Genomic DNA, 53,798 nt, shown 5'->3' with positions numbered 1-53,798 from the left:
TCCTTCTTCAGGAGCGCGGACAGGTCGTCCGCCTCCAGGGTCTCGACAGCACGCGCGCCGGCGCGTTTGGCCACTACGGTCATGGCATTCTCCGAAAAGCGATTCGAGCGGAAGCTAGGGCCTATCGCCCCAATGGGCCTGATGCGGGCCCTAGGCGGCCGGATCCGGGGCCGGGTCGTCGGAAGCAGCCGCCGCCTCCGGTTTGGGCGCGGCGGCCAGCGCATTCATCAACGCCGGATTCTTGAGCACATTGCCGATCAGCTCCTCGGCGCCCGTCTTGCCATCCATGTAGGTCAGCAGATTCGCCAGCTGCGTGCGGGCGCTCAGCAATTCGTTCAAGGCGCCCACCTTCCGGGCAACCGTGGCCGGTGAAAAATCATCGATGCTCTCGAACGTGATATCTACGTTCAGATTGCCTTCTCCGGTGAGCGTATTGGGCACCTGGAACGCCGCGCGGGGCTGGATGGAACGCATGCGCTCATCGAAGTTGTCGATATCGATGTCCAGGAACTTGCGCTCGCCCACTTCCGGCTGGGGCGTTTCGGACTTGCCGGCCAGGTCCGCCAGCACGCCCATCACGAATGGCAGCTGAATCTTGCGCTCCGCGCCGTATATCTCGACGTCGTACTCGATCTGCACCCGCGGCGCGCGGTTCCTCGCGATGAACTTCTGGCCGCTTCCCTTCAGGCTGGTCGCCATGGTGTCGTCTCCTCTTGTTGGTCCGGCGGCTGGCCCGCCCTACGAGTCCTGCCGGCTTCCCGCTTCCCGCGGCAGCCACGCCTCGAATTGCTCCAATCCCTGGGGCGCCAGGTTCTTGATGATGTCGTGAAAGCTCATGGGGATGAGCTGCTGGGCCCGGCGGATGAGATAGGGCGCGGGATGGCCGGGCTCGTTGGCCTCGAAATACGCGCAAACCCTGGCCAGCATGGCCACGGCCTCCTCGCGCGATTGGATCGGCGTATCCTGCCAACGCACGCCGCGGTCCGCAGGAGCGGCCGCTGGCGGCGCGCCGGCGGCGGGCGCCATGCCCGCTTCCGCATCCGCGGCGGTGGCAGCCGACGCCGGCTGCGCGTCTCTCGTGGCGTCCAGCACCACGTCCAGCGTACGGAGGATGGCGGCGTAATCGGGCGCCCAGACCGCGCCCAGCTTATCCATCACCAATTTCTGCATGCGCCGCAGCGCTTGCGCGGCGGAGGCCAGGGCCATGACGTCGGCATTGTCCTGGGCCCAGGCCTGCCGCAGGCGTTCGACCAGGCGCGGGCGCCCGCCCGGATAACTGTCGGCGTCCTGGCGGCTGCCGTCCAGCAGCGCCTCGGTATCGCGCAGCGTCAATTGCCCGTGCACCCCGCTGACCAGGCTCGCCGAGCGCACGCTGCGCGCACAGCCCTGCATATCGCCGAAGGCCGCCAGGGCGTTCATTCGAGGCATGGGATCGTCTTCCCCGACGCTGTCCAGCCGGGGATGCACCGGCTCCCAGTAGCGTTCCAGGGTATCTACGGCAAGCGCCAGGCCATCGCTGTAGCCCGGCAGCCCGCGGATTTCGGTCCAGGCCGAGGTCAGCAGGCCGATGACGCGAAGGTCGCGCGTGCGTTCCAGCAACGCGCGGGCCAGGCGTTCGACTTCGCGCCAGTCTGGCGGCTGCGCGGCGATGATGGTCGAGCCGAACTGCTGTTCGTCCCGGCCCGCCGCGGCTTGCTGCAGCTGCAGGAAGTCTGCGTCGTATTCGAGGTCTTCCCCGCAGGGCAGACGTGAATCGAGTGTATTGAGGATATCGGCGAATTCCATAGTCATCACTTAAATGCCTGGGGATGCTGCCTTGATACAACCACTACGCTCCGCGCTGCGTCACGGAAGGGTGCATTCTAGGCATGTCTTTCCGCATGCAACGGCAACCTAACAAGTACAGATTGTTCTTACAAACAGCTAACACCCACGTAAACAATTGAACACTTCCTCCCTGCTGTGTTGATCTTTTGACATACTCCTTACGCAACATGGCTTGATACGTGCCGTGTGTTACCGAAGCGTAAAAAACACAAAAGCATGTGATAGCGCTTCTCGGCCGCTTTGGGGCCTGCCTACAATCGGCGCTCACGCTGGCGGCAGACCGGCGCGCTTCCGATTCAGAGACAGACTTCCCCGGCGCCGGCGCGCTGCCCCGCAGCAGCGCCCGCCCTTAGCAAGAGGCCCCATTGCGTGGCCGATCATCCCTATGCAGTCGTCGCGACGCGCCCCGTGCGCGGCCGTGAATAGCAGTGCAGCAAGCGCAGCAACAGGCGAATTCTCATAAGGAGACGGTGAGATGGACCGCAACGTGCCAAGCGAACGTGTCGTCAAGGCGCACACGCCCCTGCCGCCCGAACAGCTGAAATTCCGCGGCATGCATGGCGCCGAGAGCCTTTCGCAGCTGTTCGAACTGGAAGTCGAGCTGGTCTCGGAGTCCTATTCGCTGGACATGAAATCGCTGCTGGGCAAGCCGCTCACGCTCGAGATCGAGACCACCTCGGCCACGCCCCGCTATATCAGCGGACACATCACGCGCTGCGCGCTCGTGGGGCGGGAAAACAATACTTCGCGCTACACCATCTATCGCGCGACGGTGCGCCCGTGGCTCTGGTACCTGACGCAGACCTCGGACAACAAGATCTTCCAGAACAAGAACGTGCCCGACGTCATCCGCGAGGTGCTGAAGGACTACGACTACCCTGTCGAGTTCAAGCTCGTGGACAGCTACCGCAGCTGGGAATACTGCGTGCAATACCAGGAAACCGACTATGCCTTCATCTGCCGCCTGATGGAGCATGAAGGCATCTACTTCTGGTTCAAGCACGACAAGGGCAAGCACACGCTGGTCCTCACCGACGACATCACCCAGCATGAACCCATGCCGGACTACGAGCAGATCCCCTATTACGGCCCCGACCGCATCACCACGCCGCGCGAGGACTACATAGATAAATGGGAGGTGGCCGAGCAGATCACGCCGGGCGCCTTCGCCACCACGGACTATCATCCCCTGACGCCCGCGGCCAGCCTGGAGGCGCGCCGCAACAATCCCGGCGCCCACGACCACGGCGACCTCGAGATGTATGAATGGCAGGGCGGCTACACCAACCCCGATGACGCGGAGCACTACACGCGGGTGCGGCTGGAAGACCTGCAGTGCAGGAAGGAGCAGAACACCGGCTCTTCCAATGCCCGAGGGCTCGCCCCGGGCCACCTTTTCACGCTGCGCAACCACCCGCGCCAGGCCGAGAACCGCGAATATCTCGTCGTCAGCACCTACTACCGGATCCGCGAATCGGGCTACGCCAGCGGCCAGCCCGACCCCGGCAGCTTCGAGCTGGAATTCGTCGTGCTCCCCTCCAGCACGCAGTTCCGCGCGCCGCGCGTCACGCCGGTCCCGCGCACGCACGGGCCGCAGACCGCCACCGTGGTGGGCAAGCAGGGAGAAGAGATCTGGACCGACAAGATGGGCCGCGTCAAGGTGCAGTTCCACTGGGACCGCTATGGCAAGAAGGACGAGAACAGTTCGTGCTGGGTCCGCGTTTCCAGCCCCTGGGCCGGCGGCGGCTTCGGCGGAATCCAGCTGCCGCGCGTGCGCGACGAGGTGATCGTCGACTTCATCGGCGGCCAGCCCGACCGTCCCATCGTGATCGGCCGGGTCTTCAACGCCAACAACCTGCCGCCCTGGGACCTGCCCGACAACGCGACGCAGAGCGGCTTCCTGAGCCGCTCCAAAAGCGGCACGCCCGCCACCGCGAACGCGCTCATGTTCGAGGACAAGAGCGGCAGCGAACGGATCTGGCTGCATGCGGAGCGCGAACTCTGCACCGAGGTCGAGGCCAACGAGTTCCATTCGACGGACGAAAACCGCACGACCAACATCGGCGACAACGACACCACCAAGATCGGCGGCAACCGCGACATCAAGGTCACCGGCACCGATAACCTGCGGGTGGAAAAACGGCGCGACGTCTTCGTCAAGGGGCACGAGGAATACACCGTCAAGGCGTCGCGCACCGTCAACGTGAAAGAAGGCCTGATGGACGAGAAGTTCGACAAGGGCCTGAAGACGACGGTCGCGGCGAAGGGCGAGGAGCGCGATATCACGGGGCCGTTCAAGGAAACGCTGAAGAACGGCGAGGAGGTCTACGTGAACGAAGGCGATTCGCTGCATCACGTAAAGACGGGCGCCCTCACCGAGAAGGCCAAAGGCAAGGTCGAGCTGCGCTCCACCGATGCGAACATGGACGTGAAGGCCAAGACCGCGATGCTGGTGCAATCGGAAACGGCCAATATGACGGCCAAGTCCAAGGGCGCGATGCATATCGAGTCGGAGTCCGCCACGGCCAAGCTCAAGGCGAACGGCCACATCACCCTGGAGACGCCCGCGGACATCGTGCTGGATGCGTCCAACGTCAAGGACCTGTCCAAGAGCAGCTGGTTGCAAGCGACGCCCTTTGCCGTCGGCTTGACCTTCGCCAAGGCAGAGTTCGGCGGATGGCGCGTCGCCTTGTTCCGCACCACCGTCATGCTGAACCTGTCGTTCACCAACTACGCAATCGTCAGCAACATCGGACAAGTGACCTCGTTCCGGACCACCGGCCAGGGCTACCAGTTCGATGCGGTCGAGGCAAAAAAGGTCGGCCTGGGCGCGTCGATGGTGGGTCTCTGGAGCATCCTCTGAGGCCGCCATGTCCGACTTCCTGGATGCCTGGCCCGGCTGGGCGAAATGGGTATGGCTAGTACTGCTGCTGTCCCTGGCGCAGGCGGCGTTCATGCTGTGGCGCGAGCGCCGGCGCCGCGCGGCAGGCCGCAGGGACGCGCAGCGGCAGGCTTCCCTGCGCGCCAGCGGCCTGGCCAGCACGGCGCGTGTCGTCGCAGCGCGGGATACGCGCCGCCGCATCGGCGATACGCTGTACTTCATCGTCGAACTGGACCTGGAGGTTGCCGCCACCGATGCCACGCCCCCGTTGACGCGCACACTCAGCCTGCCGCTGTCGCCGCTGCATCTTGCCGACTTCAGCGCCGGAAAAACGATACACGTGCGCGTGGATCCGGCGACGCATGACATCGCCGTGGACCAGGCCACCGGATAAGCCATGAAGACCCTCAAGCCGTTCCGTCTGGGCCTGCTCACCCGGCCGTACCGATGGCAACGCCGCGACGTGCTGGGCGTATCGGTATCCGCGCTGGTCGATATCGCGAAGACGCCCACGCTGCTCATGGATCAGGAGCTGTGGAAGCTGGTGGGCGCCGAAGCCGGCGGCCTTCTGGATCTGGCCACCCCCAAACGGCATCCGGAAGTGCTGGTCTCGGGCCACGCCTACCCGCACGATTCCAAGAGCCCCGGCTCTTGCGCCGTGCGCCTGAAGGTCGGCGCGATAGACAAGTCCCTGCTGGTATTCGGAGACCGCTATTGGCTGGATGGCAGGGCGACCGCCCCTCAGCCCTTTGACCGCATGCGCCTGGACTGGAGCCGCGCCTATGGCGGCCCGGACGTCGCCGAGAATCCGCTGGGCATCGGCGCCCGGGACGAAACCGTCAACGGCGTGCGCGTGCGCCGCCTGCCCAATATCGAACACCCGCTGCAACGCATCCACGATCCGGCGCAGCGCGTGGCGCCGGCGAGCTTCGCGCCCTTGGCCATGGACTGGCCGCAACGGGCGGCGCACCTGGGCCGCGAGTACGGGCAACAATGGCTGGAACATGATTTCCCCGGGTTCGCGCCGGATATGGATTGGCGCTACTTCAACGCCGCGTCTCCCGACCAATGGGGGCCGGCCAACGCCGAGCTGGCGGGCGGCGCGGAGTATGCGCTGTGGAACATGCACCCCGATCATCCCGTGCTGCGCGGCCGGCTGCCCGGCTGGCGCGCCCGCTGCTTCGCCAGCCGCCGGGCGGACGGCGGCGCGCTTGAAGAAATTCCGCTGCGCCTCACCACTGCCTGGTTCTTTCCCGATCACTTGCGAATGGTGCTGATCTGGCATGGCGCCTTGCCCATCCGCGAAGATGATGCCGCCGACATCCGGCACATCATGCCCGCCATGGAACATGCCGGCCGGGCGCGCGATACGGCCCACTACGAAGCAGTGGTTCGGCAGCGGCTCGACCCGGAACTTGGCGCCGTCTACGCCCTGCAGGATGCGCAACTCGTGCCGGAGGACATTTGCGGCGAGCTGCCTCACGTCGATATGGACGCCGCGGTCCAGCGTCCTTCGCGCAAGAGAATCCATGCGGGCGCGGCGCGACGCCATGCCAAGGAACGCGAGTCTTTACTCGCACAAGGCCTGGATCCGGACCTATACATGCCTCCCCTGGATCCGCCGCCCGCTTCGCCGAAACTGGCCGACATGCCGCAGACCGTCATGCGCTTGCGGGACGAGCTGGAAGAGGCCAAGCGCCTTGCCGCCGGCCCCGCCGCGCGCGCGCTGGCCGATCCCAGCCTGCCGGTCATGGCCGAGGTGTCCGGCGTAGACATCGACACGCTGCGCAAGCTGGACGGCGAAGGCGAACTGTCTCCCGGTTTCGATCCCCGCAAGGTAAAGCGGCATCTCGCCGAGTTCGACGCCAGCCCGCACGCGCAGGCCGAACCCGGCGCCGAAACCGGCTCGCCGCCCCCTCTTTCGCAGACACTGACTCCCCAGGTGCATCAGGCCTACCAGCAGTCTGCGCACCATTTCGCCGCGCCCCCGCCGATGTCGCCGCTGCGCGCGCAACGCACCCGCCGCAAGCTGGATGCGCGCCTGAAAAGCGATCGGGACTGCAGGGACATGAATCTCACCGGCGCCGATCTGTCCGGCATGGATCTTTCGGGCGTCAATTTCCAGCGCGCGATCCTGGCCGGCGCCAGGCTCATCGATGCCCGGCTGGACGGCAGCGACCTGACCGATGCGGTGCTGACCGGCGCCGACCTTACCCGCGCCGGCATGCGCGGCGTCAACCTGACGCGCGCCAACCTGGGCCGAACCCGTTGCGTGCAGGCGGACTTTGCGCAGAGCCAGGTCAAGGAGACGATCTGGGATCACGCGGACTGCGAACGCTGCAGCTTTCTCGGCAGCGCGTGGCGGCTGGGCCGGCTGTACCAGGCGCGCCTGCGCGAATGCGATTTTTCCCGCGCGACATTCGAACAATGGGCCGCCATGAGCGCCACGCTGACGAACTGCCGCTTCCAGCAGGCGCGGCTCGATCAATGCGTATTCATGCAAGGCGCGCTCGCCGACGCCGACTTCGCCAACGCGGATCTGGTGCGCGTGAGCTTCATGGACGTGGACTTCTCGGGCCGCTTCAGCCTGGAAGACGCCAGCCTTGACGGCTGCGCGTTCGCGGGGCGCGTCGAGATCCCGGGCGCCTGCCTGCGCCGCATGCGGTTCAAGCATGGCAGCGCGCGCGGGGCCGTCCTCAGCGGGGCCGACATGCGCGGCGCCCAGCTGGCCGCGAGCGACTTCTCGGAATGCCGCCTGCAAGACGCAGACCTCTCCGGCGTGACGGCTCCCGATACGCACTTCGTGCGCGCGGATTTCACCGGCGCCCGCCTGCGCAACGCCAACCTGATCAACAGCCTGCTCGGCAAGGCCGTCCTCTTGCACGCCGACCTGACCGGCGCCAACCTCTTCCGCGCGGACGTTGCGCAAGCCCAGATGGACGGCAGCACCGGGCTGGACGACACCTACACGCTGGGCGCCAAGCGCTGGCCCGCCCGGCAGCGGGAGAGTGCCGCATGAACCTCGACCGCTTGATGGACTGCGTACAGCATGGCGAACCCATAGAACACGTCAGCCTGGCCGGGGCGGATCTCTCCGGCCTGGACCTGGCGGGCGCCTTCTTCAATCATGTGGATTTCGGCGGCGCCAGGATGATCGACAGCCAGTTGCAGGACAGCCAGTTCCTCGGCTGCGACATGGCGGGCTGGAATGCGACCGGCGCCAACCTGGACATGGCGAGGCTGTTCCGTTGCCGCGCCCCCCGCGCAGTGCTCGATCGCAGCCGGATGCACGGCGCCAATTTCATGGAATGTGAGTTGGATGGCGCCAGCCTGGAGCAGGCCTGGCTGAAGGAATCCTCGTTCAACGCCACCTCGTTCGAGGGAGCGTCGTTACGGAGCGCCCGCCTGGACCGCGCCGTGTTCACAAAAAGCGCATTGGCGGGCGCGGACCTGTCCCAGGCCCAGGTGAGCTTTACGCTGTTTCATCAACTGGATCTGCGCAGCTGCGTACTGGCGGGCGCCAATGCGGAAAGCACCATGTTCATCGAATGCGACCTGACCGGCCAGGACTTCGCCTCGCAAGCCTATCCGCTCTGTCATTTCACGGACTGCAAGCTGGATTCGGCCGATTTCCGCAATGCCGACCTGCGCCAGGCCGGCTTCAAGGGCGCATCGCTGCGCGGCGCGCGCTTTACCGGTGCGTCCGCCCCGCAGAGCCTGTTCCCCCTGGCCGATCTGAGCGGAGCCGATCTGCAGGGGGGCCGCTTCGAAGGCGCCATCTGGGTCGACGCAACCCTGGACGGCGCGTCCTTGCGCCGCGCCAGCCTGTGCTTGGGCGTATTTCAGCGCGCGCGCTGCGCGGACACCGATTTCCGCGGCGCCAACCTGGCCGACGCCGATTTCTCGCTGGCCGACCTTGACCGCGCCGACCTGCGGGACGCAACGTTCATGCGCACGCGCATGCATCGGGCACTGACGCCAGGCGCACAGTGGACGCAGCGCCACGGCATCATCGAAAACGACGCGCCTTTGCTCGAAGCCGAACTGTGGTCGGCGGGACGCGCAACGGCCTGACCCGGCGCGGCATCGCCGCGCCGCCATCGAACAAGGAGGAATGACATGCTCGCCGTCTGCCAATTGCCCAGCCTGGCCGTGGGATTTCCCGACGTCTGCAAAACGCCCGTGCCGCCGGTGCCGCATATCGACACGGCGACGTCGTCGATGGGCGTCCCGGTAGTATGGAACGTGTGGCTGATGTGCGCGCCGGTGCACAATCTGGCCACGCCGGTGCCCGTGACGCTGGGCGATACCGCGGGAGTGGGCGGCGGCGTGATCTCTCAGACCTTCATGGGCCAATCGCGCTATATGACCGGTGCGTACAGCATGCTGGTGCGCGGCGCGCCCATCGTCCGCATGACCAGCCTGACCCTGCAGAACAACGTCAACGCGCCCGGCTTCAAGGCCTTCTCGTCGCAGCCCGTCATGGTCGTCATGACCGCATGATCGGGCAGCGCCCGGCTACAGCTCCCCGTAGGAGTGCAGGCCCGACAGGAACATGTTCACGCCCAGGAAGGCGAAGCCCGTGATCAGCAGGCCCGTCAGCGCCCAATAGGCCGCCATGGTGCCGCGCAGCCCCTTGATCAGGCGCATGTGCAGCCAGGCCGCATAGTTCAGCCAGACGATCAGCGCCCAGGTCTCTTTCGGATCCCATTGCCAGTACGCGCCCCAGGCGTCGGCCGCCCACAGCGCGCCGAGAATGGTGGCGACCGTGAAGAACGCGAAGCCGACCGCGATGGCGCGATACATGATGTCGTCCAGCACTTCCAGCGAGGGCAGCGCCGCGGCGATGCGGCGGCGCCCCAGCAGGATGGCGCCCACGATCACCGCCCCCAGGCCGAAATACAGCATCCAGGTGGCCGACAGGCCGTCGGTGCGGAACACCATGGGCTCGGCGCAAAGCAGCACGCCCAGCACGAACAGCGGCGCCAGCTTGGCCCATGACGTGGTCTGCCCGTGCTGCTTGATCAGGTAGGCGAAACCGACCATGGCGGCCAGCGAGAAGGTGCCGTAGCCGATGAAATTGGCCGGCACGTGCAGCTTCATCCACCAGCTCTTCAGGGCCGGCACCAGCGGCTGGATCTGCCCCGCGTCGCGCGTGAACGAATACCAGAGCAGGAATACCACGGCGGACGTCACCACCAGCAGCACGAAGCCGCCCAGGGCGCGCGTGGCGTACTTGCGTTCGTAGTACAGGTAGAACAGCGCCGTGATCAGCGAGAAGAGCACGAACACTTCATACAGGTTGCTGACGGGGATATGGCCCAGGTCCGGCCCCATCAGGTGCCCCTCGCGCCAGCGCACCAGCAGGCCCGTGCAGCCCGCGAACACCGCCCCCCAGGTCAGCGCCGTGCCGAGCCAGGCGGCCGTGGGGCTGAAGACCCCGATCCAGTAGCAGACCATGGCCAGCGCGAACAGCGCGCACATCCAGAGAATGGCCGACTGCGAAGAGAACAGGTACTTCAGGAAGAACACCTGCTCGGCGCGGGCCAGATCGTTGCCATACAGCATCAATGCAAGCCCGGCCGCGATGGCACAGGCCACCATCAGGCGGCGCAGCGGGCGCCATAGCCAGCCCATCCAGGCCAGCGCCGGAACGGTGCCGCACAGGATGATCTTTTCGTAATAGTCCATCGCCCCGCTGTAGCGGGTCAGCGCGAAGGCGGCGCCCGCCGTCAGCAACAGGAAGAAGACGATGTCGGTCCAGTCGGGCTTGCCGCGCTGCGCGCGGCTGTCGCCCGTTTCGGACAGGCTGTCCTGCCAGAGCAGCTCCGGCGACGCGGTCAGCGTTTCCGGCGGCGTGGGATGCGTGGTGGTCGTCGTGGACATAGGGGAACCTTAAGACCTCTTCTGGCGCAACAGCGCCTGCTTGAAGCGTTCGAACTCCTGATTGAAGTCCAGTGTACGCTTCTGGGACGTCATGGCCGCCAGGACGCTGCTGCCGCTGTCTTGCGGCTTGATCCAGATCCAGATGCGGCGGTCTCGAATATAGAACATCGCGAAAACGCCCAGGACCAGCAGCAGGCTGCCCAGGTACACGGTGTTCTTGCCCGGCGTGCGGCTGACCTGGAACACGCTGGCCTGCACGTGCTTGAAGTCCGCCAGCGACAGGAATACCGGCGCCGGATACACGGTCAGGTCCGACAGCGCCGCCACGGCCAGGCGCGACCAGACCGCGGCGCGCTCGCCGTCCGGCCCTTCGGCCGCCACGGGAGGCAGGCCGGCCCGCTCGCGCTCGATGGCGCGCAGCTCGTTCATGCTGGCGCCGATCAGCCGTATCACCACGTCGGCCGCCCGCTCCAGGTCCTGGGAGGGGGTGTTGGACTGCAGAAACTGCGCCACGGCCTGCAGGCCGCCCGACGCAAAGGTATCCAGCGCCCGTTCCGCGGCCGTCTGCAACGGCTGGAGATCCGTCCCCGACGGGCTGTTGCGCTCGGCGAAGCGGCGGGCCGCCAACTGCCGCGCCGCCGGATCGGCCAGGGTGGCGCGCAGGCGCATGAATTCGGCGATCGAGCTGTCCTCGTCCGCCGGGATGCGCAGGTAGCGGAACGGTTCGGATGCGTTGTTGCGCACCCCGGCCAGGAACACGCTGGCGCCGTCCAGCTGGACGGGCAGCATGTAATTCTGGAATTCGTGGGCCTGGCCGGCGTCGTCGATCAGCTTGTACTCGATGCTGGGGCCGACGTTGCGCAGGTTCTCGTTTTTCTTGCCCGCCGCGCTGCCGGACACCGACGCGACGTGCTCCGCGAAGCTCTGGTTGGCCCCCTTGGGCTCGCCGCGGGTCAGGTCCTCGACATTGATCGGCCGCAGGGCCGTGATCTCGATGCCCATGCCGCGCGGGCCGGAAGCCGTGTGAGCGGTTACTTCGGTCTTCTTGCCCACCGTGCCGTCGACGGTGAAGGGGGTGTCATTGGAACCTACTAGCGGATAGCCTTTCAGCGCCACCGTGCTGCCGCCGTCGTCGAAGCTGGATTGGTAGACCGTCATGCCCTTGAAGCGCAGCGGCTCGTTGACCTCGATGGTGGAATCGAAAGTCTTGCCGGTGTCGGGGTCGGTGACCTCCACCTCGCTCAGGAATCGGCTGGGCATGCCGGTGGAGTAGTAATCCACCACGAACTTCTTGAGCTTCAGCGTGAACGGCATCGGCTGCACCAGGGCGCCGTCGCCCACCATCACGACCGCGGTGCTGGCCTGCCCGCCCTCGGGCACCAGCACGCTGGCGCGGAAACTGGGGTTGTCGACCGACAGGCGCCCGCTTTCCGGCACCTCGGAGATCAGCATGTTCTCGACGATGGGCTTCTTGCCCCCGAACATGACCTGCAGGCGCACGGGCAACTCGCTGTCCAGCAGGCCGCCGATGCAGATGATGACCATGGCCGCGTGGGCGAATACGTAGCCCAGCCGGTTCGCGCTGCCCTTCTTGGCTGCGAGCAGCACGCCGTCCTGGCCCTGGCGTTCGCGCACGGCGTAGCCCAGCTTGCCCAGCAGGGCCTTCAGGCCGGCGGCGGTCTGCGGCACGTCGGTAGGCGCCTCCGTCTCCACGCGGTGCGGGAAGGCGCGCAAGCTGCTGGCGCGGACATGCTCGCGGAACGAGCGCGCATCGCGCAGCATCTTGGGCGCGTTGCGGATCAGGCAGACCGAGGTCGACACGACCAGGAACCCCATGATCAGCAGGAACCACCAGCTGTTGTAGACGTGCCAGATCGAGAACTTGTCGAACACTTCGAACCAGAACGGCCCGAACTGATCGATATAGTTGCTGGACGAGCGGTTCTGCTGCAGTACCGTCCCCACCAGGCTCGCCACGCAGATGAACATCAGCAGGCTGACGGCGAAACGCATCGAGCCCAGCAGCTCGAAAAAATCGCCGGGCAGGGTGCGGAAAGAGGGGCGGGTATGTGTTCGGGTCGAATTCATGAAAAAAGGGGGGCCGCGCTGTCGGCTACCCCCCTCATAGACAACGCGTAGCGGAACGAGGTTCCGCTACGCTCGGTTTCAGAACGCGGACCGGCCGCGCACGTTGCGGGCAAGCGCCTACCGCAAGCCGGCCGCGTAATCCGCCACCGCCTTGATATCGGCATCCGACATGCGGTCCGCAATAGCGAACATGATGTCGTTCTTGCGGTCGCCGCTGCGGAACAGCTTCAGCTGCTCTTCGATGTACATCGGGAACTGGCCCGACAGGCGGGGGTATTGGGCAGGCATGCCCGCGCCATTGGCAGAATGGCATGCCGCGCACGCGGGGACATTGCGTTCGGGCAAGCCGCCCCGCCAGATCTTTTGACCCAGATCAACCAGGTTCTCGTGGCCAGCCGTGGCCGGTTCCTTGAGGGGCTGCTGCGCCAGATACAGCGCGATGTTCTGCATGTCGGCCGGCGTCAGGTTCTGCGCCATGGCCGTCATCGGGGTGGGATTGCCTTCCGGGCCGTTGCGCACCGGCACCTTGGCGCCGGGCTTGACCTGGAAGTCAGCCAACTGCTTGGCCAGGTATTCGTGCGGCTGGGCAGCAAGATTGGGGTTCACCGGGATGGTGCTATTGCCCGCCGCGCCATGACAGGACGCACAGGCAATGATGCCCCTGGCCGCATCGCCCTGGTCAAACAGCTGCCCGCCCTTGGCGGCATCTGGTTTTACCGGGCCCGCAGCGCCTTCGGCGGCGAAACTCGTAGTAGATAAGGCGGAGGCGCCGAGCAACAGCCCGCTCGCAACCAACATCCGGGACAGCACACGCTTCATGAAGACCTCGACGATCGCATCGATCAAGGCGCAAAAAGGCGCCCACGCCTGCCCGCACACCCTGGAATGCCGTATCGAACCTGTTTTGCCTATCCTGCCTGCGATGTTGCTGCGAACTTGCCCGATCAGACTTCGGCAAGCTGGCCAGTAAGCAAAAAAGACGGCTCCGCGCACGGGGACCACTGTTGCAAACGCCGGATTATACAATAGGGCTCGAAACCAACCGTATCCAAAGCCATCCCGTGCCCCTCCTACATCGCGCCTCCTTCTTCACTTCCGCGGCTCGCCTCGACCAGCTGCCGGCCGCCGGCGCCCCCGAGGTCTGCTTTGTCGGCCGCTCGAACGCCGGCAAATCCACGGCCATCAACGTGCTGTGCAACCAGCGCCGCCTTGCGTTCTCCAGCAAGACGCCGGGCCGCACGCGGCTGATCAATATGTTCGGCCTGCCCGACCCCCTGGATCCGGAAGGCCACATCGGCTTTCTCGTCGACCTGCCCGGTTACGGCTATGCGTCCGTGGCCCGCGACGAAAAGGAAAAATGGGCGGACATCCTGGGCGGCTATCTGCGCGACCGCGAATCGCTGGTCGGCATCGTGCTGCTCATCGACATCCGCCGCGGCGTCACCGAACTTGACCGCCGCCTCGCCAATTTCATCGCCCCCACCGGACGCCCTGTGCTGGCGCTCCTGACCAAGGCCGACAAGCTGCCCTACGGCCAGCGCATGCGCACGGTCTTCTCCGTGCGCAAGGACCTGGCCGACATCGGCGCCCTGCACACCGTCCCGTTCTCGGCGCCCGAGCGCATCGGGCTGGAAGAGGCCGGCGCGCACATCGAAAACTGGATTTCCCCCAAGGTCGTACCATGAACCCGCAGATCATCTCCCCTGAATTCCCGGTATCCCGTCCCCGCCGCCTGCGCCGCGACGACTTCACCCGCCGCCTGGTGCGCGAGAACGCCCTGACGGTCAACGATCTGATCTATCCCGTGTTCGTGGCGGAAGGCACCGGCCTGCAGCAAGCGGTGCCGTCCCTGCCCGGCGTGGTCCGCTATTCGCTCGACACGCTGCTGCCGGTGGCCGAGGAATGCGTAGAGCTCGGCATTCCCGTGCTGTCGCTATTCCCCGCGATCGACCCCGCGCTCAAGACGCCCGACGGCATCGAGGCGACCAATCCCGACGGCCTGATTCCCCGCGTCGTCCGCGAACTGAAAAAGCGCGTGCCCGAGCTCGGCGTGCTGTGCGACGTGGCGCTGGATCCATACACCAGCCACGGGCAGGACGGCGTGATCGACGAGAACGGCTACGTCATCAACGAGCCCACGGTCGAGATCCTGGTCAAGCAGGCGCTCACCCAGGCCGAGGCCGGCGTCGACATGGTCGCCCCGAGCGACATGATGGACGGCCGCATCGGCGCCGTGCGCCGCGCGCTCGAGGCCAACGGCCACATCCACACGCAGATCATGGCCTACTCGGCCAAGTACGCCAGCGCCTTCTACGGCCCCTTCCGCGACGCCGTCGGCTCCGCGACCAACCTGGGCAAGTCCAACAAGATGGCCTACCAGATGGATCCGGGCAACCTGGACGAAGCGCTGCGCGAAGTCGCGGCCGACCTCCAGGAAGGCGCCGACATGGTCATGGTCAAGCCCGGCATGCCCTACCTGGACGTACTGCGGCGCGTCAAGGACACCTTCCGCGTGCCCACGTTCGCCTATCAGGTCAGCGGCGAATACGCGATGATCAAGGCGGCCGCGGCCAATGGCTGGCTGGATCACGACAAGGTGATGATGGAAGCCTTGCTGGCGTTCAAGCGCGCCGGCGCGGACGGCATCCTGACGTACTTCGCGATCGAAGCCGCGAAGCTGCTGAAAAACCAGCGCTGATCCCGCCGCGCGCGGCGAGGTCAGCTCTTGGCGACCGCCTCGCCGCGCGCCGCCGGCGCGCTCCGGCGCAAGCCCAGCCAGGTACCGCCCAGCACGCAGGCCAGGCCCGCCACGTGCGTCGGCGTGACGTGCTCTTCCAGGAACAGCGCCGCGAACAGCAGCCCGAAGATGGGCAGCCAGTTCACGAACAGGGCCGCGCGGCTGATGCCCAGCCTGGCGATGCCGGCATTCCACATGATGTTGCTGACCCCCGAGGCGATCACGGCCGAGAACAGCAGCACCAGCCACGGCCACCACGTCATCTGCCACGTGCCGGCCTGGTAGGACGAGGGCGTCAGCGCCGCATGCGCCACCAGCATCAGGCCGCCCGCCAGGTACATGTACCAGAGCATGCCCAGCGGATCCATCATGCGGGACATGCGCTGGATGACCAGCCCGCCGCAGACGAAGACCAGCACCGCCACGAACACGATCGCGTCGCCCCAGCCTGTCAGGCCGAACTGAGCGCCGCTTCCGGCCACCACCATCCCCACGCCGAGCAGGCCCAGCAACGCGCCCGAGATGCGCACCAGCGTCAGTTTTTCGCGGTAGAACAGGGCGGCGAGCAATGCGGACAGCAAGGGGCTCGTGGCCATGATCAGCGTGCCGTTGGCCGCCGAAGAGAACCGCAGGCCCGACACCAGCGCTACCTGGTGCGCATACACCACCAGCAATCCAGCCAGCGCGACCCAGCCCAGTTCCGCGCGGCCCAGCTTCGGGATGCGGCCGCGGCGGGCCTTGATGATGAGGGTGACGGTGATGAACGCGATGACGATCCGCACGGCGGCCAGCGCCTGGATGTCCATGTGCAGCGTCAGGTACTTGACCGAGACGATGTTCAGGCCCCAGGTGGCCATGACGAACATCAATTGAAGATAGATAAGACCTGTTCGGTCCTGGCTTGCATCAACTGTTGGTGACGTCACGGGCGCCGGCCTGAGGGAGTTGGACGCGCCGCCCACGCGGCGCAGCGGACATGGTAGCGCGCCTGGCGCGCGGACTCAATGCGCGCCGAGGTATGCCGCGCGCACGCTGGGATCGCGCAACAGTTCCGCGCCCGATCCGCTCAAGGTGATGCGCCCCGTTTCGAGCACGTAGGCCCGATCGGCCACGCCCAGCGCCTGGTTGGCCATCTGTTCCACCAGCACGATCGTCAGGCCGTCGTCGCGCAGCTTGCGGATCGCGGTGAAGATGTCCTGCACGATCAGCGGCGCCAGCCCCAGGGAAGGCTCGTCCAGGCACAGCAGCCGGGGTTCGCTCATCAAGGCGCGCGCCATCGCCAGCATCTGCTGTTCGCCTCCGGACAAGGTGCCGGCAAGCTGGTCCCGGCGTTCGCGCAGGCGCGGGAAAAGCCGGTATCCCCGCTCTACCCCCTCGGCCACCGCGGGCGGGTCCCGGCGCCGCAGATAGGCGCCGAGCACCAGGTTGTCGTAGACCGTCTGGTCGGCGAATACGCCCCGCCCTTCCGGCGACAGGGCCAGGCCCAGGCCGACGCGCAGGTGGGCTGGCACCTGCGTAATGTCGCGTCCGTCGAACGTTACGCGGCCGCCCTGCAAAGGTTCCAGCCCCGCAACGCCCTTGAGCAGGGTGCTCTTGCCCGCCCCGTTGGCGCCGATGATGGTCACGATCTCGCCGGCGCGGATCTCCAGCGACACATCGCGCACCGCCTGGATGGCGCCATACGAAATCTGCACGGATTCTAGTTTCAGCATCGTCTTACGGCCTATTCATGCGTAATGGGGCCTGGCCTCAGGCCATGCCGGTCCCGAGATAGGCTTCGATCACCCGCTTGTCGGCCTGTACCTGCGCCGGCTTGCCCTCGGCGATCTTGATGCCGTAGTCCAGCACGATCACGTGATCCGAAATCGCCATCACCAGATCCATGTGATGCTCGACCATCAGCAGCGTGATGCCGCAGGAAGCGCCGACGCGCACCAGCAGTTCCCCCAGCTCCGCCGTCTCTTGCGGATTCAGCCCCGCCGCCGGTTCGTCCAGCAGCAGCAGTGTCGGTTCCGTCGCCAGGGCGCGCGCAAGCTCGACGCGCCGCTGCAGGCCATAGGGCAGGCTGCCCGCGGGCGTGCCGGCCAGATGGGCCAGGCCCACCATCCGCACGAGCCTGTGCGCGTGCTCGCGCGCGCGGCGCTCTTCGGCGCGCGCGCCCGGCAAGCCCAGCAGGGATGCCCAGAATCCGTTTTTCATGCGGCTATGGCGGCCCAGCAGCACGTTGTCCAGCACTGATAGCTCGCCGAACAGGCGCAGGTTCTGGAAGCTGCGGCCTATGCCAAGCGCGCAGATGGCGTGCGGACGCTCGCCCGCGATGTCCGTGCCGCGGAAGCGGACCACGCCCGCGTCCGGAACGACCACGCCGCTGAGCATATTGATGAGCGTGCTCTTGCCCGCGCCGTTGGGACCGATCAGCGCATGCACGTGGCCGCGCCTCAGGCAAAAGGAAATGTCCTGCGCGGGCTTCACGCCGCCGTACGCCTTGGAAAGGTTCTCCACCACCAGAAGCAGGTCCTCCTTGGGGCCGGCATGCTGTTGGCGCGCGGCCGGCGGTTTCGGCTCGCCGCTTTCCTCCGGCTGCGCATCCGCAGCCCTGCGCGCTCGGGGCGAGAACAGCCCCATGACGCCGCCAGGCATGAAATAGAGCGCGAACAGCAACAGCGCGCCATAGAAAAAGTGCTGCACCGACGGCCAGCGCGCCAGCAGCGCATCGATGATGGTCAACGCGATGGCGCCAACGGCCGGCCCCGCCTTCGACCCCGCGCCGCCGAACAGCACCAGCAGCAGGATGAAGATGGACAGATTGAAGGTGATGAAGTCGGAATTGATGTACTGGTTCTGCTGCGCCACCAGCGCGCCGGCGATTCCGCAGGTCACGGCCGCCACGACGAACGCGATGACCTTGGCACGGTATACCCTCACCCCCACGGACGCCGAGGCGATTTCGTCCGCCTGCACCGAAAGCAGCGCCCGTCCGAAGCGGCCATCCAGCACATTGCGCAGCAGCAGCTGCGTCGCCACGCAAAGCACCAGCGCGAACCAGACCCACTGCTGGTTGGTGAACGGATCGCCGCGCCAGGTCAGCGGCATGATGCCGAACAGCCCGGACGGCCCGCCGAAGACGTCCACCCATTCGGTGACGATCTTCTCCACGACAATGCCGAACGCCAGCGTCACCATGGCCAGGTATGGGCCTTTCACGCGCAGCGAGGGCAGCGCGATCAGCACGCCGAATGCACCGGCCACCACCGGCGCGGCCGCCAATGCAAGCCATGGGTCGATCTGCCAGCGCGAGGTCAGCAAGGCCGCCGTATAGGCGCCCGCCGCGAACAGGCCCGCCTGGCCCAGCGACTTCTGGCCGGCATAGCCCACCAGCACGTTCACGCCCGCCGCGCACAGGTAGTACACGCAAGCCATGAACACGATGCGCAGGTAGTAATCGTTGTCCACAAGCGCCGCGAACACCGCGAACGCCGCCGCCAGCGCCACGGTTATCAGGGATTGTCCGTGCCGCTTCATACCTTCTCCACCAAGCGCTTGCCGAACAGGCCGGTCGGCTTGACCGCCAACACCAGTATCACCAGCCCGAAAACCGCGACCTCGCGCCACTGCGACTGCCACAGGTTCACGTACGACTCCAGGATTCCCAGCACGAAGCCGCCCAGCACGCAGCCGCGCGGATTGGACAACCCGCCGATCATGGCTCCGGAGAAGCCCTTGAGCCCGATGGCCAGGCCCATGAAGATCGACGCGGACGTGATCGGCGCGACCAGGAATCCCGCCAGTCCCGCCAGCGCCGAACTGGCGAAGAACGCCCCCGTCATCACCGCATTCACGTTGATGCCCATCAGGTTGGCCACGCCGGGATTTGCCGCCACGGCCCGCATGGCCTTGCCCAGCACCGTGCGGTTCATGATGCGGTCAAACAGCACCATGATGGCCACCGCCACCGCCAGCAGCAGCAGCTCCTGGCTGCGCACGCCGGCGCCGAACACGCGGATGACCTCATCGCCGAAAGGCGCGGGCACGGTAACGGGCGCGGGCCCCCAGACCGCGAAGGCCGCGCTTTGAAGCAGTATGCCGAAGCCAAGCGTGCTCATGACCCACGCCATCCCTGGCCGGGAGGCGAATGGCTTCACGCCGAACACATACAGCAGCACGCCCAGCAGCCCCATCGCCAACACGGCGGCCAGCCCAGCCAGCAGGTACTGCCAGCCGCTCAATTCCAGGCCCGTAAAGGCCGCCGTGGTGATCGGCTTTCCCGCGAACAGGAACAGGGCGCCTACCCCGACGAACGCGCCCACGGACACGAACTCCCCATGCCCGAAGTTCAGCGTCCGGGTGGTGGTGAAGGTGATGCTGAAACCCAGCGCCACCAGCGCGTACGCGCCCCCCACGGCCAGCCCGCTGACGAGCGCCTGCAGCAATGTCGCCAACATGATGGCCCCTTGTTCCTGTCGCGGTCCTTGCCTACTTCGCAGCGGTGGCGGTCACGTCGTCCGCATAGGGAACGAGCTTGCCGTCCTGCCAGTGCGCCCACTTGTAGTCGCCCACCAGCAGCGCGTCGTGCACGGTCGCGGAGAAGGGCTTTTCGTAGGTCTTCATGGCGCCTTCGTAGGTTCCCTGCAAGTTTTCCAGCGCCAGCCGCACTTTCTCGCCATCGGTGGAATTGGCCTGCTTGATCGCGATGCCCAGCAGGTTCATGCCGTCGTAGGCATGCGCCAGGAAGCCGAAGGCGGTGGGCGAAGTCATCTTGGCCGAGACGCGGTCATACAGCTTCTGCTGCGCGGGCGTGCGGTTGTCGGTGATGGTGCGCAGGAAGAAGGGCTTCTCCGACAACGTCTTGCCCGCGGTGTCGTAGAACGCGATGTTGTCCGCCGCCCAGGAAGTCAGCGTCAGGGGGAACCAGTCGATCTTCTCCATGCTGCGGAACACGTGCGCGATCGGCGTGCTCTGCGCCCAGATCACCACCGTGTCCACGCCCGCGGCCTTCAGCTTGTTGAGCTGCGACGTCATGTCGGTGTCGGCCACGCCGAACTTCTCCACGGCGACCGCCTTGACGCCTTGCGCGGCCCCGACCTCCTCCAGGTCCTTCAGCGCGCTCTGGCCATAGCCGGTGGTCTCGATCAGGAAGCCCACGTTCTTGACCTTGGGATTCTTCTTCAGATAGCCGATCACGCCATCCACCTGCTCGCGGTCCACCATGCCCACGCGGAACATGTAGTTGGCGGCGCCCGCGCGCACGGGCTTGGTGATGTCGGTGCCCGAACCGATCGCGCCCATCACCGGGATCTTTTTCTGGTTCGGAATGTGCTTCCAGGCCAGCGCGTTGCCCGAATTGGTCGGCCCCACGATCGCCACGACCTTCTCGTTGTCGATCAGGTCCGTCATGTTCTGGATCGACTTGGGCGGCTGCGACAGGTCATCGCGCACCACCAGCACCAGCTTGCGGCCCAGCAGGCCGCCGGCCGCGTTGATGTCGTCGATGGCGGTGCGCAGTCCCAGCACCGCCGCCTGCCCGCTTTGCGCCGAAGGCGAAGCCGACAGATCGCCGTTGAAGCCGATCTTGATGTCCTGGGCCTGCGCCTGCGCGCCGATGGCCAGCGCGCATAGCACGGCGGCCTTGGACAAGGTGGAGAAAATCCCCGTTGCTTTCATCGCTGTCTCCTGTGTTTTTCAGATGTGCTGTAAGTCGATGATTGGTCCGGCGCCATCCGCGCGGCGCCGCTATACCGCCAGGTAGCCGCCGTCCACCGGCAGCGACACGCCCGTTACGTATGCCGCCATGGGCGAGGCCAGGAATACGACGGGCCCGGCCAGGTCTTCCGGCTGGCCCACCCTCCCGAGCGGGATGCGCTGCATAAAGCCCGCCAGGCGCGCGGGATCGTCCCGCGTGTATTGCGTCATCGGCGTCTCGATGACACCGGGCGCAATCGCATTGACGCGTATGCCGTCCGGCGCCAGGTCGCGCGCCATCGCCTGCGTCATCATCTTCACGCCGCCCTTGGAAGGCGAGTATCCCAGGGTGGATCCCACGCCCGCGAACGACGCGATGGAACCCACGTTGATGATGACGCCGCGGGTGGCGCGCAACGCGTCCAAGAAGGCATGGATCATGTTGAAGCCGCCGTTCAGGTTCACGTCGAGCACCCGGCGCCAGTTTTCGGCGGCGCGCGGGCTGTCGATGCCTTCCCGGATGAGGATGCCGGCGTTATTGACCAGCACGTCGATGGGGCCCTGCTCTTTCCGGACGGCCTCGGCGATGGCCGCGCAGGCCTGGGGGTCGGTCACGTCCAGCGCGTGGGCGCATGCCCGGCCGCCCGCCGCAATGATGTCGCTGGCCGTCTGCGCGGCGTTGCCGACATGCATGTCCGTGGCCACCACGCGCGCTCCTGCCGCGGCCAGGCCCAGCGCAATCGCGCGCCCGTTGCCCTGCCCCGCGCCGGTGACCAGCGCCAGCTTGTCCTGCAGCAATCCCGCTGGCGCCCCGCTCATGCCGCCCCCTGCGCCACCGCGCCGGCGGCGATGCTCTGGCCGGCGATATAGCCGAACGTCAGCGCCGGCCCCAAGGTGATGCCTGCGCCGGGATAGTTGCCGCCCATGATGCTGCAGGCGTCGTTGCCCACTGCGTACAGGCCGGGAATGACCTCGCCCTGCCCGCTCAAGGCCCGGCCCTCGCCATCCACTTTCAGGCCGGCGAAAGTGCCGATATCGCCGATCATCATCTTGATCGCGTAGTACGGCCCCTTCACGATCGGCGCCACGCAGGGATTCGGGCCATGCAGGGCATCGCCCTGGTAGCGGTTGTAGGCCTTGCTGCCCTTGCCGAATTCCGGATCGCGTCCCAGCGCCGCTTCGCGATTGAACGCCTCGATGGTCTGCCGCAGGCTGCCTGCGTCGATGCCGGTCTTCTGCGCCAGCTCCGCCACCGACGCGGCCCGCGTCAGATAGCCGGTATCGAGGTAGCGTTTGATGGGCAGCGGGAACGGCGCGACGCTGCCAAGACCGTACTTGCGCAGCGTCTTGTGGTCGCAGACCAGCCATGCGCAAACCTCGCCCTGCCCCTGGCATGCCCGCACCATCTCCTGCACGAAGTCGTGGTACGAGCTGCCCTCGTTGGCGAAACGCTTGCCATTGCGCGTCACGGCGATGACGCCCGGTTTCGCGCGGTCGATGAAGTGGGGCATGTATCCGGGGCTGCCGTCCTTGCGCGTCACCACCGAAACCGGCACCCAGGCGGCGGCGTTGGGCAGTTCGGCATTCACGCAGCCGCCCGCGCTTTCGGCCATGCGCAAGCCGTCTCCCGTGTTGCCGGAAGGCGATGGCGAATAGTGCTCCATGCCCGTCGGCGCATGCGCATAAAGGCGCTTGCGCCGCTCGATGTCGTACGGAAAACCGCCGGAGGCCAGCACCACCGCGCGGGCGGCGCGCACGCGCACGGTGGCGCCATCGCGTTGCACGACCGCGCCGCGCACCGCGCCATCCTCGATGATGAGCGACTGGGCCGGGGCGCGCAGCCACAGCGGTATCCCCAGCTTGAAGGCGGAAGCCGCCAGGCGGCCCGCAAGGGCATTGCCGTTGGTCAGCGTCATGCCCCGGCCATGCTTGGCCACGTCCAGGAAATGCTTCGACAGGCGTTTGGCCACGTACCAGGCCGAAGCCAGCGAACGCGTCGCGCGCATGAAATGCACGATCTCCTTGCCCGAGCCGAGCATCATGCCGAATACCGTCAGTTCAGGCAGCGCCGGCGCCAGGTCCCGGATGTGCGCGCCAAGCTTGCGCCCGTCATAGGGCCGCGCCACCATCGAGCGGCCGCCCTGTTTTCCCCCCGGCGCCTCCGCGTGGTAGTCGGGAAACACCAGCGGCATGTCGAACTGCACTTCGGTTTTCGAGGTGAAGAAATCCACGGCGCGCGGCCCATGCTCGAGAAATGCGTCGACCCGTTCGGCGTTGTAGCTGTCGCCGGCTTCATGGCGCAGATAGGCGCGCCCGTCATCGGGCGTTTCGTGCATTCCCTGCACCTTCGCCAGCGATGTGCCCGGAATCCAGAGCCAGCCGCCCGAACGGGCTGTGGAGCCGCCGAAACGAGGCTCTTTTTCAACGATAAGGACCTTCAGGCCCGCCGTGGCGGCGGTGATCGCCGCCGCCATGCCGGACGCGCCCGACCCGACGACCAGCACGTCGCAGTCGTATTGACGAGAATCTTCCACGTTGTCTCCATACCCATTGGGTGGCCTTGTCCCGATCTTGAGTCCGGGATGGCTTTCTTGTTGTATGGACTGTAGATAAGTGATTTGATAGTGTCAATATGGTTCGCTATTAGCGAAAGTACTAACATAGGCAATCTCGTTCGATAAAGAAAAATGGTCATCAACGCAAACTCCGGCAGGGGCAATGCCGCGCAGCCCTCAGCCAAGCCGTCACCCCGCAGGCGCGGCATCCAGTCCATCGAGGTCGGCGGCAAGCTCCTGCTTGCGCTGCTGGACCACTCATCCTCGTTGCCCTTGGGCGCATTGGCCAAGGCTGCCGGCATGTCGGGCGCAAACGCCCATGCCTATCTCGTCAGCTACGGCAATCTCGGCCTCGTCCGGCAGGACCCGAACTCCGGCGAATACGAACTGGGCCCGCTTGCGCTCCAACTGGGGCTGGCGGCGCTGCACAGGCTGGATCCCATCAAGATCGCGGTGCCGATTACCCGCGAGCTGGCCGAAAGAACCGGGCAGACAATAGCCATCGCGGTGCTGGGCAACCTGGGTCCCGTCATCGTGCACCTGCACGAATCCAACTACCCCATCCACGTCAACATGCGCACCGGCACGGTGATGTCCCTGACGAACACGGCCACGGGCAAGGTCTTCGCGGCGCTGCTGCCTCCCAAGAAAATCGAGAGCCTGCTGCACGAAGACTTTCTCCGCCTGGGCGCGGTGCCGTCACTGAGCAAAACCGAGAAATTCGAGCGAACCTTGCGGGAAGTGCGCCAGCGCGGCATCGCCCGCGCCGTCGGCGATCCCATCCCCGGCATCAACGGCCTGAGCGCGCCGGTGTTCGATTCGAACGGCAATGTGGTTCTCGTCATCACGGCGATCGGCGCCGCCGGCGTCTTCGACGCCCGTTGGAGCAGCCCGCTGGTCGCCGACATCAAGCAATGCGCGGACGCGATCTCCGCGGAACTGGGCTGGCAGAACCGCGACGTGCGCGCGACGAGCCTGGGCTAGATGAACAAAGGCCGCAGCCCGGGAACCCCCGGGCCGCGGCCTGCATGACATTCGAGACGGCCTTGCCCCGCAAGGCCGCCTCCGGTCAGCGCACCAGCACTTTGTCCAGCGATTCGGTGAACCGCTTCGCGTCCTGGAAGCCCACTACCCGCGCCTCGGGCAGCTCCTTGCCTCCGGGCTCGAAGAACATGATGCCGGGAGGGCCGAACAGGCGGAACCGCTTGAGCAGCGCGCGATCGTCGGCGTTGTTCGCCGTCACGTCCGCCTGCACCAGAACCATGCCCGCCATGCGCTGCGCGACGCCCGGGTCCGTGAAGGTGAACCGCTCCATTTCGCGGCACGACACGCACCAGTCCGCGTAGAAATCCAGCATGACCGGCTGCTGGCTCTGCGCCAGCACGGCATCCAGTTCGGCGTTGCTGCGCACGCGGGTGAAGCGCGGCTCCCCGCTGGCGTTCGCCGCGGCGACGGGCGCATCGCCGCGCGACGCCAGGTGCGACAAGGGCTGCAGCACGTCCCGTCCGCCGCTGGCCGCGCCCACCAGCCAGGCCGCCGCCGCCAATGCAAGCAGCAACCCAACGCCCTTGCCGAACATGCGCCCGGAGCCTGCGCCCTCGGGCAAGGCGTCGAATGCGCGCAACATCACCGCGGAAACCACCGCCAGGAACGCCCAGCCCGTCATTTGCACCCAGGTCGGTACGACAGGTATCAGCATCCACCACGCCGTCGCCAGCAACAGCATGCCGAACAGGCGTTTCACGCCATCCATCCAGGGGCCGGCCTTGGGCAGCAGGGCTCCCGAGGATGCGCCGACGATCAGGAGCGGAACGCCCATCCCCCAAGCCATCGCGAATAGCGCCGATCCGCCCAGCACCACATCGCCGGTCTGCGAGATATACAGCAGTGCGCCCGCCAACGGGGCGGCCACGCATGGCCCCACGATGAGCGCGGACAAGGCGCCCATCACCAGCGCGCCCGTATAGCGGCCTCCCGGAATGCGCGACGAGCGTTCCGACAGGCGCGCCTGGATGCCCGAGGGCATCTGGAAGGTGAAGGCGCCGAACATGGCCAGCGCCAATACGGCCAGCAGGATCGCGAACAGGCTCAGGATCCATGGCGTCTGCAGCCACGCGGCCAACCCCGCCCCGCTCAGCCCCGCGGCCACGCCCAGGGCGGTGTACACGACGGACATGCCGAGCACGTATGTCGCCGCCAGCGCCAGGCCGCGCCCGCGCGAAGGCCGCGCCTGCGCCGATCCCCCCACCACGATGGAGGAAAGAATGGGGATCATCGGCAGCACGCAAGGCGTGAACGCCAGCAGCAGGCCCAACACCAGGAATACGCCCGCCGTCTTCATCCAGCCCAGTCCGCCCAGCGCCTCGGCCAGCCCCGTGTCTCCCGCGTTGACCAGCGCGCCAAGGCCCCCGGAGGCGGCGGAAGAGGCGGACGCCGCGCCCGCCGGCCCAGCCAGCGCATAGCCGCCTGCGACCGGAGTGAGCTTCACGCTGCTGTCCATGGGCGGATAGCACAGGCCCGCGTCCGCGCAGCCCTGGCCGGTCAGGGTCAGCGTAAACGGCTGCCCGCCCGCGGTGATGGGCACACGTATCGCCACGTCCTTGTGAAAGACCTCCATGTCTTTCTCGAAAGTGGGGTCGTACTTGACCTCTCCCTTGGGATAGACGGCCTCGCCCAGGTTGGCGGCGCCGATGGGGCTGATGGTGATGCCGAAGCGCTCGCGGTACATGTAGTACCCCGGCGCGACGCGGTAGCGCAGCTCCAGCGTTTCCGGCGCCACCATCTCCGCGCTGAACACGAAGGCCTTTTCCGGATCCAGGAAATCCGCCTCCGCGCGCGCGGCCGCCTGCCAGCCCAGAAGTAGCATCAGCGCCATGGCCACCAGGGCGAGGCATCGCCCGAACGAACCGCGAACCGCGCGAGGCTGGCGCCTCGGCGCGCTGACGATACCGGCAAATTGCAACATCAGTCTCTCTTGTTCTGCGTGACGGCCGTTTGTTCGCGCACCCAGTCCAGGTAGGGCGCGGCGCCGCCGATGACCGGCAGCACGATGATCTCGGGCACGTCGTAGGGATGCATCTGCGCCAGGGCCTGCACAACGGCCTGGTGGCGCGCGTAGGTGGTCTTGATGTGGACGGGGATTTCCTCGGCCCCCTCGACCTCTCCGTTCCACATGTAGATGGACAGGCCCGGCGCGCCAAGGTTCACGCAGGCCGCCAGCCCGTCTTCGACCAGGACATGCGCGATCCGCTTGGCCAGGAGCAGGTCGGGCGCATTGCTGATGACCAGCACAACGTCGTCATCGCGCAACATGATGCCTCCTTGGAATGTCCGTATGGGACGTAACTCGGGGTATTTTATCGGTATTGCGGCCATCGGCCGGATCCTCCTGGCCCGCAAGCGCCGCCATGCAACCCGTTTTCACCGAGGCACGCATGTCCGATACCTGTCTGTTCTGCCGCATCGCCCGCCACGAGATCCCCGCGCACATCGTCCACGAGGACGAGCGCGTGCTGGCCTTTCTCGACATCCAGCCCGTACGCCCCGGCCACACGCTGATCATCCCCAAGCAGCACTACCCCTATTACGAGGACATGCCGGCCGATCTGGCGGGCCACATCCTCAATCTGGGCCAGAAGCTCGGGCGTCACATGAAGCGCCTGTATCGCGTGGACCGGGTCGGCTTCGCCTTTACGGGCATACACGTGGCGCATGCGCACGCCCACGTCATTCCCATGCACCACCCGCAGGACGTCACCTCCACGCAGTACATCGAGCAGCAGGACCTGACGTTCAAGATGCCGCCCCAGGCCGCGCCCGACGCGCTGGCGGCGACGGCCGCGCAACTGCGCGGAGAACTGCACGCCTCCTGACGCGCGCCCGCTCCGGCGTTTCCGGCAGGAAACGCCCGCGCAAATAAAACAAGGGCGGGTCCGAAGACCCGCCCTTGTCGCTTATCGCTCTACCGAAAATTACTCGGCAGCGCTGTCCTCAGCGGCTTCATCGACTTCCGGACGGTCAACCAGTTCCATGAAAGCCATGGGAGCGTTGTCGCCTTGACGGAAGCCCATCTTCAGCACGCGGGTGTAGCCGCCGTTGCGGGCCGCGTAGCGCGGGCCGATTTCGGCGAACAGCTTCACCACGGCATCGCGATCGCGCAGACGGGCAAAAGCCAGACGCTTGTTCGCGAGGGTGGGTTCTTTACCCAGCGTGATCAGGGGTTCGATGACGCGGCGCAATTCTTTCGCCTTCGGCAGCGTGGTCTTGATGGCTTCGTGGGTGATCAACGAAACGGCCATGTTGCGGAACATGGCAAGACGGTGACTGCTGGTGCGGTTGAGCTTACGCAAGCCATTACCGTGACGCATGATAAGTTTCCTTTGAATCTAAAGACGGCGTTTCCGCCATCGGGTTATCCGGCTCTTCTATCAACCTGCGATCAGGCTGCGGTCCGGTAGAAAACGGTGCATTTTACGACGATTTCGCAAACGGGCCGGCGCAGAGCCGGCTGCTTGCAGGAGCCGCCCCGGTTCAGGGCAGGCCCCTTTTCAAGATTTAGGGACGCTCCAGGCCCAGGGGGGGCCAGTTTTCGAGCTTCATGCCCAGCGTCAGGCCGCGTGCGGCCAGGACTTCCTTGATCTCGTTGAGCGACTTGCGGCCCAGGTTCGGGGTCTTCAGCAGCTCGTTCTCGGTACGCTGGATCAGGTCGCCGATGTAGTAGATGTTTTCGGCCTTCAGGCAGTTGGCCGAACGCACGGTCAGTTCCAGGTCGTCGACCGGACGCAGCAGGACCGGGTCGATCTGCGGCGTGCCGCGGACCGGGGCTTCGTACGAATCGCCAGCGCCTTCCAGGGCGGCGAAGACCGAGATCTGGTCCATCAGGATGCGAGCCGACTGGCGCACCGCTTCCTCGGGCGAGATGACGCCGTTGGTTTCGATGTCCAACACCAGCTTGTCCAGGTCGGTGCGCTGTTCCACGCGAGCGCTTTCAACGGCGTAGCTCACGCGGCGGACCGGGCTGAACGAGGCATCCAGGACGATGCGGCCGATAGTGTGGGTGCGGTCTTCCGACAGCGCGCGCACGTTGCCCGGCACGTAGCCGCGGCCCTTCTCGACCTTGATCTGCATTTCCAGCTTGCCTGCATCCGTCAGGTTGCAGATGGCGTGGCCGGGGTTGATGATCTCGACGTCGTGCGGCAGCTCGATGTCGCTGGCCAGCACGGTGCCGGCGCCGGTCTTGCGCAGGACCAGGGTGACTTCGTCGCGGTTGTGCAGCTTGAAGACCACGCCCTTCAGGTTCAGCAGGATGTCGACGACATCTTCGCGAACGCCCGGGATGGTCGAGTATTCGTGCACCACGCCCGTCATCTGGACTTCGGTCGGCGCGTAGCCGGTCATCGAAGACAGCAGGATGCGGCGCAGGGCGTTGCCCAGCGTATGACCGTAGCCACGCTCGAACGGCTCCATCACGATCTTGGCATGGTGCGTGCCGACCGGTTCGACTTCAATGGAGCGCGGCTTCAGGAAACCTTGAGTGGACATTTACTGTGTTCCTTTTCAATACCCTCGGCTCGTTACACCGATAAGGCTGATGGACAGGGTGAAACTTGAAACAGGGTCGGTGCAAAAAGCGCCGGCCGATACTTACCGCAAAGCCCGCTCCACCTAAAGGCGGAAAGCGGGCTGCTGCGGGACGTGCAAACGGGTCGCGAGACCAGCTCGCCAGCGCTTTGCGAAGGAAGCGCCGGCAGGCCTGATTAACGCGAGTACAGTTCCACGACCATCGATTCGTTGATGTCGCGAGCGACGTCAGCGCGATCGGGGGCCGACTTGAACGTACCGGTCATCTTGGTCGTATCGACTTCCACCCACTGGGGGATGCCGATGCTGGTGGCCAGGTCGAGCGATTCCTTGATGCGGCCTTGCTTCTTGGCCTTTTCGCGGATCGAAACGACGTCGCCAGCCTTGACCAGCATCGAAGCGATGTCAGCCGTGTGGCCGTTCAGTTCGATGGCGCGGTGGCTCACCAGCTGGCGAGCTTCGGCGCGCGTCGAGCCGAAGCCCATGCGGTAGACGACGTTGTCCAGGCGCGATTCCAGCAGCTGGATCAGCGTTTCGCCGGTGTTGCCACGGCGACGCTCGGCTTCAGCGAAGTACTTGCGGAATTGCTTTTCCAGCACGCCGTACATGCGCTTCAGCTTTTGCTTTTCGCGCAGCTGCAGGCCGTAGTCGGAAGTGCGGGCGCCCGAAGTGCGGCCGTGTTGGCCAGGCTTGGAATCCAGCTTGCACTTGGAGTCCAGCGAGCGGCGGGCGCTCTTCAGGAACAGGTCAGTACCCTCGCGGCGCGAGAGCTTGCATTTGGGTCCAATATAACGTGCCATGTGGATTCCCTTTAGATACGACGACGCTTCGGCGGACGGCAGCCGTTGTGCGGAACGGGCGTGATGTCGGCGATGCTCGAAATCTTGATGCCCAGCGCGTTCAGAGCGCGGACCGACGATTCGCGGCCGGGGCCGGGGCCCTTGATACGCACTTCCAGCGTCTTGATGCCGTACTCCAGCGCGACGCGGCCAGCCGTTTCAGCAGCGACCTGCGCGGCGAACGGGGTCGATTTGCGCGAACCCTTGAAGCCAGCACCGCCCGACGTGGCCCACGACAGCGCGTTGCCCTGACGGTCGGTGATGGTGATGATGGTGTTGTTGAACGAAGCGTGAACGTGCGCGATGCCGTCCGAGACGTTCTTCTTGACCTTTTTGCGCACGCGCGAAGCGCCGCTGGTGGAAGCTTTCGCCATAATCCAGTTCCTCGATTATTTCTTCAGGGACGCAGCAGCACGACGCGGGCCCTTGCGGGTCCGGGCGTTGGTGCGAGTGCGCTGGCCGCGCACGGGCAAACCGCGCTTGTGACGCATACCACGGTAGGTTCCCAGGTCGATCAAACGCTTGATCGAGAGCTGTACTTCACGACGCAGGTCGCCTTCAACCGTGAACAAACCAACATGTTCGCGGACGCGTTCCAATTCAGCGTCGCTCAGATCCTTGACCTTTTTGTCAAAGGGTACGTTTGCCGCTTCGCAAATCTTGCGAGCGCGCGTACGACCGATGCCAAAAATGGCGGTCAGGCCGATCTCGGCGTGCTGTTGCGGCGGAATGTTAATGCCAGCAATACGGGCCATGACTGTTCCTTGAATAAATCCGTTGCGTAGTCGCTAACCCGGGTTAGCCTTGACGCTGCTTGTGACGCGGGTCGGTGCAGATAACGCGCACCACGCCGTGACGTTTGATAACTTTGCAGTTGCGGCAGATCCGCTTAACCGATGCCATTACTTTCATGGTTGACTCCTAATTTTCCGTAATCCGGTTTCGCTCACTTGGAGCGGAAAACAATCCTGGCTCGCGTCAGGTCATAGGGCGTGAGCTCCACTGTGACCTTGTCACCTGGCAGGATCCGGATGTAATGCATACGCATCTTGCCGGAAATATGGCCCAACACCACGTGGCCGTTTTCGAGCTTGACGCGAAATGTCGCGTTCGGGAGGTTCTCAAGAACCTCACCTTGCATCTGAATGACGTCGTCCTTGGACATTCTTTTGCTTACCGCATCGGCAAACCCGAGCCCTTGAAGTTGGCCTTCTTGAGCAACGAGTCGTACTGGTGAGACATCATGTAGGCCTGGACCTGCGCCATGAAATCCATCGTCACCACCACAATAATCAACAGGGACGTACCACCGAAATAGAAGGGAACGTTCCAGCGCATCACCAAGAATTCCGGCAACAGGCACACCAACGTGATGTAGATGGCACCTGCGAGCGTCAGACGCATCAGGATCTTGTCGATGTAGCGCGCTGTCTGTTCGCCCGGACGGATGCCCGGAACAAACGCACCACTCTTCTTCAGGTTGTCCGCCGTTTCGCGGCTGTTGAACACCAGAGCCGTGTAGAAAAAGCAGAAGAAAATAATCGCGACCGAGTACAGCGTGATGTAGAGCGGTTGACGAGGCGACAGGGCCGCAGCCAGGTCGCTAAGCCAGCGCATGTTCTCGCTGCTGGAGAACCAGCTCGTGATCGTGGCCGGGAACAGAATGATCGACGATGCGAAGATCGGCGGAATCACCCCTGCCATGTTCAGCTTCAGCGGCAAATGCGAGCTTTGGCCACCATAGATCTTGTTGCCGACCTGACGCTTGGCGTAGTTCACCGTGATCTTGCGCTGTCCGCGTTCCACGAACACCACAAAAGCGGTAACCAGCACCACCAGGGCCACGATGAACAGTGCCGACAGCACGGACATCGAGTTGGTGCGGACCAGGTCCAACAATGCAGCCAGCGCTGCAGGCAAGCCTGCGACGATACCTGCGAAGATCAGGATGGAAATCCCGTTGCCCAGACCACGCTCCGTGATCTGCTCACCCAGCCACATGACGAACATGGTGCCGGTGACCAGGGTCACGACGGTCGTAAAGCGGAACAGCATGCCCGGATCGATCACCAGTCCCTGCTGGGACTCCAACGCTACCGAAATGCCCACTGCCTGCACCAGCGCCAGCACGACCGTGCCGTAGCGGGTGTATTGGGTAATCTTCCGACGGCCGGATTCGCCCTCTTTCTTGAGGGCTTCCAGCGACGGCACCACCACAGACATCAGCTGCATGATGATGGATGCCGAAATGTACGGCATGATCCCCAGGGCAAAAATCGAGAAGCGCGAGAGCGCCCCGCCCGAGAACATGTTGAACAGGCCGAGGATCCCGCCCTGGTTCTGACGGAACAGGTCCGCCAGCGCATCCGGGTTGATGCCCGGTACCGGGATGTGCGTACCCAACCGGTAAACCACCAGGGCGAGCACCAGGAACACGAGACGGCGCTTTAGGTCGCCGTACCGTCCTCCGGTTTTGCCCAATGCCTGCGCGTTAGCCACTCGTCACCTCGTGATCAGGCAAGCGAGCCGCCCGCGGCTTCGATGGCGGCGCGAGCGCCGGCCGTCGCGGTAATGCCCTTCAGCACAACCTTGCGCGAGAGTTCACCCGACTTGATGACCTTGGCGTAACGAACCGCCTGGCCGATCACTCCAGCTGCCTTCAGCACTTGCACGTCGACTTCGTCGATGGGCAGGGCTTGCAGGTCCGACAGACGAACTTCGGCGTACAGGTGCTGGCCGAGCGGGGTGAAACCACGCTTGGGCAGGCGACGCTGCAGCGGCATTTGACCGCCTTCGAAGCCAACCTTATGGAAACCGCCCGAGCGCGACTTCTGACCCTTGTGGCCACGGCCGGCGGTCTTGCCCAGACCCGAACCGATGCCACGGCCGACGCGGCGCTTGGCGTGCTTGCTGCCCTCGGCGGGCTTCAGCGAATTAAGTTGCATATCCGACATGGTGATTCCTTAGGCTTCCGAGACGGAAACGAGATAATCCACCTTACGGATCATCCCACGCACCTCGGGCGTATCGACCAGCACGCGGCTGCTGTTGATACGGCCCAAGCCCAAACCGCGAACCGTATCACGGTGCGATTGCTTGGTACCGATCACCGAGCGCACGAGGGTCACTTTGATCTGCTTCTGAGCCATGATTTACCCCAGGATTTCTTCGACCGACTTGCCACGCTTGGCAGCAACATCAGCCGGGGTCATGGAGGCGCGCAGGCCGTTCAACGTGGCGCGAACCATGTTGTAGGGGTTGCTCGAGCCCAGGCTCTTGGCAACCACGTTACGCACACCCATCACATCAAAAATAGCGCGCATCGGGCCGCCGGCGATAACGCCGGTACCTTCAGCAGCGGGCGAGATCAGCACGGTAGCGGCGCCATGCTTGCCGACCACGGTGTGGTGCAGCGTGCCGTTCTTCAGGGCCACCTTGAACATGCCGCGACGGGCCTGTTCCATAGCCTTCTGAACGGACACCGGCACTTCGCGCGCCTTGCCCTTGCCCATGCCGATGCGGCCATCGCCATCGCCAACCACGGTCAGCGCGGCAAAGCTCATGGTGCGACCACCCTTGACCACTTTGCTCACGCGGTTGACCGCGATCATCTTTTCGCGGAGGCCGTCATCGTTCTCTTTTTCCGCGGCGTTCTTGCCTTGTACTTTAGCCATTTGACAGATCCTCGCTTAGAACTTCAGGCCGGCTTCACGCGCGGCGTCGGCCAGCGCCTTGACGCGGCCATGGTAACGAAAGCCCGAGCGATCGAAGGCAACCAGTTCGATACCGGCAGCCTTGGCCTTTTCGGCCACGCGCTTGCCGACCAGCGTAGCAGCGGCCTTGTTGCCGCCCTGACCGGTTTGGCCGGCCAGTTGCGCACGCACTTCGGCTTCGACCGTCGAGGCGCTGACCAGAACGCGATCGCCTTCCGGCGAAATGATGTTGGCGTAGATGTGCTGGTTCGAGCGGAAAATCGAGAGGCGATGAACGCGCAGCTCGTTGATCTTCCGGCGGGTCGGAACCGCACGACGCAAACGGGAAACTTTTTTGTCCATGATTCGTCCTTGCGTGCGCCGTTATTTCTTCTTGGTTTCTTTGATGACGACGCGTTCGTCCGAGTAACGCACGCCCTTGCCCTTGTAGGGTTCGGGTTCGCGATACGCGCGGATTTCAGCGGCCACCTGGCCGACGACTTGCTTGTTGGCGCCCTTGATGACGATTTCCGTCTGGGTGGGGCATTCGGCCTTGATACCGGCCGGCAACTGATGCACGACGTCGTGCGAGAAACCGAGCTGCAGCTTAACGGCGTCGCCTTGAACCGAGGCGCGGTAACCCACGCCGACCAGGTTCAGCTTGCGCTCGAATCCCTTGCTCACGCCATTGACCATGTTGGCCACCAGCGCGCGCACGGTACCCGACATGGCATTGGCGTGACGGGTTTCGTTGGCGGCGACAAACGTGAGCTTGCCTTCGTCCAGCGCAATCGTGACGTCGCCAGTCAGGGCTTGGGTCAAGGAACCCAGCGGGCCCTTGACGGTGATCTGATCCTGCTTGATGTCGGCTTCGACACCCTTGGGCAGTTCGACCGGATACTTAGCGATACGTGACATTCGAATTTCTCCTTAGGCCACGTAGCACAGCACTTCGCCGCCGACGCCGTTGGCGCGAGCCTTACGGTCGGTCATGACGCCGCGCGAGGTCGAAACGATAGCCACGCCCAGGCCGTTCATGACCTGAGGAATGCTGGTACGGCCCTTGTAGATACGCAGACCGGGGCGCGAGACGCGTTCGATGCGCTCGATGACCGGACGGCCAGCGTAGTACTTCAGGGTGATCTCGAGCTCAGGCTTGGCCTGGGTGCCCTTGACTTCAAAGCTGTCGATGTAGCCTTCGTCCTTCAGCACGGCGGCAATGGCCGCCTTCAGCTTCGAGGAGGGCATGTTCACCGTAACTTTGTCCACTTGCTGCGCATTGCGAATGCGGGTCAGCATATCGGCGATGGGATCGCTCATGCTCATATTGTTTCTCCTACCAGCTGGCCTTGGTGATGCCGGGGATTTCACCCTTCATCGCCATTTCACGCAGTTTGTGGCGCGTCAGGCCGAACTTGCGGAACACGCCGCGCGGACGACCGGTGACCACGCAACGGTTACGTTGACGCGTCGGGTTGGCATTGCGCGGCAGCTGTTGCAGCTTGAGCCGAGCTTGGTAACGTTCTTCGTCGGTCTTCGACTGGTCGTCGATGATCGCCTTCAACTCAGCACGCTTGGCGGCGAATTTGTCAGCCAGCTTGGCGCGCTTGATGTCGCGATTGATGAGGGAAAGTTTAGCCACGTCATCAGCCCCTTAGTTACGGAACGGGAAGCTGAAGGCCGTCAACAGCGCCTTGGCTTCTTCGTCGGTCTTCGCGGAGGTGGTGATGCTGATGTTCAGCCCACGCAGCGCGTCGATCTTGTCGTACTCGATTTCGGGGAAAATGATCTGCTCTTTCACCCCGATGTTGTAGTTGCCACGGCCGTCGAACGCACGACCCGAGATACCGCGGAAGTCGCGCACGCGAGGCAGCGCAACCGCCACCAGGCGATCCAGGAATTCGTACATGCGTTGACCACGCAGCGTGACCATGCAACCGATCGGGTAGTTTTCGCGGATCTTGAACCCGGCGATAGCCTTCTTGGTCTTCGTCACGACGGGCTTCTGGCCGGCGATCTTGGTCAGGTCCGAGACGGCGTGCTCGATAACCTTCTTGTCAGCGACGGCTTCCGAGACACCCATGTTCAGGGTGATCTTGGTGATGCGCGGCACTTCCATCGTGCTCTTGTAGCCAAACTTGGCTTGCAGGTCGGCAGCGACCTTGCTCTTGTAGAGATCTTGCAAACGAGACATGTCTATCGCCCCTTACGCCTTGGCGCCGACAACGGCACCATTGGAACGGAACACGCGGACCTTGCGACCTTCGACTTCTTGCACGCCCACGCGGTCGCCACGACCGGTCGCGGGGTTGAAGAGCGCCACATTCGAAATGTGGATCGGCATGGTCTTTTCGACGATTCCGCCCGGGTTGTTGGCCATCGGGTTGGCTTTCACGTGTTTCTTGACGACGTTGACGCCTTCGACCAGCACGTGGTCGGCGTCGACGCGGGCAAGCACCGTGCCGCGACGCTTCTTGTCGCGGCCGGTCAGGACGATGACTTCGTCGCCTTTACGAATGTTGTTCATCGTAGGGCTCCTTACAGCACTTCCGGGGCCAGCGACACGATCTTCATGAACTTCTCGGTACGCAGTTCACGCGTCACGGGTCCGAAGATGCGGGTGCCGATAGGCTCCAGCTTGGCGTTGAGCAACACGGCGGCATTGCCACCGAAACGAATCAGCGAACCGTCTTTACGGCGCACGCCCTTGGCGGTACGAACCACCACGGCATTGTAAATTTCGCCTTTCTTGACGCGTCCGCGCGGAGCCGCATCTTTGACGCTCACCTTGATGATGTCGCCGATACCGGCATAACGGCGCTTGGAGCCACCGAGCACCTTAATGCACATGACATGACGCGCACCAGTGTTATCGGCCACATCCAGCGTGGTCTGCATTTGGATCATGATTTTTCCTGTTCCAACTTAACTGGAAATACGGTTTTCCCAACAAGGGAACACTGCAATTCCTGCCAGTTTTGGTCCCGTCAGGTCTGCCGCCCTGCTTTAGTGTTGGCACGCCTAGCGCTTTCGCCCTACGCCTGCAACTGGTTGGCAACGCAACGACCCTGGGTTGAAATCCTGCGGGTATTCCCCCAACACGTCGAGTCAACCTGCCATAGGCCTGGATGAACCCGATCGACAATCTGGGAAAGCTGATAATTCTAGCCTGGTTAAACTTTGAGCGCAAGCACTTTGTTGGGATAACGCACAAAACGCCACGGGCCGGGAGTTCCTTAACGCGTCCCTGTTATTTTTGGCGGTAATACCCTTTTTCCCAGGCGTCGTGATTGGCCTTGCCGCGGCGGATTTCGTCCGTGAACGGCGCGGCCATCAGCACCAGGCGGTTCAGCCACCTGACCGGCGCCCGGCACGGCCGTTCGAAGTCCACGAACAGCACGGCGCGCAGCCCGTCGGTATCGTTGTGCACCTCGTGCGGGTAGAGGTCGTCAAATACCACGGCCTGCCCCTCCCGCCAGCTGTAGCGCTCGCCCCCCACCTCGATCCAGCAGCGTTCGGCCGGGTCGGGCACGACCAGCCCCAGATGCAGGCGCAGGACGCCGTTGTAGGGCCCGGTATGGAGCGGAATCCGCTTGCCCGCCTCCAGAATGGAGAAGAATGCCGTGCGGATGCCAGGAATTCCCCGCAGCGCCCGGGCCGTGGCCGGGCAGCGCGCCAGGTTGCGTTCGGAACGCAGGCCGTAGCCCATGAACACGAAGGTTTTCCATTGGTCGTCCGACGTGATCTGGCCCACATCGGGAGATATCTCGTGGAATGCGGGCAGGCGCTGGCGTTCGGAGAGCAGGTCCACGAGCTCGGCGCGGATGGCGGGCGCCTGCGCCTCCAGTCCGGCCACCCAGGGAAACTGGCCATTCCGGAAAATCGGCCTGTCCCCTACCAGCGACGCCAGGGCGATGCGATGCCGCAACCACTCTATGAAACGGAAAAAGGCTCGCGAATAGAAACTGGGCTTGCCGGACGGACGCGCATCGACAGGTTGCACAATGGGGATGGGATAGGCAGCCAAAGATGCACCATTTTGTCCATGCCGGGGCGCGCATGCAAGGTTTGCGCGCCAATTGGCTCCAGGAATCCCGCCGCGATTGGACCTCCCCTCCGTCCGCAAGCTGGTTTAGACTGGCATGGGCGACAGCAATCGCTATCCACTCCTACTTCGCAAGGAAAGACAGGCATGTATGAACAGTTGGCGCTGTATATCGACGGCGAATTCGTCGCCGGAGAGGGCAGGCGCACCCAGGACGTCATCAACCCGGCCACGCTGGAAGTGCTCGGCCAGCTGCCCCACGCCACCGAAGCAGACCTGGACCGCGCACTAGCCGCCGCCCAGCGCGCATTCGAATCCTGGAAGAAATCTTCTCCCATGGATCGTTCCGCCATCCTGCGCAAGGTCGCCACCCTGTCGCGCGAGCGCGCCAAGGAAATCGGCCGCAACATGACCCTCGACCAGGGCAAGCCGCTGGCCGAAGCCGTCGGCGAAGTCACTTCCTGCGCCGAGCACGCCGACTGGCACGCCGAGGAATGCCGCCGCATCTACGGCCGCGTGGTTCCGCCGCGCAACCCGGACGTGCGCCAGATCGTGGTGCGCGAACCCATCGGCGTCTGCGCCGCGTTCACGCCCTGGAACTTCCCGTACAACCAGGCCATCCGCAAGATCGCCGCCGCCATCGGCGCCGGCTGCACGGTCGTGCTGAAGGGTCCGGAGGATTCGCCCAGCGCGGTCATGGCCATCGCCCGCATGTTCCACGACGCCGGCCTGCCCAAGGGCTGCCTGAACATCGTCTGGGGCGAACCCGCCAAGATCTCCGACTACCTGATCCGCTCGCCGATCGTGCGCAAGGTGTCCTTCACCGGCTCCGTGCCGGTGGGCAAGCAGTTGGCCGCTCTGGCCGGCGCGCACATGAAGCGCGTCACCATGGAGCTGGGCGGCCACTCGCCGGTGCTGGTGTTCGACGACGCCGACATCGACCGCGCCGCCACCATGCTGGCCAAGTTCAAGATCCGCAACGCCGGCCAGGTGTGCGTGTCGCCCACCCGCTTCTATGTGCAGAACGGCGCCTACGAACAGTTCCTGGCACGCTTCTCCGAGGTGCTGAAGAACATCAAGGTCGGCGACGGCCTGGAAGCCGGCACCGACATGGGCCCGCTGGCGCACGAACGCCGCGTCCCCGCCATGAGCGCCTTCATCGACGACGCCAAGAAGCATGGCGGCAAGGTGGTGGTCGGCGGCGGTCCGCTGGACCGCAAGGGTTTCTTCTTCGCGCCCACGGTGGTCACGGACCTGCCCGACAACTCCATGCTGATGACCGAAGAGCCCTTCGGCCCGGTCGCGCCGGTGGTCCGCTTCACCGATACCGATGAAGTGCTGGCGCGCGCCAACAGCCTGCCGTTCGGCCTGTCTTCCTACGTGTTCACCAACTCGCTGCAGACCGCCACCAAGGTCTCCAACGGCCTGGAAGCCGGCATGGTCAACATCAACCATTTCGGCAGCGCGCTGGCCGAGACGCCCTTCGGCGGCATCAAGGACAGCGGCATCGGCAGCGAAGGCGGCCTCGAAACGTTCGACGGCTACCTGGTCACCAAGTTCATTACGCACATCTGATCTTTCCAGGCACCAGATAAAAAGCCCCGGACTTCGCCCGTCCGGGGCTTTTTTCATCGCCGTCGGCAGCTTGGCGTCAGGCCGCCTCGACGCGCAAGCCCGCCGCCTTCCACTCCGGAAAACCCACATCCAGCCTGCGGGCGCGCAAGCCACGGGCTTGCAGCGCAAGCACCGCGTCCGACGACAGCACGCAGTACGGCCCGCGGCAATAGGCCACGATGTCGGCGTCGGCCGGCAGGTCCCCCAGCCGGCCCTCGAACTGCTCGGGAGGAATATTGACCGCCCCCGGCAGATGGCCGAGCGCGAACTCCTCCGCGGGACGCACGTCGATCAGCACGACGCTTTCGCTGTCGAGCAGGCTCAGCAGTTCGTCGACGGACACGCCGTCCAGGCGATCCCGCTGGTGGATGCTGTCGGAAATGATTTCCTTGATCTCGGCACGCTGGTGCTCGGCATAGGCACGCAACGCCCCCAGCAGCTGAACGAGCGGCCCCGTGCCCAGCCGGTACAGCACGCGCTTGCCGTCGCGGCGCGTCTGCACGAAACCGGCGCGGCGCAGGTGCTGCAAATGCTGGGACGTATTGGCCACCGACAGCCCCGACAGTTCGGCCAGGCGCTCGACCGCGCGCTCGCCTTGGGCGACGTGCTCGAGCAGCACCAGGCGATGTGCATGCCCCAGGGTCTTGGCGACCTCGGCTAGCGCATCGAAATGCTGGGCAGGATAGGAAGAAGCGGCGGGCTGGTTCATTGACATGACCATAGCATCACTCTAACATTCAATCAATAAATTGAATGTTCATCTTTCATTTCGCGCCGCCAGGCACGACCACCGGAGATCCCATGGCCAATCCATCCGAATTCTTCCTGCGCGCGCTGCTGATCGGCGTGGGCGCAACCGCAGTCATGGACCTGTGGGCGCTCTTCCTCAAACACTGCCTGCGCGCGCCGTCGCTGGACTACGCCATGGTGGGCAGGTGGATTGGGCACGTGGCGCGCGGCCGCCTCACCCACGAGGCCATCGGCCGGGCCGCTCCCGTGACGGGCGAGCGCGCCCTGGGCTGGGCCGCCCATTATGCGATCGGCGTGTTTTTCGCGGCAGCCCTGCTGGCGGTGGCCGGTCTGGAATGGGCTCAGCGTCCGACCTTGCTGCCCGCCCTGCTTTTCGGGCTGATCAGCGTGGCGGCCCCGTTTCTCATCCTGCAGCCCGGCATGGGGGCAGGCATCGCGGCATCCCGCACGCCCAAACCCAATACGGCGCGCCTGCGCAGCCTGATGGCGCACGCCTCTTTCGGCATCGGCCTGTACCTGGCCGCATGGGGATCAGCCCTGCTGCTGGTCAGCGCCTGAAAGCCCGGGCTGGAAGCCGGCCCGCAGGTCGCGCGGCGTCACGCCGAAACGGCGCTTGAACAGGCGGCTGAAATGGGAGGGATGAGAAAAGCCCACCTGGTAGGCCAGCTCCGCGATGCTGCGATGGCGATGCTGCGGATTCAGCAGCAGTTCGCGGCTTCTATCGAGCCGCTGCTCGAAAATATAGGATTCCGCCGACAGGCCGCCCGCGCGCAGGATGCGATGCAGATAGGCCACGGACACGCCGCAGCCCTGCGCCACATGCTGCGGCGACAGGGCCGGATCCGCCAGGTGCTGGCGGATGTAGGCCAGCGCCCGCTGCCGATGCGCCACCGTCACGCTGCTGTCCGACTCCGACGCATGGCCCTGGCCTGACTGCACCAGGAACAGCACGATCAGGTCGATCAGGCGCTCGCCGAGTTCCGCCGCCTCCACGTCCGACCAACCGTCCACGCCCTTGAACAGGTGGTCCATGTAGCTGGCCAGCAAGGCGCCCCGAGGCGAGCCGTCGTCGACGCGCAGCTTGTAGAAGGCGCCGATGCGGGAATCGCGCTGGGACAGCGCGCTGCGCGGGAACGACACGCTCAGGCTGCGGTAGCCCGAGTCGCCCTGCGCCGTTGCCTGGTAGGGCAGGCTCTGGTTCATCAGGTAGACGCAGCCCGGCTCGACCTGGAATTCCCGCCCCTGCTGGCGCACGGCCAGGGGCCCTGCCAGCGGCAAGCCGAAGGTATAGAACTCCTGGTCCAGGCGCGACACATTGCCGGCGGTGCGCTCCAGCTTCTGCCCCTGGTAATGCAGGTCGTTGAACTGCAGGCTGCCCCGGCGCGCGTAGCGCACATGCCCGGCGAAATTGTCCGGCCGGCCGCCATGCACCTCGAACGGGCCGAACGCGTCCGACAGCGCCGCGCGCCATTCGTCGCGCCGGTCAGCGCCGGCGCTGGCCGAAATGGCGAATTCCGTATCGGACATGGCTCGGTCTCCTTGGACGCCGGCGCCGCGGCCGGGCGCTCGTGATCCTGCGTCTACATATTCTTGACTCACCCTGCTGCGGGGTGTCCGGCGCCTTGAAGGCGCGCTTGGCGCAAGTCTATATTCAGCCCGATAAGCACACAACCTGGACAACCCGGGAGGAGACCCATGGCACCAGCGCCCGCACCGGCCGGCCGCCACGCGCCGGCTTCGCGCTATCTGCGCTGCGCAGGCCGCGAGCTGCACTACACCGAATGGGGCGCCGCGGACGCGCCCCCCGTCATCATGTGGCACGGCCTGGCCCGCACCGGCCGCGACTTCGACGACCTGGCGCAGTCGCTGGCCGGCGACTACCGCATCATCTGCCCGGACGCGATCGGCCGCGGCCTGTCGCAATGGAGCGCGGACCCGGTGGCCGAATACCGGCTGGACTTCTATGCAACGCTGGCCCGCGCCCTGGTGGACGGGCTGTCGCTCGCCCGCGTGCGCTGGGTCGGCACGTCCATGGGCGGCGCCACCGGCATGCACGCCGCCGCCACCACCCTGCGCGATCGGATCTCGCACCTGGTCGTCAACGACATCGGCCCCGAGCTGCCGCAAGCCGCCATCGACCGCATCGTGGCCTACGTGGGCACGCCACCGGCCTTCGACACCGTCACGGAACTGGAAGCCTGGCTGCGCGTCGCCTACAAGCCCTACGGCTGGCAGAGCGACGAGCAATGGCGCCGGATGGCCGAAACGTCCGTGCGCCGCCTGCCGGACGGCCGGATCACCCTGCACTATGACCCGGCCATCGTCGGCCAGTTCAGCAACCACCCCGGCGACTACGACCGCTGGAGCGGCTACGACTCGCTGCGCATGCCGCTGCTGCTGCTGCGCGGCGCCGACTCGGACCTGCTGCTGCCCGAAGTCGCCGACGCCATGACCCGTCGCGGACCGCGCGCCCAGCGCATCGACTTCCCCGATTGCGGCCACGCTCCGGCCCTGAACGTCGCCCCGCAGATCGACGCCATCCGACTATTCCTTGCCACGCCGGACCACACGGCAGCTGTCCGCCCCCAATAACAGGAGACTCCCATGAAACGCGTCCTGCTCGCCGCGCTCGCCGGCCTCTGCATGAATTCCGCGATAGCGGCCAAAGACTTCGTCGTGGCCCACGTCTACGACAAGACCGGCCCCCTGGAGGCCTATGCCAAGCAAACCCAGAACGGCCTGATGCTGGGGCTGGAGTACGCGACGCAAGGCACCATGACGGTCGCCGGCCGCAAGATCCGCGTCATCGAGAAGGACAACCAGGGCAAGCCCGACGTGGCCCGCGCGCAGCTGGCGTCGGCCTACGCCGACGACAACGCCGACATCGCCGTGGGCCCGACCTCGTCCGGCGTTGCGCTGGCCATGCTGCCGATCGCCGAGGAATACGAAAAGATCCTGCTGGTCGAACCAGCCGTGGCGGATTCGATCACCGGCGACAAATGGAACCGCTATATCTTCCGCACCGGACGCAACTCCTCGCAGGACGCCATCGCCAATGCGGTCGCCTTCGATCAGGCGGGCACCTCGATCGCCATGCTGGCGCAGGACTACGCATTCGGCCGTGACGGCGTCAAGGCATTCAAGGGTGCCCTGAAGAACGCCAAGATCGTGCACGAAGAGTACCTGCCGGCCAATGCCACCGACTTCACCGCCGGCGCGCAGCGCCTGTTCGACGCGCTGAAGGACAAGCCCGGCCGCAAGATCATCTTCATCCTCTGGGCCGGCGCCGGCAATCCCTTCAAGATCGCCGACCTGGACCCGAAACGCTTCGGCATCGAGATCGCCACGGGTGGCAACACGCTGGCGGCCATGACGCCGCTGAAATCGCTCGCCGGCATGGAGGGCGCCACCTATTACTACTACGGCATCCCCAAGAATCCGATCAACGACTGGCTCGTGGCGGAGCACCAGAAGCGCTACGGCCAGCCGCCGGACTTCTTCACCGCGGGCGGGATGGCCTCGGGTATCGCGATCGCGACCGCGCTGGCCAAGACCAATGGCGACTCCAATACCGATACGCTGATCAAGGCCATGGAAGGCATGAGCTTCGACACGCCCAAGGGCAAGATGACCTTCCGGACCGAGGACCACCAGGCCATGCAGTCCATGTACCACTTCCGCATCAAGAACGATCCCTCGGTGCCGTGGGCCGTACAGGACCTGGTGAAGGAAATCACGCCCGACCAGATGTCGGTGCCGATCCAGAACAAACGCTGATCCCGCCCCCCGCCCATGCTGGAGACCCAATCGCTCACCATCCGTTTCGGCGGACACGTGGCCGTCAATGAAGTCAGCTGCAGCTATGCGCCTGACACGCTGACCGCCATCGTCGGCCCGAACGGCGCGGGCAAGACCACTTATTTCAATCTTATTTCCGGGCAGCTGCGCGCCAGCGCGGGAACGGTGCGGCTGAACGGGCGCGACCTCACGCAGCTGGGCGCCCCGGCCCGCATGCATGCCGGCCTGGGCCGCGCATTCCAGCTGACGCAACTGTTCCCGCGGCTGAGCGTGCACGAGAACGTGCGGCTGGCGTTGCAGTCCCGCCGGCAGGGCCTGGGCTGGCGGCAGATCCGGTTCTGGCGCATGTGGAACGACGACCGCGGCCTGATCGAGCGCGCCGACACGCTGCTCGAGCGCACCCGCCTGTCCGCGCGCCGCGACCAGGCCGCCGCCGACCTGCCCCATGGCGACCAGCGCAAGCTGGAGATCGCCATGCTGGTGGCGCTGGATCCGCAGGTATTCATGTTCGACGAACCGACCGCCGGCATGAGCGTGGACGATGTGCCCGTGGTGCTGGAGCTGATACGCGAAATAAAGACGGATCCGTCGAAGACTATCCTGCTCGTAGAGCACAAGATGGACGTGGTGCGCGAGCTGGCCGACCGCATCGTGGTGCTGCACAACGGCCGGCTGATGGCCGACGGCGAGCCCGCCGAGGTCATCGCCTCGCCGATCGTCCAACAGGCCTACCTGGGCATCAGCCCGACGGAGAAAGCGGCATGACGCCCGCCCTGCTGGAACTGAAAGACGTGCACACGCACATAGGCGCATACCACATCCTGCATGGCGCCGACCTCGCCGTGCCGCCCGCGGCGGTGACCATGCTGCTCGGGCGCAACGGAGCGGGCAAGACCACCACTTTGCGCACGATCATGGGGCTGTGGCGCGCATCGCAAGGCCAGGTGAGATTCGACGGCACGGTCGTGGGCGGTCCGGGCACGCGCGCGTCCCCGCCCGACATGGCGCGCATGGGCATGGCCTACGTGCCCGAGAACATGGGCATATTCGCCGATCTCTCCGTTAAGGAAAACATCCTGCTGGCGGCGCGCCAGGCCAGGACCGCCGACCAGCTGGACACCGCCCGGCTGGAGTGGATATTCGGCTTCTTCCCCGCGCTGAGGAAATTCTGGCTGCATCCCGCCGGCAAGCTGTCGGGCGGGCAGAAGCAGATGCTGGCGGTGGCGCGCGCGATCATCGAGCCTCGCCGGTTGCTGCTGGTGGACGAACCGAGCAAAGGCCTGGCGCCGGCTATCGTGCAGAACATGATCGACGCCTTCATCGAACTGAAGCAGGCGTCCACCACCATCCTGCTGGTCGAGCAGAACTTCAACTTCGCCCGCCTCGTGGGCGATCATGTCGCCGTGATGGACAACGGCCGGGTCGTCCATGCCGGAAGCATGGCGCAGCTGGCGACGGACGACGAACTGCAGACACGCCTGCTGGGCCTGTCGCTGGGAAGCCACCAATGAGCACCCTGGAACTCGACACCCCGCTGCCGCGCGTGCGCGCGGACCTGCGCCCCGCCCTCTTGGTGCTGGCGCTAGCCGCGATCGCCTTGCCGCTGGTGGGCTCCCTGTCCACATGGATAACGCTGACCCTTGCCGGCCTGGCCATGGGCATGATCATCTTCATCGTGGCTTCGGGCATGACTCTCGTCTTCGGCCTGATGGACGTGCTGAATTTCGGGCACGGGCTGTTCATCGCCATCGGCGCGTACATGGCCGCCACCGTATTGGGATCCATGGCCGATTGGACGCAGTCCGGCAGCCTGTGGATGAACCTCGCCGCCGTGCTGCCGGCCATGATCGTCGGCATGCTGGTGGCCGGCGCGGTCGGGCTGGCGTTCGAGCGCGTCATCGTGCGGCCGGTCTATGGTCAGCATCTCAAGCAGATCCTCATCACCATGGGCGGCATGATCATCGGCGAAGAGATCATCAAGATGCTGTGGGGGCCGCAGACGATCTCGCTGCCGCTGCCGGAAGCGATGCGCGGGGCGATCCTGCTGGGCGATGCCGCGATCGAGAAATTCCGGATCATCGCGCTGGTGACGGGGCTGCTCGTGCTGGGCGGCATGCTGTGGCTGCTCAACCGCACCAAGCTGGGCCTGCTGATCCGGGCAGGGGTGGAAGACCGGGAAATGGTGGAAAGCCTGGGCTACCGCATCCGGCACCTCTTCGTGGGTGTCTTCGTGGCCGGTTCGATGCTGGCGGGGCTCGGCGGCGTGCTGTGGGGCATGTACCAGCAATCGATCGTCCCTCAGCTGGGCGCGCAGGTGAATGTGCTGATATTCATCGTCATCATGATCGGCGGCCTGGGTTCGACCGTGGGCTGCCTGATCGGCGCGCTGCTCGTCGGGTTGATGGCCAACTATACCGGCTTCCTGGTGCCGAAGGCCGCCCTGTTCTCGAATATCGCACTGATGGTCGCCATCCTGCTGTGGCGCCCGCAGGGCGTGTATCCGGTCACGAACCGCTAGGAACCGCCGACATGTCCGTACGCCTGCTTTCCGGCGATACCCCGCGCAGCGCGCTGCTCGCGATCATGCTGGTCGCCATCGTCGCCGCGCTCGCCGCTGCGCCCTTCCTGTTCCCGGGCCCCAAGTCGCTGGCCGTGGCGGCCAAGATCCTCGTGTTCGTCATCGTGGTGGCCAGCTACGATCTGCTGCTGGGCTATACCGGCATCGTCAGCTTCGCCCACACCATGTTCTTCGGCATCGGCGCCTACGGCGTGGCGATCGCCAGCGTGCGCATGGAAGCCGGCTGGCTGGCGGTGCTGACGGGCACGGCCGCGGGCCTGGCCGTATCCCTGGTGTTCGCGCTCATCATCGGCCTGGCCAGCCTGCGCGTGCGCGCCATTTTCTACGCCATGATCACGCTGGCGGTCGCCGCGGCGTTCCAGACGCTGGTGTCCCAGCTTTCCGAACTGACGGGCGGCGAGGACGGCCTCAATTTCAAGGTTCCGCAGATGCTGCGCCCGGCCTTCCGGCCCCTGTCCGAACCGCTGTTCGGCGTGAACATCGATGGCCGCATCATCACCTACTACCTGATTGCCGCGGTCTGCGTGGTGCTGTTCCTGATGCTGCTGCGCATCGTCAATTCGCCGTTCGGGCGCGTGCTGCAGGCGATCCGCGAGAACCCCTTCCGAGCCGAGGCCATCGGCTACCGCACGGTTCTGTATCGCAGCCTGTCGAATCTGCTCGCGGCGGCCTTCGCCACGCTGGCGGGCGCGCTGTACGCGCTCTGGCTACGCTACAACGGACCGGATACGTCGCTGTCCTTCGAGATCATGCTCAACATCCTGCTGATGGTGGTGATCGGCGGCATGGGCACGATGTATGGCGCGGTGATCGGCGCCAGCCTGTTCGTGTTCGCGCAGAGCTACCTGCAGGATGGCCTGCACGTGATCCACGATGCCGTCGGAAACGTAGCGCCGCTGGCGCTGCTGTTCGAACCGGATCGTTGGCTGCTTTGGCTGGGCATTCTGTTCGTGCTGTCGGTGTACTACTTTCCCACCGGCGTCGCCGGGCGCCTGCGGGAACTTGCTGGGCGGCCGGGCAGGTAAGGCCACGCTAGCGCGGCCCCTGCCTCAGGGTCTCCCCGCCGCGCCGCATCTCGTTGACCCGCCTTTGCATCTGATCCACGCTGCGTTGCGCCTCGCCGCCGCCCAACTGCGAGCCGGAAGGCGCGGGCGCGAGCGGCGCCATGTTCATCGGCGTGCCGGGATTCAACGGAATCATTGCCGGCGGATACGGATCCGCGGCCGACGGGTTCTGCGTCAAGAGGCGCTCCAGGACATGCAGCTGCTCTTGCTGCGCCTGCAGCGCGCGCTCGTTATCCAGCAAGGCCTGCTCGTCTTCGTCCTGCGTGCCGAAGATGGCCGCGTGATCGCGGGACAAACCATCCAGGCGCACACGCGGCTCCGGTCCCGCAGTCAGTACGTTGCGGCCGATGGTGGCGGGGTCGGCGCTGGGCGCCACGATGCCCGGCGGCCTGGCTCCGGCATCCTTAGCGGGAACGGCCGCCGGCGTTGCTGGCCGGCCTTGCCCCGGACTCCCCGATTGCGCGCTCGCGCCTGCCGCCGATGTCCCCGCGGCAATCAACCATCCGAGCAAAACCGCTTTCCTCAAACCGCGCATGATGTTCTTGGGTTCCCAATCCGGAACGAAGCCCCGAGACGAAAAAAAACGGCAAGGGCCTGAACCCTTGCCGTTTTTATATCAGAACGGCGAACCGTTCCGATGCACTGCTTTCACTTAGATGATACGTGCGGCTTCAACCAGACGCACCACGCGCCACGACTTCGAGCGCGAGATGGGACGGCCTTCAGCGATTTCAACCGTATCGCCTTCGTTGTACTGGTTCGATTCGTCGTGCGCCTTGTACTTCGCGGAACGCATGATGATCTTGCCAAAGATGGGGTGCTTGACGCGGCGCTCGACGAGCACAACGACAGTCTTGTCCATCTTGTTGCTGACGACCTTGCCAACCAGCGTGCGCTGGCGCTTGGCCACTTGGGTGTTTTGAGTTTCGCTCATCTTTATTTCCCTGCCTTCTCGGTCAGCAAGGTACGAACGCGCGCGATGTCGCGACGCACGTTGCGCAGCTGGCTGGTGTTGGCCAGTTGCTGCGTGGCCTTCTGCATACGCAGACCGAATTGTGCCTTCAGCAGGCTTTCGAGCTCTTTGCCGAGCTCGGCGGCATCTTTCGAACGGAGTTCGCTAGCTTTCATGTTAGTACTCCTTAAGCACCGATATGACGCGCGACGAACGTGGTCGAAATCGGCAGCTTGGCAGCGGCCAGGCGGAAAGCTTCACGCGCGAGCTCTTCGCTAACCCCTTCCATTTCGTAGAGCACCTTGCCGGGCTGGATTTCGGCGACCCAGTACTCCGGGTTGCCCTTACCGTTACCCATACGGACTTCGGCAGGCTTCTGCGAGATGGGCTTATCCGGGAAAATGCGAATCCAGATACGGCCGCCACGCTTGATGTGACGATTGATGGCACGACGAGCGGCTTCGATCTGACGAGCGGTCAGACGGCCACGGCCGGTGGCCTTCAGACCGAATTCGCCGAACGACACGTGGGTGCCACGGGTCGCCAGACCGGTGTTGCGGCCCTTCTGCTCTTTGCGATACTTTCTGCGAGAGGGTTGCAGCATGGTTATTCTCCTTCAGGCGCCGGAGCAGCGTCCGCCTTGCGGGGACCACGGCCACGACCACCCGGACGACCGGTGCGAGCACCGTCCGGACGATCACCACGCGGAGCGCGGCGCGGACGACGTTCTTCTTCACGCGGGGCGGCGGTTTCCGGCGGCAATTCGCCGTTGGCCAGCATGTCGCCCTTGTAGACCCAGACCTTGATGCCGATCACGCCGTACGTGGTGTGGGCTTCGGAGGTGCCGTAGTCGATGTTGGCCTTGAGGGTGTGCAGCGGCACACGGCCTTCGCGATACCACTCGGTGCGAGCAATTTCGATACCGTTCAGACGGCCCGAGCTCATGATCTTGATGCCTTGGGCACCCAGACGCATGGCGTTCTGCATCGCGCGCTTCATGGCGCGGCGGAACATGATGCGCTTCTCGAGCTGTTGCGAGATCGAGTCGGCGATCAGTTGAGCATCGGTTTCCGGCTTGCGGATTTCTTCGATGTTGACGTGCACGGGCACGCCCATCAGGCGCTGCAGATCAGCCTTCAGGCTTTCGATGTCTTCGCCGCGCTTGCCGATCACCACGCCCGGACGAGCCGAGTAGACGGTGATGCGGGCATTCTTGGCGGGACGCTCGATGATCACGCGACCGACGGAGGCGCTCTTGAGCTTCTTCTTCAGGTACTCGCGAACGCGGATGTCTTCGGCCAGCATGCTGCCGAAGGCCTTGTCGTCGGCGAACCAACGCGAGGACCAATTACGGGTGACCGCGAGACGGAACCCAGTGGGGTGAATTTTCTGACCCATCGTGACTCCTTAAGCTCCGACCTTGACCGTGATGTGGCAGGTCTGCTTCTCGATACGGTTGCCGCGGCCCTTGGCGCGAGCGGAGAAGCGCTTCATCGACTGAGCCTTGTCCACGAAAATCGTGGTGACCTTCAGTTCGTCGATATCGGCGCCGTCGTTGTGCTCGGCGTTGGCGATGGCGGACTCGACAGCCTTCTTCAGGATGGCGGCGGCCTTCTTCGGCGAGAAGGTGAGGATGTTCAGCGCTTGCGAGACCGACTTGCCGCGGATCAGATCCGCAACCAGACGCGTCTTTTGAGCGGAGATGTGAACCCCACGGATAATGGCAGTAGTTTCCATCGCTTACCTCTTCGCCTTCTTGTCCGCGGCGTGACCCTTGAACGTACGGGTCAGCGCGAACTCGCCCAGCTTGTGACCGACCATGTTCTCGTTGATGTACACGGGAACATGTTGCTTGCCGTTGTGCACAGCGATCGTCAGACCGATGAACTCGGGCAGGATCGTCGAGCGACGCGACCAGGTCTTGATCGGCTTCTTGTCTTTGCCCGCGACGGCCGTGTCCACCTTTTTGATCAGGTGAGCATCGACAAACGGGCCTTTCTTGATCGAACGTGACATAGTGTTCGCCTCTTACTTGCGCTTGCGCCGTTGGACGATCATATTGTTCGTCCGCTTGTTGCGACGGGTCTTGAAACCCTTCGCCGGAGTGCCCCACGGGCTGACCGGTTCGCGTGCTTCACCGGTACGGCCTTCACCGCCACCGTGCGGGTGATCCACCGGGTTCATGGCAACGCCACGGACCGTCGGGCGGACACCGCGCCAACGCATTGCACCGGCCTTGCCGATTTGGCGCAGGCTGTGTTCTTCGTTACCGACTTCACCGATGGTGGCGCGGCATTCGATGTGCACACGGCGGACTTCACCCGAGCGCAGACGCACCTGAGCGTAGACGCCTTCGCGAGCCAGCAGGACGGCGGAAGCGCCGGCCGAGCGGACCATCTGGGCACCCTTGCCAGGGATCATTTCAACGCAGTGAATCGTCGTACCCACCGGGATGTTGCGGATCGGCAGCGTGTTGCCGGCGCGGATCGGGGCTTCGATGCCCGACACCAGCGTGGCGCCCACTTCCAGGCCGCGCGGAGCGATGATGTAACGACGCTCGCCGTCGGCGTAGCACAGCAGAGCGATGTGCGCCGTACGGTTGGGGTCATATTCCAGACGCTCGACCTTCGCCGGGATGCCGTCCTTGTCGCGACGGAAGTCGACGACACGGTAGTGCTGCTTGTGACCGCCGCCACGATGGCGGATCGTGATGTGACCGTTGTTGTTACGGCCCGAACCACGGGTCTTCTTTTCCAGCAGCGGCGCGTAGGGCTCACCCTTGTGCAGGTTCGGGCTGACAACCTTCACCATGCCACGGCGGCCAGCCGAAGTCGGCTTAACTTTTACGAGGGCCATTTACTTCACCTCCGCAAAGTCGATTTCCTGGCCGTCCTTGAGCGAGACGTAAGCCTTGCGCTCATTGCGACGACGGCCAACGAATCGGCCAAAGCGCTTGACTTTGCCCTTACGGTTGAGGACCTGCACGGACTCGACCTGCACCTTGAAGAGCAGTTCGACGGCAGCCTTGATTTCCGGCTTGGTAGCGTCAGCCACGACACGGAAAGCGACTTGCTGATTCTTCTCGGCAACGAAGGTGGCCTTTTCGGTCACGATCGGAGCCAGAATGACTTGCATCAAGCGTTCAGCGTTCATCCCAGCATCTCCTCGAGTTGAGCGATGGCCGGCTTGGTGATCAGCACTTTCTTGTAGTGGACCAGCGACAACGGATCGGCATAACGGGGCTCGACAACAGCAACGTGCGGCAGGTTGCGGGTGGCGAGGTAAACATTTTCATCAACGCTGTCGGTGATGATCAGGACCGAGTCCAGGCCCAGGCTCTTCAGCTTTGCAGCGGCGGCCTTGGTCTTGGGCGATTCCAGATCGAACGATTCGACAACGGCGATGCGGTCTTCACGAGCCAGTTGCGACAGGATCGAGCGGATCCCGGCACGGTACATCTTCTTGTTGACCTTCTGGCTGAAGTTCTCTTCGGGCGAGTTCGGGAAAGTCCGACCACCGCCACGCCACAGCGGCGACGAAGTCATACCAGCGCGAGCGCGGCCGGTACCCTTCTGGCGCCAGGGCTTCTTGGTCGTGTGCTTGACTTCGGCACGATCCTTCTGAGCGCGGTTGCCGGAACGGGCGTTGGCTTGGAAAGCCACCACGATCTGATGAATCAGAGCTTCGTTGAAGTCGCGGCCGAAGATCGTGTCGGGCGCGCTGAACGTAGCGGCAGCCTGACCTTGGTCATTCAGGAGCTTGAGATCCATTTACTTACGCTCCCTTCTTGGCCGGGGCCTTGATGGCCGGACGCACGACGATGTCGGCGCCAGCGTGGCCGGGGACAGCGCCCTTGACCAGCAGCAGACCGCGCTCAGCGTCAACGCGAACGACGTCGAGGTTTTGAACGGTGCGGGTGACATCACCCAGGTGACCGGCCATGCGCTTACCCGGGAAAATGCGGCCCGGATCTTGAGCTTGACCAATCGAGCCCGGGACGCGGTGCGAACGGGAGTTACCGTGCGACGCGCGTTGCGAACCGAAATTGTGGCGCTTGATGGTACCGGCGAAGCCTTTACCAATGCTGGTGCCCGTGACGTCGACCTGTTGGCCGGCTTCGAACACCGATTCCACGGCGATCACGGCACCAGCCGCAAATTCAGCGGCGCGAGCGGGATCCAGGCGGAATTCTTTGAGGATGCTGCCGGCTTCAGCGCCGGCTTTGGCGTAGTGGCCCGTTTGCGGCTGAGCCACGCGCGAGGCACGACGGGTGCCATAAGCCACTTGGATCGCGGCGTAGCCGTCGGTTTCCAGCGACTTAACTTGGGTCACGCGGTTGTTCGACACGTCCAGCACGGTCACCGGGATGGATTCACCTTCCTCGGTAAAAATGCGGGTCATGCCGACCTTGCGACCCACCAGCCCCAGCCGGTGAGCGGCGGGCGTGGGTGTCGAATTCGACATCGTTTTCTCCATTCCCGACTGCGATTGGTCGGGGCTAATCAGGCAAAAGGTAACGGCCTTTGCCCTACGACTATGTTCAACCTGGTTCAAATTTCGGGCCCGTCCCCAAGGGGATTGGCCTTCCTTTTTCCCATAGCTGCTCTTGCCACAAAATGGCAAGCTTGGCATATTAGCATGTTTTTTTCAGTGGGCACAAGCACTTAGCGTAAATAGGCCCCTGGCCTACCATTCATGGGTCAGGCTGTGGCGCAAAAACAAAATGGCCGCACTCCCGGAGGAATGCGGCCATTTTTACGAGCCTACCGGCGAAGGTAGCAGGCTCGATATGCTTTACTGCAGCGCGATTTCGACGTCGACGCCGGCCGGCAGGTCCAGACGCATCAGGGCGTCAACGGTCTTGTCGGTGGGATCCACGATGTCCATCAGACGCTGATGGGTACGGATCTCGAACTGGTCGCGCGACGTCTTGTTCACGTGCGGCGAACGCAGAACGTCGTAGCGGCGGATACGCGTGGGCAGCGGCACCGGGCCACGGACAACGGCGCCGGTACGCTTGGCGGTATCGACGATTTCAGCGGCCGATTGATCGATCAGCTTGTAATCGAAGGCTTTCAAGCGGATACGGATCTTTTGGTTTTTCATGGCGTTTCCTAAAGAACGAAAGACGAGGGCGGCATCGCGCCCCCGCTGGTTGGGTGCTGCTTAACTGATCCGATTACTTCAGGATCTTGGCGACGACGCCGGCGCCGACGGTACGACCGCCTTCACG

At 64.7% G+C, this 53,798-nt stretch carries 65 protein-coding genes (1 of these 65 running past the window's edge); 17 read left to right on the top strand and 48 right to left on the bottom strand.

Features of this window, described 5'->3' with window-relative positions; translation table 11 throughout:
* The 3 genes from tssC to tssA form a co-directional block, all read right to left on the bottom strand.
* Positions 1-83: the 5' portion of a type VI secretion system contractile sheath large subunit gene (tssC, locus tag JL37_RS01970; protein ID WP_052096753.1), read on the bottom strand. The gene continues 1,420 nt to the left of window position 1, outside the view; the window shows 83 of its 1,503 coding nt (coding positions 1-83); its start codon is at positions 81-83; its stop codon lies beyond the left edge, outside the window.
* Between the two features lie 67 nt (positions 84-150).
* Positions 151-699 (bottom strand): type VI secretion system contractile sheath small subunit, encoded by a 549-nt coding sequence (gene tssB, locus JL37_RS01965; protein WP_043541593.1) that lies wholly within the window; start codon positions 697-699, stop codon positions 151-153.
* Positions 700-738: 39 nt separating this feature from the next.
* Positions 739-1,785, bottom strand: a complete 1,047-nt coding sequence (gene tssA / locus JL37_RS01960) for a type VI secretion system protein TssA (protein WP_043541592.1) — start codon at positions 1,783-1,785, stop codon at positions 739-741.
* 517 nt (positions 1,786-2,302) lie between these two features.
* Between tssA and JL37_RS01955 the strand changes: the two genes are divergently transcribed.
* Genes JL37_RS01955 through JL37_RS01935 form a run of 5 tightly spaced genes read left to right on the top strand, consistent with a single transcriptional unit; the run spans position 2,303 to position 9,211 of the window.
* On the top strand, positions 2,303-4,690 hold the full coding sequence (locus JL37_RS01955; protein ID WP_043541591.1) for a type VI secretion system Vgr family protein: 2,388 nt from the start codon (positions 2,303-2,305) through the stop codon (positions 4,688-4,690).
* Positions 4,691-4,697: 7 nt separating this feature from the next.
* Entirely contained in the window at positions 4,698-5,102 is a 405-nt protein-coding gene (locus JL37_RS01950) for a hypothetical protein (protein WP_043541590.1), read from the top strand.
* A 3-nt stretch (positions 5,103-5,105) separates the two neighbouring features.
* Positions 5,106-7,727, top strand: a complete 2,622-nt coding sequence (locus tag JL37_RS01945; RefSeq protein WP_043541589.1) for a DUF2169 domain-containing protein — start codon at positions 5,106-5,108, stop codon at positions 7,725-7,727.
* A complete protein-coding gene (locus JL37_RS01940) occupies positions 7,724-8,782 on the top strand; it encodes a pentapeptide repeat-containing protein (RefSeq protein ID WP_043541588.1) in 1,059 nt (352 codons plus the stop codon). The genes JL37_RS01945 and JL37_RS01940 overlap by 4 nt, the downstream gene beginning before the upstream one ends.
* A 45-nt stretch (positions 8,783-8,827) precedes the next feature.
* Positions 8,828-9,211 carry a DUF4150 domain-containing protein gene (locus JL37_RS01935; RefSeq protein WP_043541587.1) on the top strand — a complete coding sequence of 128 codons (384 nt, stop codon included), beginning with the start codon at positions 8,828-8,830 and terminating at the stop codon, positions 9,209-9,211.
* A gap of 15 nt (positions 9,212-9,226) precedes the next feature.
* Here JL37_RS01935 and ccsB read toward each other — a convergent pair whose 3' ends face one another.
* From ccsB to JL37_RS01920, 3 genes are all read right to left on the bottom strand, one after another.
* A complete protein-coding gene (gene ccsB, locus JL37_RS01930) occupies positions 9,227-10,594 on the bottom strand; it encodes a c-type cytochrome biogenesis protein CcsB (RefSeq protein ID WP_081954953.1) in 1,368 nt (455 codons plus the stop codon).
* Positions 10,595-10,603: 9 nt separating this feature from the next.
* Entirely contained in the window at positions 10,604-12,682 is a 2,079-nt protein-coding gene (locus tag JL37_RS01925) for a cytochrome c biogenesis protein ResB (protein ID WP_043541586.1), read from the bottom strand.
* 117 nt (positions 12,683-12,799) lie between these two features.
* On the bottom strand, positions 12,800-13,501 hold the full coding sequence (locus JL37_RS01920; protein WP_043541621.1) for a c-type cytochrome: 702 nt from the start codon (positions 13,499-13,501) through the stop codon (positions 12,800-12,802).
* A gap of 242 nt (positions 13,502-13,743) precedes the next feature.
* On the opposite strand from JL37_RS01920, the gene yihA reads away from it, so the two are divergent.
* Positions 13,744-14,367, top strand: a complete 624-nt coding sequence (gene yihA / locus JL37_RS01915; RefSeq protein ID WP_043541619.1) for a ribosome biogenesis GTP-binding protein YihA/YsxC — start codon at positions 13,744-13,746, stop codon at positions 14,365-14,367.
* Complete coding sequence (hemB, locus tag JL37_RS01910) at positions 14,364-15,380, top strand: porphobilinogen synthase (RefSeq protein ID WP_043541585.1); 1,017 nt, start codon at positions 14,364-14,366, stop codon at positions 15,378-15,380. The genes yihA and hemB overlap by 4 nt, the downstream gene beginning before the upstream one ends.
* 20 nt (positions 15,381-15,400) lie before the next feature.
* On the opposite strand, the gene JL37_RS01905 is transcribed toward hemB, so the two are convergent.
* The 7 genes from JL37_RS01905 to JL37_RS01875 form a co-directional block, all read right to left on the bottom strand.
* Complete coding sequence (locus JL37_RS01905; RefSeq protein WP_052096761.1) at positions 15,401-16,285, bottom strand: DMT family transporter; 885 nt, start codon at positions 16,283-16,285, stop codon at positions 15,401-15,403.
* Positions 16,286-16,420: 135 nt separating this feature from the next.
* Complete coding sequence (locus JL37_RS01900; RefSeq protein ID WP_043541583.1) at positions 16,421-17,131, bottom strand: ABC transporter ATP-binding protein; 711 nt, start codon at positions 17,129-17,131, stop codon at positions 16,421-16,423.
* 37 nt (positions 17,132-17,168) lie between these two features.
* Positions 17,169-18,941 carry an ATP-binding cassette domain-containing protein gene (locus tag JL37_RS01895; protein ID WP_043541581.1) on the bottom strand — a complete coding sequence of 591 codons (1,773 nt, stop codon included), beginning with the start codon at positions 18,939-18,941 and terminating at the stop codon, positions 17,169-17,171.
* A complete protein-coding gene (locus JL37_RS01890) occupies positions 18,938-19,861 on the bottom strand; it encodes a branched-chain amino acid ABC transporter permease (protein WP_043541580.1) in 924 nt (307 codons plus the stop codon). Before JL37_RS01890 ends, JL37_RS01895 begins: the two co-directional genes overlap by 4 nt.
* Before the next feature lie 31 nt (positions 19,862-19,892).
* The gene (locus JL37_RS01885; RefSeq protein WP_043541579.1) at positions 19,893-21,080 is read right to left on the bottom strand and encodes an ABC transporter substrate-binding protein; all 1,188 of its coding nucleotides are present in this window, start codon (positions 21,078-21,080) and stop codon (positions 19,893-19,895) included.
* Between the two features lie 69 nt (positions 21,081-21,149).
* Positions 21,150-21,917, bottom strand: a complete 768-nt coding sequence (locus JL37_RS01880; RefSeq protein ID WP_043541577.1) for an SDR family NAD(P)-dependent oxidoreductase — start codon at positions 21,915-21,917, stop codon at positions 21,150-21,152.
* Positions 21,914-23,632, bottom strand: a complete 1,719-nt coding sequence (locus JL37_RS01875; RefSeq protein ID WP_043541576.1) for an FAD-dependent oxidoreductase — start codon at positions 23,630-23,632, stop codon at positions 21,914-21,916. Before JL37_RS01875 ends, JL37_RS01880 begins: the two co-directional genes overlap by 4 nt.
* 153 nt (positions 23,633-23,785) lie before the next feature.
* Here JL37_RS01875 and JL37_RS01870 point away from each other — a divergent pair, with 153 nt between their 5' ends.
* Positions 23,786-24,637 carry an IclR family transcriptional regulator gene (locus tag JL37_RS01870; RefSeq protein ID WP_081954951.1) on the top strand — a complete coding sequence of 284 codons (852 nt, stop codon included), beginning with the start codon at positions 23,786-23,788 and terminating at the stop codon, positions 24,635-24,637.
* An 85-nt stretch (positions 24,638-24,722) separates the two neighbouring features.
* On the opposite strand, the gene dsbD is transcribed toward JL37_RS01870, so the two are convergent.
* Both dsbD and cutA read right to left on the bottom strand, forming a co-directional pair.
* Positions 24,723-26,528, bottom strand: a complete 1,806-nt coding sequence (dsbD, locus tag JL37_RS01865) for a protein-disulfide reductase DsbD (protein ID WP_231570272.1) — start codon at positions 26,526-26,528, stop codon at positions 24,723-24,725.
* 89 nt (positions 26,529-26,617) lie between these two features.
* Positions 26,618-26,965: a divalent-cation tolerance protein CutA gene (gene cutA, locus JL37_RS01860; RefSeq protein ID WP_043541574.1), complete on the bottom strand. Its 348-nt coding sequence runs from the start codon at positions 26,963-26,965 to the stop codon at positions 26,618-26,620.
* Positions 26,966-27,087: 122 nt separating this feature from the next.
* Between cutA and JL37_RS01855 the strand changes: the two genes are divergently transcribed.
* A complete protein-coding gene (locus tag JL37_RS01855; protein WP_043541573.1) occupies positions 27,088-27,525 on the top strand; it encodes an HIT family protein in 438 nt (145 codons plus the stop codon).
* A gap of 99 nt (positions 27,526-27,624) precedes the next feature.
* Here the strand turns inward: JL37_RS01855 and rplQ are convergent, their stop codons facing one another.
* The 19 genes from rplQ to JL37_RS01765 all read right to left on the bottom strand — a co-directional run bounded on the left by rplQ (position 27,625) and on the right by JL37_RS01765 (position 37,767).
* Positions 27,625-28,020: a 50S ribosomal protein L17 gene (rplQ, locus tag JL37_RS01850; protein ID WP_025136324.1), complete on the bottom strand. Its 396-nt coding sequence runs from the start codon at positions 28,018-28,020 to the stop codon at positions 27,625-27,627.
* A gap of 187 nt (positions 28,021-28,207) precedes the next feature.
* On the bottom strand, positions 28,208-29,194 hold the full coding sequence (gene rpoA, locus JL37_RS01845; RefSeq protein ID WP_006216514.1) for a DNA-directed RNA polymerase subunit alpha: 987 nt from the start codon (positions 29,192-29,194) through the stop codon (positions 28,208-28,210).
* A gap of 215 nt (positions 29,195-29,409) precedes the next feature.
* The gene (rpsD, locus tag JL37_RS01840; RefSeq protein ID WP_043541571.1) at positions 29,410-30,033 is read right to left on the bottom strand and encodes a 30S ribosomal protein S4; all 624 of its coding nucleotides are present in this window, start codon (positions 30,031-30,033) and stop codon (positions 29,410-29,412) included.
* A gap of 11 nt (positions 30,034-30,044) precedes the next feature.
* Positions 30,045-30,446, bottom strand: a complete 402-nt coding sequence (gene rpsK / locus JL37_RS01835) for a 30S ribosomal protein S11 (protein WP_006216516.1) — start codon at positions 30,444-30,446, stop codon at positions 30,045-30,047.
* 15 nt (positions 30,447-30,461) lie between these two features.
* Positions 30,462-30,827 carry a 30S ribosomal protein S13 gene (rpsM, locus tag JL37_RS01830; RefSeq protein WP_008168996.1) on the bottom strand — a complete coding sequence of 122 codons (366 nt, stop codon included), beginning with the start codon at positions 30,825-30,827 and terminating at the stop codon, positions 30,462-30,464.
* Positions 30,828-30,870: 43 nt separating this feature from the next.
* Entirely contained in the window at positions 30,871-30,984 is a 114-nt protein-coding gene (rpmJ, locus tag JL37_RS29885) for a 50S ribosomal protein L36 (protein ID WP_003806928.1), read from the bottom strand.
* Between the two features lie 34 nt (positions 30,985-31,018).
* A complete protein-coding gene (gene infA, locus JL37_RS01825; protein WP_003806927.1) occupies positions 31,019-31,237 on the bottom strand; it encodes a translation initiation factor IF-1 in 219 nt (72 codons plus the stop codon).
* Between the two features lie 8 nt (positions 31,238-31,245).
* Entirely contained in the window at positions 31,246-32,571 is a 1,326-nt protein-coding gene (secY, locus tag JL37_RS01820; protein ID WP_043541570.1) for a preprotein translocase subunit SecY, read from the bottom strand.
* Positions 32,572-32,585: 14 nt separating this feature from the next.
* The gene (gene rplO / locus JL37_RS01815) at positions 32,586-33,026 is read right to left on the bottom strand and encodes a 50S ribosomal protein L15 (protein ID WP_043541568.1); all 441 of its coding nucleotides are present in this window, start codon (positions 33,024-33,026) and stop codon (positions 32,586-32,588) included.
* A 9-nt stretch (positions 33,027-33,035) separates the two neighbouring features.
* Positions 33,036-33,221 carry a 50S ribosomal protein L30 gene (gene rpmD, locus JL37_RS01810; RefSeq protein ID WP_006216520.1) on the bottom strand — a complete coding sequence of 62 codons (186 nt, stop codon included), beginning with the start codon at positions 33,219-33,221 and terminating at the stop codon, positions 33,036-33,038.
* 3 nt (positions 33,222-33,224) lie between these two features.
* Positions 33,225-33,746: a 30S ribosomal protein S5 gene (rpsE, locus tag JL37_RS01805; protein WP_013397003.1), complete on the bottom strand. Its 522-nt coding sequence runs from the start codon at positions 33,744-33,746 to the stop codon at positions 33,225-33,227.
* 15 nt (positions 33,747-33,761) lie between these two features.
* A complete protein-coding gene (gene rplR, locus JL37_RS01800; RefSeq protein WP_008168985.1) occupies positions 33,762-34,127 on the bottom strand; it encodes a 50S ribosomal protein L18 in 366 nt (121 codons plus the stop codon).
* Positions 34,128-34,148: 21 nt separating this feature from the next.
* Positions 34,149-34,682 (bottom strand): 50S ribosomal protein L6, encoded by a 534-nt coding sequence (gene rplF / locus JL37_RS01795; protein ID WP_043541567.1) that lies wholly within the window; start codon positions 34,680-34,682, stop codon positions 34,149-34,151.
* A gap of 12 nt (positions 34,683-34,694) precedes the next feature.
* On the bottom strand, positions 34,695-35,090 hold the full coding sequence (gene rpsH, locus JL37_RS01790; protein ID WP_043541566.1) for a 30S ribosomal protein S8: 396 nt from the start codon (positions 35,088-35,090) through the stop codon (positions 34,695-34,697).
* 10 nt (positions 35,091-35,100) lie between these two features.
* Positions 35,101-35,406: a 30S ribosomal protein S14 gene (gene rpsN / locus JL37_RS01785; protein ID WP_006216527.1), complete on the bottom strand. Its 306-nt coding sequence runs from the start codon at positions 35,404-35,406 to the stop codon at positions 35,101-35,103.
* A gap of 12 nt (positions 35,407-35,418) precedes the next feature.
* Positions 35,419-35,958, bottom strand: coding sequence for a 50S ribosomal protein L5 (gene rplE, locus JL37_RS01780; RefSeq protein ID WP_043541565.1), 540 nt, complete (start codon positions 35,956-35,958; stop codon positions 35,419-35,421).
* A gap of 12 nt (positions 35,959-35,970) precedes the next feature.
* Entirely contained in the window at positions 35,971-36,291 is a 321-nt protein-coding gene (rplX, locus tag JL37_RS01775) for a 50S ribosomal protein L24 (RefSeq protein WP_006389623.1), read from the bottom strand.
* 11 nt (positions 36,292-36,302) lie between these two features.
* Positions 36,303-36,671 carry a 50S ribosomal protein L14 gene (rplN, locus tag JL37_RS01770; RefSeq protein WP_006216531.1) on the bottom strand — a complete coding sequence of 123 codons (369 nt, stop codon included), beginning with the start codon at positions 36,669-36,671 and terminating at the stop codon, positions 36,303-36,305.
* Positions 36,672-37,014: 343 nt separating this feature from the next.
* Positions 37,015-37,767, bottom strand: a complete 753-nt coding sequence (locus JL37_RS01765; protein ID WP_043541613.1) for an aspartyl/asparaginyl beta-hydroxylase domain-containing protein — start codon at positions 37,765-37,767, stop codon at positions 37,015-37,017.
* Between the two features lie 189 nt (positions 37,768-37,956).
* On the opposite strand from JL37_RS01765, the gene JL37_RS01760 reads away from it, so the two are divergent.
* Positions 37,957-39,384, top strand: a complete 1,428-nt coding sequence (locus JL37_RS01760) for an NAD-dependent succinate-semialdehyde dehydrogenase (RefSeq protein WP_043541563.1) — start codon at positions 37,957-37,959, stop codon at positions 39,382-39,384.
* A gap of 76 nt (positions 39,385-39,460) precedes the next feature.
* On the opposite strand, the gene JL37_RS01755 is transcribed toward JL37_RS01760, so the two are convergent.
* The gene (locus JL37_RS01755) at positions 39,461-40,138 is read right to left on the bottom strand and encodes an ArsR/SmtB family transcription factor (RefSeq protein WP_369798512.1); all 678 of its coding nucleotides are present in this window, start codon (positions 40,136-40,138) and stop codon (positions 39,461-39,463) included.
* Between the two features lie 86 nt (positions 40,139-40,224).
* Between JL37_RS01755 and JL37_RS01750 the strand changes: the two genes are divergently transcribed.
* On the top strand, positions 40,225-40,731 hold the full coding sequence (locus JL37_RS01750) for a DUF2938 domain-containing protein (protein WP_043541610.1): 507 nt from the start codon (positions 40,225-40,227) through the stop codon (positions 40,729-40,731).
* Here JL37_RS01750 and JL37_RS01745 read toward each other — a convergent pair.
* Positions 40,705-41,700, bottom strand: a complete 996-nt coding sequence (locus JL37_RS01745) for a helix-turn-helix domain-containing protein (protein WP_043541561.1) — start codon at positions 41,698-41,700, stop codon at positions 40,705-40,707. The genes JL37_RS01750 and JL37_RS01745 overlap by 27 nt on opposite strands.
* 168 nt (positions 41,701-41,868) lie before the next feature.
* On the opposite strand from JL37_RS01745, the gene JL37_RS01740 reads away from it, so the two are divergent.
* Genes JL37_RS01740 through JL37_RS01715 form a run of 6 tightly spaced genes read left to right on the top strand, consistent with a single transcriptional unit; the run spans position 41,869 to position 47,574 of the window.
* Positions 41,869-42,765, top strand: a complete 897-nt coding sequence (locus tag JL37_RS01740) for an alpha/beta fold hydrolase (RefSeq protein WP_043541559.1) — start codon at positions 41,869-41,871, stop codon at positions 42,763-42,765.
* A gap of 12 nt (positions 42,766-42,777) precedes the next feature.
* Positions 42,778-43,950 (top strand): substrate-binding domain-containing protein, encoded by a 1,173-nt coding sequence (locus JL37_RS01735; protein WP_043541558.1) that lies wholly within the window; start codon positions 42,778-42,780, stop codon positions 43,948-43,950.
* A gap of 15 nt (positions 43,951-43,965) precedes the next feature.
* Entirely contained in the window at positions 43,966-44,736 is a 771-nt protein-coding gene (locus JL37_RS01730) for an ABC transporter ATP-binding protein (protein ID WP_043541557.1), read from the top strand.
* The gene (locus tag JL37_RS01725; protein WP_043541556.1) at positions 44,733-45,482 is read left to right on the top strand and encodes an ABC transporter ATP-binding protein; all 750 of its coding nucleotides are present in this window, start codon (positions 44,733-44,735) and stop codon (positions 45,480-45,482) included. Before JL37_RS01730 ends, JL37_RS01725 begins: the two co-directional genes overlap by 4 nt.
* Positions 45,479-46,489: a branched-chain amino acid ABC transporter permease gene (locus JL37_RS01720; RefSeq protein WP_043541555.1), complete on the top strand. Its 1,011-nt coding sequence runs from the start codon at positions 45,479-45,481 to the stop codon at positions 46,487-46,489. Before JL37_RS01725 ends, JL37_RS01720 begins: the two co-directional genes overlap by 4 nt.
* Before the next feature lie 11 nt (positions 46,490-46,500).
* On the top strand, positions 46,501-47,574 hold the full coding sequence (locus JL37_RS01715) for a branched-chain amino acid ABC transporter permease (protein ID WP_043541554.1): 1,074 nt from the start codon (positions 46,501-46,503) through the stop codon (positions 47,572-47,574).
* A 7-nt stretch (positions 47,575-47,581) separates the two neighbouring features.
* Here JL37_RS01715 and JL37_RS01710 read toward each other — a convergent pair whose 3' ends face one another.
* The 12 genes from JL37_RS01710 to rpsJ form a co-directional block, all read right to left on the bottom strand.
* A complete protein-coding gene (locus JL37_RS01710; RefSeq protein ID WP_231570269.1) occupies positions 47,582-47,989 on the bottom strand; it encodes a hypothetical protein in 408 nt (135 codons plus the stop codon).
* A 276-nt stretch (positions 47,990-48,265) separates the two neighbouring features.
* Complete coding sequence (gene rpsQ / locus JL37_RS01705) at positions 48,266-48,547, bottom strand: 30S ribosomal protein S17 (RefSeq protein WP_006216549.1); 282 nt, start codon at positions 48,545-48,547, stop codon at positions 48,266-48,268.
* Positions 48,548-48,549: 2 nt separating this feature from the next.
* The gene (rpmC, locus tag JL37_RS01700; RefSeq protein ID WP_003806912.1) at positions 48,550-48,741 is read right to left on the bottom strand and encodes a 50S ribosomal protein L29; all 192 of its coding nucleotides are present in this window, start codon (positions 48,739-48,741) and stop codon (positions 48,550-48,552) included.
* A gap of 11 nt (positions 48,742-48,752) precedes the next feature.
* A complete protein-coding gene (rplP, locus tag JL37_RS01695) occupies positions 48,753-49,169 on the bottom strand; it encodes a 50S ribosomal protein L16 (RefSeq protein WP_006389610.1) in 417 nt (138 codons plus the stop codon).
* Positions 49,170-49,171: 2 nt separating this feature from the next.
* Positions 49,172-49,963, bottom strand: coding sequence for a 30S ribosomal protein S3 (gene rpsC, locus JL37_RS01690; protein WP_006389609.1), 792 nt, complete (start codon positions 49,961-49,963; stop codon positions 49,172-49,174).
* Between the two features lie 9 nt (positions 49,964-49,972).
* The gene (gene rplV, locus JL37_RS01685) at positions 49,973-50,302 is read right to left on the bottom strand and encodes a 50S ribosomal protein L22 (RefSeq protein WP_043541551.1); all 330 of its coding nucleotides are present in this window, start codon (positions 50,300-50,302) and stop codon (positions 49,973-49,975) included.
* A 3-nt stretch (positions 50,303-50,305) separates the two neighbouring features.
* A complete protein-coding gene (gene rpsS, locus JL37_RS01680; protein ID WP_006216555.1) occupies positions 50,306-50,581 on the bottom strand; it encodes a 30S ribosomal protein S19 in 276 nt (91 codons plus the stop codon).
* A gap of 12 nt (positions 50,582-50,593) precedes the next feature.
* Positions 50,594-51,421, bottom strand: a complete 828-nt coding sequence (rplB, locus tag JL37_RS01675) for a 50S ribosomal protein L2 (RefSeq protein ID WP_043541549.1) — start codon at positions 51,419-51,421, stop codon at positions 50,594-50,596.
* A complete protein-coding gene (gene rplW / locus JL37_RS01670; RefSeq protein WP_006216557.1) occupies positions 51,422-51,718 on the bottom strand; it encodes a 50S ribosomal protein L23 in 297 nt (98 codons plus the stop codon).
* Positions 51,715-52,335, bottom strand: a complete 621-nt coding sequence (gene rplD, locus JL37_RS01665; protein WP_043541548.1) for a 50S ribosomal protein L4 — start codon at positions 52,333-52,335, stop codon at positions 51,715-51,717. The genes rplW and rplD overlap by 4 nt, the downstream gene beginning before the upstream one ends.
* A gap of 4 nt (positions 52,336-52,339) precedes the next feature.
* On the bottom strand, positions 52,340-53,029 hold the full coding sequence (rplC, locus tag JL37_RS01660; protein ID WP_043541546.1) for a 50S ribosomal protein L3: 690 nt from the start codon (positions 53,027-53,029) through the stop codon (positions 52,340-52,342).
* Positions 53,030-53,359: 330 nt separating this feature from the next.
* Positions 53,360-53,671 (bottom strand): 30S ribosomal protein S10, encoded by a 312-nt coding sequence (gene rpsJ / locus JL37_RS01655; RefSeq protein ID WP_003806903.1) that lies wholly within the window; start codon positions 53,669-53,671, stop codon positions 53,360-53,362.
* Positions 53,672-53,798: the final 127 nt, after the last annotated feature.

This window comes from Achromobacter sp. RTa, assembly GCF_000757485.1.
GTDB lineage: Bacteria > Pseudomonadota > Gammaproteobacteria > Burkholderiales > Burkholderiaceae_B > Achromobacter.
This window is presented reverse-complemented; position numbering and strand designations above follow the sequence as displayed.

Excerpts from the sequence above, each read along its gene's own strand:
- rplO (WP_043541568.1), bottom strand. The coding sequence starts at position 33,026 with ATGTCGGATATGCAACTTAATTCGCTGAAGCCCGCCGAGGGCAGCAAG.
- ccsB (WP_081954953.1), bottom strand. The coding sequence starts at position 10,594 with ATGTCCACGACGACCACCACGCATCCCACGCCGCCGGAAACGCTGACC.
- rpsD (WP_043541571.1), bottom strand. The coding sequence starts at position 30,033 with ATGGCACGTTATATTGGACCCAAATGCAAGCTCTCGCGCCGCGAGGGT.
- JL37_RS01870 (WP_081954951.1), top strand. The coding sequence starts at position 23,786 with ATGGTCATCAACGCAAACTCCGGCAGGGGCAATGCCGCGCAGCCCTCA.
- rpmC (WP_003806912.1), bottom strand. The coding sequence starts at position 48,741 with ATGAAAGCTAGCGAACTCCGTTCGAAAGATGCCGCCGAGCTCGGCAAA.
- rpoA (WP_006216514.1), bottom strand. The coding sequence starts at position 29,194 with ATGTCCACTCAAGGTTTCCTGAAGCCGCGCTCCATTGAAGTCGAACCG.
- JL37_RS01940 (WP_043541588.1), top strand. The coding sequence starts at position 7,724 with ATGAACCTCGACCGCTTGATGGACTGCGTACAGCATGGCGAACCCATA.
- rpmD (WP_006216520.1), bottom strand. The coding sequence starts at position 33,221 with ATGGCTCAGAAGCAGATCAAAGTGACCCTCGTGCGCTCGGTGATCGGT.
- JL37_RS01935 (WP_043541587.1), top strand. The coding sequence starts at position 8,828 with ATGCTCGCCGTCTGCCAATTGCCCAGCCTGGCCGTGGGATTTCCCGAC.
- JL37_RS01880 (WP_043541577.1), bottom strand. The coding sequence starts at position 21,917 with ATGAGCGGGGCGCCAGCGGGATTGCTGCAGGACAAGCTGGCGCTGGTC.
- JL37_RS01725 (WP_043541556.1), top strand. The coding sequence starts at position 44,733 with ATGACGCCCGCCCTGCTGGAACTGAAAGACGTGCACACGCACATAGGC.
- JL37_RS01955 (WP_043541591.1), top strand. The coding sequence starts at position 2,303 with ATGGACCGCAACGTGCCAAGCGAACGTGTCGTCAAGGCGCACACGCCC.
- rplF (WP_043541567.1), bottom strand. The coding sequence starts at position 34,682 with ATGTCACGTATCGCTAAGTATCCGGTCGAACTGCCCAAGGGTGTCGAA.
- JL37_RS01760 (WP_043541563.1), top strand. The coding sequence starts at position 37,957 with ATGTATGAACAGTTGGCGCTGTATATCGACGGCGAATTCGTCGCCGGA.
- infA (WP_003806927.1), bottom strand. The coding sequence starts at position 31,237 with ATGTCCAAGGACGACGTCATTCAGATGCAAGGTGAGGTTCTTGAGAAC.
- tssB (WP_043541593.1), bottom strand. The coding sequence starts at position 699 with ATGGCGACCAGCCTGAAGGGAAGCGGCCAGAAGTTCATCGCGAGGAAC.
- JL37_RS01920 (WP_043541621.1), bottom strand. The coding sequence starts at position 13,501 with ATGAAGCGTGTGCTGTCCCGGATGTTGGTTGCGAGCGGGCTGTTGCTC.
- JL37_RS01730 (WP_043541557.1), top strand. The coding sequence starts at position 43,966 with ATGCTGGAGACCCAATCGCTCACCATCCGTTTCGGCGGACACGTGGCC.
- rplP (WP_006389610.1), bottom strand. The coding sequence starts at position 49,169 with ATGCTGCAACCCTCTCGCAGAAAGTATCGCAAAGAGCAGAAGGGCCGC.
- JL37_RS01735 (WP_043541558.1), top strand. The coding sequence starts at position 42,778 with ATGAAACGCGTCCTGCTCGCCGCGCTCGCCGGCCTCTGCATGAATTCC.
- dsbD (WP_231570272.1), bottom strand. The coding sequence starts at position 26,528 with ATGGCGCTGATGCTACTTCTGGGCTGGCAGGCGGCCGCGCGCGCGGAG.
- rpsK (WP_006216516.1), bottom strand. The coding sequence starts at position 30,446 with ATGGCGAAAGCTTCCACCAGCGGCGCTTCGCGCGTGCGCAAAAAGGTC.
- JL37_RS01715 (WP_043541554.1), top strand. The coding sequence starts at position 46,501 with ATGTCCGTACGCCTGCTTTCCGGCGATACCCCGCGCAGCGCGCTGCTC.
- rplX (WP_006389623.1), bottom strand. The coding sequence starts at position 36,291 with ATGAACAACATTCGTAAAGGCGACGAAGTCATCGTCCTGACCGGCCGC.
- rplB (WP_043541549.1), bottom strand. The coding sequence starts at position 51,421 with ATGGCCCTCGTAAAAGTTAAGCCGACTTCGGCTGGCCGCCGTGGCATG.
- rpsM (WP_008168996.1), bottom strand. The coding sequence starts at position 30,827 with ATGGCCCGTATTGCTGGCATTAACATTCCGCCGCAACAGCACGCCGAG.
- rplE (WP_043541565.1), bottom strand. The coding sequence starts at position 35,958 with ATGTCTCGTTTGCAAGATCTCTACAAGAGCAAGGTCGCTGCCGACCTG.
- rpsE (WP_013397003.1), bottom strand. The coding sequence starts at position 33,746 with ATGGCTAAAGTACAAGGCAAGAACGCCGCGGAAAAAGAGAACGATGAC.
- JL37_RS01900 (WP_043541583.1), bottom strand. The coding sequence starts at position 17,131 with ATGCTGAAACTAGAATCCGTGCAGATTTCGTATGGCGCCATCCAGGCG.
- rplD (WP_043541548.1), bottom strand. The coding sequence starts at position 52,335 with ATGGATCTCAAGCTCCTGAATGACCAAGGTCAGGCTGCCGCTACGTTC.
- JL37_RS01720 (WP_043541555.1), top strand. The coding sequence starts at position 45,479 with ATGAGCACCCTGGAACTCGACACCCCGCTGCCGCGCGTGCGCGCGGAC.
- rpsJ (WP_003806903.1), bottom strand. The coding sequence starts at position 53,671 with ATGAAAAACCAAAAGATCCGTATCCGCTTGAAAGCCTTCGATTACAAG.
- cutA (WP_043541574.1), bottom strand. The coding sequence starts at position 26,965 with ATGTTGCGCGATGACGACGTTGTGCTGGTCATCAGCAATGCGCCCGAC.
- rplR (WP_008168985.1), bottom strand. The coding sequence starts at position 34,127 with ATGGACAAAAAAGTTTCCCGTTTGCGTCGTGCGGTTCCGACCCGCCGG.
- rplC (WP_043541546.1), bottom strand. The coding sequence starts at position 53,029 with ATGTCGAATTCGACACCCACGCCCGCCGCTCACCGGCTGGGGCTGGTG.
- JL37_RS01905 (WP_052096761.1), bottom strand. The coding sequence starts at position 16,285 with ATGTTCGTCATGGCCACCTGGGGCCTGAACATCGTCTCGGTCAAGTAC.
- hemB (WP_043541585.1), top strand. The coding sequence starts at position 14,364 with ATGAACCCGCAGATCATCTCCCCTGAATTCCCGGTATCCCGTCCCCGC.
- tssA (WP_043541592.1), bottom strand. The coding sequence starts at position 1,785 with ATGGAATTCGCCGATATCCTCAATACACTCGATTCACGTCTGCCCTGC.
- rpsS (WP_006216555.1), bottom strand. The coding sequence starts at position 50,581 with ATGTCACGTTCGATCAAGAAAGGCCCGTTTGTCGATGCTCACCTGATC.
- rplW (WP_006216557.1), bottom strand. The coding sequence starts at position 51,718 with ATGAACGCTGAACGCTTGATGCAAGTCATTCTGGCTCCGATCGTGACC.
- JL37_RS01895 (WP_043541581.1), bottom strand. The coding sequence starts at position 18,941 with ATGAAGCGGCACGGACAATCCCTGATAACCGTGGCGCTGGCGGCGGCG.
- rpsQ (WP_006216549.1), bottom strand. The coding sequence starts at position 48,547 with ATGAGCGAAACTCAAAACACCCAAGTGGCCAAGCGCCAGCGCACGCTG.
- rplN (WP_006216531.1), bottom strand. The coding sequence starts at position 36,671 with ATGATCCAAATGCAGACCACGCTGGATGTGGCCGATAACACTGGTGCG.
- rpsC (WP_006389609.1), bottom strand. The coding sequence starts at position 49,963 with ATGGGTCAGAAAATTCACCCCACTGGGTTCCGTCTCGCGGTCACCCGT.
- JL37_RS01750 (WP_043541610.1), top strand. The coding sequence starts at position 40,225 with ATGGCCAATCCATCCGAATTCTTCCTGCGCGCGCTGCTGATCGGCGTG.
- JL37_RS01890 (WP_043541580.1), bottom strand. The coding sequence starts at position 19,861 with ATGTTGGCGACATTGCTGCAGGCGCTCGTCAGCGGGCTGGCCGTGGGG.
- JL37_RS01855 (WP_043541573.1), top strand. The coding sequence starts at position 27,088 with ATGTCCGATACCTGTCTGTTCTGCCGCATCGCCCGCCACGAGATCCCC.
- rpmJ (WP_003806928.1), bottom strand. The coding sequence starts at position 30,984 with ATGAAAGTAATGGCATCGGTTAAGCGGATCTGCCGCAACTGCAAAGTT.
- rplQ (WP_025136324.1), bottom strand. The coding sequence starts at position 28,020 with ATGCGTCACGGTAATGGCTTGCGTAAGCTCAACCGCACCAGCAGTCAC.
- JL37_RS01755 (WP_369798512.1), bottom strand. The coding sequence starts at position 40,138 with ATGTCAATGAACCAGCCCGCCGCTTCTTCCTATCCTGCCCAGCATTTC.
- rpsH (WP_043541566.1), bottom strand. The coding sequence starts at position 35,090 with ATGAGCATGAGCGATCCCATCGCCGATATGCTGACCCGCATTCGCAAT.
- JL37_RS01945 (WP_043541589.1), top strand. The coding sequence starts at position 5,106 with ATGAAGACCCTCAAGCCGTTCCGTCTGGGCCTGCTCACCCGGCCGTAC.
- JL37_RS01745 (WP_043541561.1), bottom strand. The coding sequence starts at position 41,700 with ATGTCCGATACGGAATTCGCCATTTCGGCCAGCGCCGGCGCTGACCGG.
- JL37_RS01950 (WP_043541590.1), top strand. The coding sequence starts at position 4,698 with ATGTCCGACTTCCTGGATGCCTGGCCCGGCTGGGCGAAATGGGTATGG.
- JL37_RS01885 (WP_043541579.1), bottom strand. The coding sequence starts at position 21,080 with ATGAAAGCAACGGGGATTTTCTCCACCTTGTCCAAGGCCGCCGTGCTA.
- JL37_RS01740 (WP_043541559.1), top strand. The coding sequence starts at position 41,869 with ATGGCACCAGCGCCCGCACCGGCCGGCCGCCACGCGCCGGCTTCGCGC.
- JL37_RS01925 (WP_043541586.1), bottom strand. The coding sequence starts at position 12,682 with ATGAATTCGACCCGAACACATACCCGCCCCTCTTTCCGCACCCTGCCC.
- rplV (WP_043541551.1), bottom strand. The coding sequence starts at position 50,302 with ATGGAAACTACTGCCATTATCCGTGGGGTTCACATCTCCGCTCAAAAG.